The organism is Streptomyces sp. DH10 (genome assembly GCF_029813805.1).
GTDB classification, from domain to species: domain Bacteria; phylum Actinomycetota; class Actinomycetes; order Streptomycetales; family Streptomycetaceae; genus Streptomyces; species Streptomyces coeruleofuscus.
The window spans coordinates 167,574-220,362 of sequence record NZ_JARVKU010000016.1 but is presented as its reverse complement, the minus strand read 5'-3'; the positions used below and the strand labels follow the sequence as shown (position 1 = coordinate 220,362).

Here is a 52,789-nt window from a genome sequence, read left to right as displayed (position 1 = left end):
GCGGCGTTGTCGTCAGTCGCCAACTCCCCCACGCTCGGCTTCGCTCGCGCGGGCGGTGCCCCCATCGCGTTGACTCCCTCCTCCGCCTTGCAGCCGCACGCACCAGGCCCCGCTCACCGGCGCTGACGAGAAGCCGCCGATTCCCCGCGACCTGATCCGAACGACAGGCCCTAACGCTCCCGCGGCCGGTACACCGACACGACGAACGAGGCGGTCGCCCGCACCGGCTCCGCCAACTCCTCGACCCGGCGCCGCAGTTCCGCCTCACCGACGTGACGCGCGGCCGGGCTCATGGTCACCAGGGCGGTGACGTCCTCGGCGGTGAGGCTCATGGCGTACTCCAGCGACTCGGCGCGCTCGTGCCGGAAGCGGTCCGCCAACGTCCGGTGCAGGCGCTCCTCCTTCCTGGGGTCGACCGCCAGCAGCCCCACCGACCGGCGCAGTTCGCGCAGGTGCCGCTCGCTGGGCGTGACGACGAGCAGGGCGCCGTCCGGCCGGAGGACACGGTGGAACTCCGGCCCGTTGCGAGGGGCGAAGACGTTGAGCACCAGGTGGGCGCGGCCGGAGCGGACGGGCCACGGCTGCCAGACGTCCCAGCCGGCGGCCTCGGCGCGGGCGTGCGCGCGGGCCGCGGCGCGCAGGGCGGGCGCCGAGCTGTCCAGCCCGAGCCCCATGGCCCCGGGAAGCGCGTCCAGGACGGCCGCGAGGTAGTGACCGGTGCCCGCCCCGGCGTCCAGCACGACGGCGTCGGGCGGGGCGAGTTGCGTGGCGAGCCTCGCGAGGGCGCGGGCGAGCGGGTCGTAGTGCCCGGCCGCGAGGAACGCGCTGCGGCACCTGACCATGTCGGCGGAGTCGGCGCTCGCGGCGCGCCGGTGGCCGGTCAGCAGACTGACGTATCCGTGGCGGGCGATGTCGAAGGTGTGCCGGCCCGCGCACCGCAGCGCGCCGTCGGCGCGCTCCAGGCCCGACGGGCACAGGGGGCAGGTCAGGACGGTCAGCAGCCGGTCGGACGGGCGGCGTCGGCCGGTTCCCGGATGAGTGGTCGGCATGAATGCTCCTCGACGGCTCGGCGGGCCGAAGGGCCACGGGCCGAGCCGGATGCGTGCGGTGAACGGCGGGTCGTCGGCGTGCCCGCGGACGGCGGGCACACCGAGGACGGCGACGTGACCTGGTCACGTCGCCGTCCTCACCGCGGTGTCAGAGGAAGCAGTGCGGAATGCCGGTGCATGCCATACGGCCAGGCTACCGGCCGCCTCCGAACGTCACGACGAGCCGCCCGTCCGAGGCGAAGGACCAGCGCAGGGCCCCGGCGTAGGAGGAGCAGCGGGAGCCGTTCGAGCCGGACCAGAACTGGTTCGAGCTGTCGGAGTTTCCGATGACCCGGTCGTTCGACCCGCTGTCGCACGAGGTGTTGTTCCGGAACACCGACGTGCTGCCCGAGTCGAAGTTGAAGTTGCGCTGCTCGTTGCCGACGCTCACGTTGTCCGAGACCTGCATCGGGCCGGTGTTCCTGTTGTAGGTGAACCCGTGCTTGCCGTTCTGGTAGGCGATGCTGCGCCGGACGATGTGGTTGACGCCGATGTCCTCGCCGCCGAGCTTGTAGCCGTTGCGGTCGCCGTTGCCGGCCTGGGAGCCGTCGCTGAGCGTGCCGTTGTCGTAGGCGAGGGAGTCCTCGATGGTGACGGCGCCGATGGGGCCGGTGTCCGTCTTGGTGTAGAGGTCGTAGCCGTCGTCGATGTTGTGGTGGGCGACGGTGTAGCGGAAGACGTTGCCGGGGCCGACGGTGAGCTTCGGGGCGAAGCCGTCGGCGTCCTCGCCGTCGGAGTCGACGTTGTCGTGCGATTCCGCGCTGAGGATGAGGTTGTGGGACGGCCACTGGTCCTTGGGCGTGCTGGAGAGCGCCCGTGAGAGCTGGAGCCCCGAGTCGCGGTTGAAGCGGGTCACCGTGCGCTCGATGACGTTGTTGCTGCCGCCGACGAAGATGCCGTTGTCACCGGCCCGTTCGACGACGAGGCCCTTGACGTGCCAGTACGACGCGTTGACGGCGAGGCCGCGGTTGGCCGGGTCCTCGCTCTGGGCGGAGAAGTCCAGCACGGGCGTCTCGCCGGGGTAGGCGAAGAGTTCCGTGCGGTCGCCGGAGGTGCCGTTCCTGCCCGCCGGGATGGTGACGGTCTGGGAGTGGCGGTAGGTCCCGCCGCGCACGTAGATCGTGCCGCCGGCGGAGACGCGGCTGATGGCGGAGGTGAGGGTCGTCGGGTTGGACTCCGTGCCGGCCGCGCTGTCGGTGCCGGCCGGTGACACGTAGAGGACCGGGCCGGTGGGCTGCGGTTCGCTGCCGCCCGTCTCGACGTCGAGGTAGTCGATGTTGGGCAGGCCGCCGGAGGTGGTCGGGGCCAGCCGGACGGTGTTGCCGCCCGACCGCAGCGGCACGGTGAGCGTCTTGGTCGCCCAGGTGTTCCAGGCGCCGGTGCCCTCGAAGGACGCCGTGCCGGACGTCGTGCCGTTGACCACGATGTCCGCGGCGCGCGCGGCGGTCGTGCCGTTGGCGAAGCGGACCTTCAGGGTGGCCGTGCCGGCGGCGGGCGCGGTGACGGTGAACTGGGCGTGGCCGCCGGTTCCGTTGTCGCCGTTGCAGAAGCCGCTGCCGGAGTATCCGGCCCAGTTCGATTCGATGGCGCCGGCGCAGACGGCCGGCGACGTCTCGGCCTCGTACCGGGTGGTCGCCGCCTGTGCCGTGGTCCCGGACAGCGCGACGAGGCTGCCGGCCAGGAGGCCGACGGACGCGATCACTGGTCTCAGGTGCATCTTCGTCTCCAGGGTGAGAGCGGACGCATGGGGCTGGCTGGAGTAAGCGCTTTCTGGGAACGTAAGAGCCTGCCGTGGACGCGTCAATAGACGTGTACATGATTCATATTCATATTCATGAACTTCGAGTCGTCCGCTCTCTTAACCTCGAGTCGTCCGCCCTCTTAACCTCGACGGCTACCGTCCGCCCGTGAGCGAACTGTCGGCCGTGTACCTGCCGGAGCTGACCGCCGGGCGGCTGCTCGGCTCCTGGCGGCCGGACGTGCCCGCGCTGCTGCTCGTCGTCGCCCTGGGCGGGCTCTACGGCTGGGGCGTCGCGCGCGTCCGCAACCGGGGCGGCTCCTGGCCGCTCGCGCGCCTTGCCGCGTTCGCCGGACTCGGGCTGGGCGCGATCGTCGTGGCCACGATGTCCGGTCTGGCCGTCTACGACCGTGAACTGTTCTGGCCCGCCGCCGTGCAGAACGTCACCCTCGACCTGCTCGCGCCACTGGGCCTCGCCCTCGGCGACCCTCTGCGGCTGGTGGTCGAGGCCCTGCCGGACGGCGGTGCGGGCCGGCTGCGGCGGGTCATGAGCGGCCGGCTGATCAGGACACTGACGTTCCCCCTCGTCAGCACGGCGCTGGTGCTGGCCACGGAACTGACCGTCTACTTCACGCCGTACTTCGCCACCGCGCTGCGCGTGGGCTGGCTGCACGAGCTGATGTATCTCCATCTGCTGGCGGCAGGCTGCCTGTTCGTCCTGCCGGTGCTCACCCGCGCACAGGCCCTGCCCGCCTGGTGCACCCACCCCGTCCGGGCGGCCCTGGTCTTCCTGGACGGCGTCCTCGACGCCCTCCCCGGGCTGGTCGTCATGACGCACGGCACCCTGATCGCGGGCGCCTGGTACCTGCACCACGCGCCGCCCTGGTCCCCCGACGTCCACCACGACCAGCAGATCGGCGGCGGCGCCATGCTCGGCATCGCCGAACTGGCCGCCCTGCCCTTCCTGCTGGCGGTCCTCGCCCAGTGGATCCGCGCCGAGCGCGCCCAGACGGCGGCGCTGGACCGCCGGCTCGACGCCGAACTCGTTCCTGCCGCACCCGCACCCGCACCCGCACTCGCACCCGAGCCGGGCCCGGCTCCCGGACTGGTGCGGCCCTGGTGGGAGACCGAGAAGAGCGAGGTGGCGGAAAGGGTGCGACGGCAGGGGCGCGACGCCGGGCAGGCTGACCCGTATGGCGACCTATGACACGCTCGGCGCGACCTACGCCCGGACACGGCGGCCCGACCCGCGGATCGCCGCGCGGATCCACGCCGCGCTCGGCGACGACATCGCGGACGTCCTCGACGTCGGGGCGGGCACCGGCTCCTACGAACCACCGGAGACCGTCCTGGCGGTCGAACCGAGCCGGGTCATGCTGGACCAGCGACCGCGGGGAGCAGCACCCGGTGTGCAGGCCGTCGCGGAACGCCTGCCGCTGCGGGACGACGCCGTCGACGCCGTGATGGCGGTGCTGACCGTCCACCACTGGTCCGACCCAGAGGCCGGGATCAGGGAACTGCGCCGGGTGGCCCGCCGCCGCGTCGTCGTCCTGACCTGGGACCAGGACGTCTTCCGCGAACGGTTCTGGCTGGTACGGGAGTACCTCCCCGAGGCGGCCGCGTTCGACGACACCCGCGCCGTCCCCGCCGACCGGCTGGCCGCCCTGCTCGGCGGAGCACGGCAGGAGACGGTCCCCGTCCCCCACGACTGCACGGACGGATGCGCCGCCGCGTACTGGCGCCGCCCCCACGCCTACCTCGACCCGCGGGTGCGTGCCGGGATCTCCCTCCTCGCCCAGACCGGCGAGGACGTCATCGCCCCCGGCCTGGCCCGGCTCGCGGACGACCTGGCGAGCGGCCGCTGGCACGCCCGGCACGCCGGGCTGCTCGCGCTCGACGCCGCCGACGTGGGCTACCGGCTGCTGGTGGCCGACCTCTGATCCGTGCCCGGAGCGGTCGCCGAGGGGACCGGAGGTGCCGAGGTCGGCGCGGCCGACGGGGGACGGGGCACGGCCGTCGGACCGGTCGCGTCGCCCGGGCCGTCGGCGCGGGGGCGGGTCGTGGCGGGCGCCGGGGCCTCGGACGGAGAGGCCGGTGAAGGCGTCGGTGAAGGGGAGGCCGCCGACGGATGGGGAGTCGATGCCGGGGTCGGAGGCGCCGTGCTCGCCGGGGGCGGGGCCATCGGGACCGTCGGGGAACGGGCGGGCTCCGGGGCCGTCAGGCGCAGGGGGAGGGCGATGAGGGCGGCCGCCGCGCAGCACAGGCCGGCTCCGGCCGCGGCGCGCAGCACGCGGCGGCGGGCCGCCCTGCGGCGGATCACCTCGTACTGGCCGGGCGGGGCGCCCAGGTAGTCGGGGGAGGAGGGCCGCAGGATCACGGCGAGCGGGTCGTCGGCGCCGGACTCCCGGTCGTCCGGATCGTCGTCAAGACGTGTGGTCAAGGCTTCTCCTCAGGTGGACGCGGAGCAGTTCCCGGGCCGCGTGCAGGTCGGCCTTGACGGTTCCTTCCTTGCGCCCGGTCAGCACGGACACCTCCCGGATCGGCATGTCAGCGTAGTAGTGGAGGAGGATCGGGACCCGGAGCCGTTCCGGGAGCGACTGCACGAGCAGGCGCACCGACGGGTCGGCCTGCTCGGGGTGGGGCCGTACGGCCGCCTCCGAGGTGACGCGGTGCATGGCCCTGCGCTCGCGCTCCAGTTTGCGCCAGTGGTCCCGGACGAGGTTGGCCGCGGTGACGTAGAGGAAGCCGCGGGGTTCCGCCACGGACGTCCAGCGGGCCCAGAGCCGGGTGAACGCCTCCGAGGCGATCTCGTGGGCCGTCTCGTCGTCGTCGACGAGCCGGCGGCACCAGCCGGCCAGGCGCGGGTAGAGGGCGGCGAACAACTCGGACGCGGCCTTCTCACGGGACCGTTTCAACGCTCTCCAGGGGTGGGGGACTCGGCGCCGCTCAGCGCCGCGAACACGATCACGTTGTCCGCGTATCCGTCGCCGGTACGCGCTCCGCCGCACGTGATCAGCCGCAGCTCCGGGCGGTCCACGTTCCCGTAGACGTCGTCCACCGGGAAGCGGGTTCTGGGGACGGTCCGTACCGCCGTGACGGCGAACTCCGCCGCCGTGCCGTTCTCCAGGCGCGCCACGATCCGGTCGCCGCGGCGCAGCCGGGTGAGGTGACGGAAGACGCCGTCGCCGTACCTGCCGACCGAGACGTGCCCGAGGATCACCGACGGGCCGGTCTGACCCGGCGTCGGCGAGTGCCGGTACCAGCCCGCCCGGTCGTCCGCCGTGACCGGCGGCACCCGCACCGTGCCGTCCGGGGCCAGGCCCAGCCGGATGACCGGGGTGTCGACACCGATGGCCGGGACCAGCAGCCGGACCGGGACCGAACGGGCCAGGGGGCGCGCCCCCTCGGCCGGGACCGGCCGAGGGGTGGACCGAGGCTGTGGTGCGGTGGTTCCGGACTCCGGCGCCGTGCGATCCGTCCCCTGGCCTGCGCACGCCGTGAGCAGCGACGCCAGCGCCGCCGTCGTGAACGCGCGCCTGGAGAACGGGGTCATGCCCCGGTCGCCCGGCGACGCCGCACGACGAGGACCGTCCCGCCGCCCACGGCGAGCACCGCGGCGGCACCCGCGCCGGCCGCCGCACCGCCGAAGCCGGAGTCGGAGGCCTGGGACGCGGCCGTCACGCCGGTGTCCGGCGCGCCGCTCGGTACGACGGAGACCTGGTCCTCGGCCGGTGCCCGGGTCGGCTCGTCGGCCGGGACCGGGGTGGCGTCGGCCGGCGCGCGGGTCGGCTCGGCGCTCTCCGCGGGCGCGGGGGTGGGCGCGGCGGCCGTCGGGGCCGGGCTCGGGGTCGTCGCCCCGCTCGCGAACGCGGGCCCGGTGCCCAGGAGTACGGCGGTGCCCGCGAGGGCCAGGGCGGTGAGGACGGTTCGGCGCATGGGAACGCTCTCCTTCGTCGGTCCCGCCCGGTGGAGGGCGGGGTGGGTGACGGGTCGTGCGGAGAGACGAGGCGGCCGGGGGGCGGGTTGTAAAGAGATGGCAAAGTCCGGATCGCGTGCGGTCGCGCCGGCTCAACGGCTCAGGGCCGCCGCAACAGCCCCCGTTCCATCGCCACCACCACCGCCCTCGTGCGGTCGTTGACGTCGAGCTTGGCGAACAGCCGGAGCAGGTGCGTCTTCACCGTGGCCTCGGCGATGACGAGGCGGCGGCCGATCTCGGCGTTGGTCAGGCCGTCCGCGACCGCGTTCAGGACGTCCGACTCCCTGGCGGTGAGCGGGATCTGGGCGGGCTGGCGCATGCGGGCGACCAGCCGTTCGGCCACCCGGGGCGCCAGCACCGTCTCACCGCGCGCCGCCGCGTGGATCGCGTCGGCCAGTTGCTCACGGGTGGTGTCCTTCAGGAGGTAGCCGATCGCCCCGGCCTCCACCGCGCGCTCGATCTCCGCGTCGGTGTCGTACGTCGTCAGGATCAGCACCCGGGTGCGGGGGAAGCGCCGCACGATCTCGGTCGTCGTGGCCACTCCGTCCAGCACCGGCATCCGCAGGTCGACCAGGGCGACATCGGGTTCGTGGCGCTCGACGAGGCCGAGGGCCGCGCGGCCGTCGCCCGCCTCGCCGACGATCTCGATGCCGGTCTCGGAGGCGAGGAGGGCCACCACTCCGGCCCGCATGACGGTGTGGTCGTCCACCACGATGACGCGGAGCGCTCCGCCGGTCATTCCGTCACCCCGCTCTCCGCGGCGGCCGGTGGTATCAGCGCCAGCACCCGCGTCCCGTCGCCCAGCGAACTCGTCACCGTCAGCCTCCCGCCCAGCTCCGCCAGCCGTTTGCGCATGCCGTCCAGGCCGAAGCCGGACGACGACTCCACCACGAACCCGGTCCCGTCATCGGTGATTTCGAGCTCCACGCCGTACGGCTGCCGGGCCAGGACCACACCGACCGTCGAGGCGCGCGCGTGCTTGCGCACGTTGGCCAGGGACTCCTGGGTGCAGCGCAGCAGTGCGATCCGGGTCTGCTGGTCGCACTCCAGGTCCGCCAGTTCGGCATCGACGGTGAGGCCGGTGTCCTCCGCGAAACGGTCCAGGGTCCGGCGGAGGGTCTGCGCCACCGAACCGGCGGCCGCCTGGCCGGGGCGCTGGGGCGAGCCGACCAGTTCCCGGGCCTCGGCGAGGTTCTCCCGGGCCGTCGACTCGATCGACCGCAACTGATGGGCGCTGCGCGCCGGGTCGGAGTCGAGGCCGGCCCGGGCCGCCTCGGCGAGCACAATGATCGAGGCGAAGCCCTGGGCGAGGGTGTCGTGGATCTCCCGGGCCATCCGTTCCCGCTCGTCCGCCGCGCCCTGCCGCGTGTGGGCCTCGGACAACTCGGCTTGAGTTTCCTCCAGTTCGGCGATCAGCCGGGCCCGTTCGGCGCTCTGCGCCACCACCGAGTGCGCCCACAGCCCGATCAGCACCCCCACGGCGACGACGATCAGCGTCGATACGAGGATCTCGGTGACGAACTCCACCGTCCACCCGTCCTGCCGCAGCGCGCTCCCGGTCAGCGACGCTCCCGCGGCGAGCCCCAGGAACACCATCGAGGCCCTCGGCGTCCGCCCGAACATCCAGTAGTGCGGCAGCGTCACCATGAACAGCGCCCCGTAGTTCCCTTGCAGATACGCCAGCCCGCCCAGCGCGAACACCAGCACCGACAGGTAGACGTGCGGCCGTACGACGGGGTTGGACGGGAAGTGGTCCAGGACCGCGTAACACAGCACCGTCCCGCCCAGCAGGACGAGCGCCGCGTACTTGCCCGCCCCCGCCCCTTCGATGGTGATCAGCCCGACGGCCTGCCCGACTCCCAGTACGGCGAACAGCAGCCAGCAGACCGCCTTCCAGCGGCGCAGCGACGTGGCCCAGATGGCGTCGGCGGTGGGCTCGGCGAGAGCGGTCATGACGGTCAACGTACGTCGGCCACCGCACGGGAGGCGGGGCTTTTCTCCGGGGCCGCCTGGGCCGCGGGCCGCGAGGGCCACCAACTCGCCTCGCCCAGCAGCAGCATCGCCGCCGGCAGCACCATCACCCGGACCACGAACGCGTCGATCAGCACGGCCGCCGCCAGCACGAAGCCGATCTGCTTCATTTCGATGATGTGGAGAAAGACGAAACTGGCGAACACCGTCGTCATCACGACCGCGGCACTGGTCACCACGCTCGCCGAGGAGCGGATCCCGTCCAGCACGGCCTGCCGCGTGGGCACGCCCGCGAGCACCGCCTCCCGGATCCGGCTCACCACGAACACCTGGTAGTCCATCGACAGTCCGAAGAGGATCACGAACAGGAACAGCGGCACCCGCGACCCGATCGACCCTGTGGAGTCAAAGTCCAGCAGTCCCTCGGCCCACGTCCCCTGGAAGACCAGCACGAGCAGCCCGAGCGCCGCCGCGGCGGACAGCAGGTTCAGGCCGACGCCGAGCAGCCCGAGCACCACCGAACGGAAGGCGTACACGGTCATCGCGAACGTCACCAGCAGCAACGCGTTCATCACCAAGGGCAGTTTGCCGTTCTGGTGGGCGGGATAGTCGGCGTAGCGGGCGACGTCGCCGGACACGCCGTACTCGGCGCCGGTGATCCGGCCGACGGTCGCGGGCAGGAAGTCGTCCCGGAGCCGGTCCAGGGAGTCGTACGCCTCGTCGGAGTTGCCGAGGTACGGCACCTTCAGTTCGAGGGTGCTGGTGCGCCCGTCGGCGGAGGACCGGATGCGCGAGGCGTCGGTGAACAGCGGGTCGGCCGCGGCCCGCCTGGCCACCTCGCGCAGGGCGCCGCCGACCTCCGGCGACCGCGAGGCATCGGCACGCACGACGACCTGGTGGGTCACCCGCTGCTCCGGGAACGCCTCGTTGAGCCGGTCGTACACCTGCATCGCGGGGATGTCGCGGGAGTGCGTGTCCCGGCTCATCTCCGTGATCTTCAGTCCGGCGAGCGGGACGACGAGGGCGAGGAGCGCGACGACCGAGAGGCACAGGGTGGCGAGGGGGTGCCGGGCGGCGGGCCGCAGCAGAGCGTTCCACAGCCGGCCGCCGCCCGAGCCGCCTCGTACCCGCCGCGCCGGCTTTCCGCGCTCCGCCCGCCGCAGCGCCCGGCGTTCCGCCCGCCGCCCCAGCTTGACCAGCAGCGCGGGCAGGGCCGTCAGCGAACTGGCCACCGCGACCAGGACGACCACGATGGTGCCGGTCGCGAGGGAGGAGAAGATCACGTCGGAGGCCAGGTACAGCGTCGCCGTGGAGGCCACCACCGCGAGCCCGGAGACCACGACCGCCCGGCCCGAGGTCGCGGCGGCCAGCTCCACCAGCGCCTCGGAGGAGAGCCGCCCGCCGGAGCGGGCCCGCTCCTCCCGCTCGCGCTTGAGGTAGAAGAGCGTGTAGTCGACGCCGACCGCGAGGCCGATCATGAGGATGACGTTCGTGCCGACCCCGGCGTCGGGCGACACGTGCGAGACGACCATGGACAGCCCGACCGCCGCCGCGATCGACGACAGCGCCAGCAGCAACGGCACCCCGGCCATGGTCACCGACCCGAACACCACCATCAGCGTGACCAGGGTGACGGGAAGGGTGATCGCTTCGGACAGCGCCAGGTCGTCGCTCCGCTGCTTGTCGACCCCCTTGCTGACGGAGGGACTTCCGGTCTCCTCCAGCAGCAGCCCGGGGTGGCTCTTCTGCACCGCCGAGGTCTGCGCCACGAGCGCGTCGACCTTGTCCTTCGCGTCCCGCTCCTCGCCCTTCAGCGCCACCTCGACCATCAGGATCCGGCGGTCCTCGGAGAGCAACGGGTCGGCCACGCCCGCCACCTCGGGCAGTCGTCGCATGCGGTCGGTCAGGTCGTCAGCGGCGGCGCGGGCGGCACCCTCGTCGAGGACGCCGCCCGAACGGGAGGAGATCAGCACCTGCTCGGCGGCCCTGCGCTCCAGATGCGCCTCGGCCGCCAGGGCCTCGGCGCGGCCGGCCTCGCCGACCCGGTAGTCCGCCGTCTTCGCGCTGTTCGTGCCGACGGCACTGCCGGCCCCCAGACACAGCGCCACGAACACCAGCCAGCCGGCGATCGCCCGCCAGGGGTGCCGCGCACTCCAGCGCGCCACGCGCACAGATAATGAATTCATGCCCGAAATGCTTGCCGAGCTGGGCAGTTGGTGGACAGAGGTACTCGGTTGAACCTGCCGTCCACCGGCCGGTGGACCCGGGCCCTGGGGAAAACCCCACCCGCCCCGGGATCAGCCCGGCTTCAGCACGACCGCCTGTCCGCCCGCCGGCGCCATCGCCACGTCGAGCGTGTCGGCGGCGGTGACGGTCCGGGTGCTGACCACGACCGGGGTCCGGAACGGGCTGGTGCCCGGGGTGCCGTCGGCGTAGACCGTCGCCGTGTAGGTGCCGCTGCCGAGGAAGGACAGGGGCAGGGACAGGGTCCGGGAGGACTCGTCGGTCATCGCGCCCAGGTACCAGGTGGAGCCGTTGCGGCGGGCGACCGCGATGTACTCGCCGATCGCTCCGGCCAGGGTGCGGCTCTCGTCCCAGGTCACCGGCACGGCGTTGAACCACGGCAGGCCGGGCCAGTTGGCCGGGTTGTTGTACTTGGACGGCTTGTCGTACCAGAAGAGGAAGTTGAGGGGCTGGTAGTACACCGCGGCCATCGCCATCTGGTGGGCGTTGGTCGTCTTGTCGCGGGACTGGCCGTAGCAGATCGTGTAGTCCATCGGGCCGCCGATGTTGCGCGCGAACGGCAGGGTCACGTTGTGCGTGGCCGTCGGGAACTGCTCGTTGCCGCGTACGCCTTCCAGGCTGATCCAGTTCGGGTACGTGCGCTCGTAGCCGAACGGCCGTACGTCGTCGTGCATGTCGATCAGCAGCTCGTACTTGGCGGCCGTCTTCGCCCAGTCGACGATCTGGTTGGTCATGGCCTGGGTGCCGTCGTTGATGAAGCCGAGCTTGATGCCCTGCACACCCCAGCTCTTGTAGAGGGCGAAGAGGGAGTCCGCGTCGGTCAGTGCGAGCCGGTTGACGTAGAGGAAGAGGCCGATGCCCTTGCTCGTGGCGTACGAGATGACCGACGGCATGTCGATGGCGGCGATGGGCTCGGTCGCGTCCGGGGTGGTGAACTCCGGGCCGTACCAGCCGGCGTCGTACTCGATGTACTCGATGCCCCGGGCCACGGCGAAGTCGACGCCCGCCAGCCCGGCGGCGGTGGACAGTTCGCAGCGGAAGACCTTGCCCGGCTTGATCCAGGAGGTGTCGGGCAGTGCGTTCGGCGGCGCCAGGTTGAGCACCAGCTCGGCGTTGTCGACGAGTTCGGCGTGGGTGGCCCCGATCACCACCGCGCGCCAGGGCGTGGCGAAGGGCGTGGTGACGGTGGAGGCCGTCTCCACCGGGCCGGTGCCGCGGGCGGTGTGCTCCATCAGGAAGGCGGAGAGGGTGTGGGGCTCGCCGGCGACGGAACCGAGCATCAGCCGCGGGTAGTCGATGCGCGAGGACTCGCAGACGCAGGCGATGAGCCCGCCGGCGAGGGTGGCGGTGAGCGGGAGGTCGGTGAGCGGGCCGTTGTCGGTGCCGGCCGTGCCGGTGACCGGTATGGAGCCCGGCGCGACCGGCTCGTAGGCGTTCTCGTCGCGGGCGCTGTAGACGGTGGTGCCGTCGGGGAAGGCGAACGTCGTCAGCTCGTCGGCGACGGTGGCGGTGCCCTCGTCGAGGAGGAGGTAGCGCAGGGCGACGCCGGTCTTGTAGGCGCGGACCTGGACGCCGAAGCGGATGCCCGACGCCCGGTCCTCCAGGTCCCAGCGCTGCTCCTGGTAGTGGTCGGTGACGGTCGCGTTGCGGCCGTAGACCGGGGTCCAGGTGGTGCGGTGGGTGCCGTACCGCTGCCGGGTCACCCTGACGTCACCGCCGAGCACGGTGCCGTCGCCGAGCCGGAGGCCCAGCGCCGAGGTGCCGATCACCGTGCGGGCGTCGCGGCGGGCGGACCAGCGCAGCGTGCCGTCCACCAGGGAGAGGGTGACGGAGGTGCCGCCCATGCGCGCGGTGACGCTCTCGGGGCGGCCCGGCGGGTCGTCCGCGGCGCGGGCCGGGCCGGTCGTGGCGATCCCGGCCGCGGCCAGTCCGGCGGTGACGGCGGCGCCCTTGAGCACGACCCGGCGGGACGCGGCCGTCGGCTGACCGGCCGTTGTGTCCGCGGCGCGCTCTTGCCGTTCTCCCGAAGCTCTCATGGCGAGGGACCTTCCCGAGTGGTGGGCAGTAAGTGGTAGTAACCGTTTTCTGCGGGGGGCGAGTGCAGTTGTACGTGCCTGCGCAAGGTGGGGTCAAGAGGGAGGAACCGCAGGAACCGCTTCGGGCATACGCGAACACCCCGGGTGCCGGGCCTGATGCGGCCCGGCACCCGGGGTGCCGTGGTGCGGTCGGTCAGCGCAGGGAGCCGAGGCGGTCCAGGCGCTCGTTCACACCGTTGCGGAGCTCGCCGAGGGTCGTGCCCGGCGGGGCCACCTTCGGCGTGGCGGACGGCGGCTGCGTCTCGTCCGCGCAGGTCGTGCCACGCGCCGGGACCTTCAGGTCCACCAGGTAGCCGGTGACGGCGTCCGTCGCGCAGGCGCTGCGCCCGAAGGCGGTGTGACCCTCGGCCTTGAAGGTGAGCAGCCGGCCGTTGTCGAGCTGCCGGGACAGGGCCACCGCGTCCTGGTACGGGGTGTCCGGGTCGCCGGTCGTGCCGAGCACGAGGATCGGCGCGGAGCCCTTCGCCCGGAAGGAACCGTCGTAGCGGCTGGGCTTCTCGCCGGTCCACTGGACGCAAGTGGTGGCGTGCTGGTGGTCGTAGGTCGGCGGGCCGTAGGCCATGGCCGGGCCCAGCAGCGGCGCCAGCTCGGCGTTCCTGGTGACCTGCCGCTTCAGCAGGGCCGGGTCACGCGGGTAGTCCTTGTCGACGCACTCGACGGCCACGTTCGGGTTGAGGAAGTCGTAGCTGGCCGGGGACGGCGGCCGCAGCAGGAACGACGTGTTGTCGCGCTGCTGCGCCTTGCGCAGGGCCTGACCGAGAGACGGCCAGATGACCTTGCCCTCGTTGATGTTGAACATCAGGCGGTAGACGAGGGTGTAGCCGTTCGCCTGCCCGCCGTTCGCGGTCGGCACGGGGTTGGCGTCCAGGTCGGCCTTGAGCTTCTCGAACGCGCCCCGGGGGTCGCCGTCACCGAACCCGCACGTGGCCTGGTCCGCCTTGCACCAGTCGAGGAAGCGGCTCATGGCGCCGTCCAGGGCCAGGTACTGGGGCCGGTCGTAGGCGTAGGGCCGGTTCGCGTAGTGCTCGGGGTCGTAGCCGCCGTCGAGCACGAGAGCACGCACCCGGTCGGGGAACATGGCGGCGTAGACGGTGCCGATGTAACTGCCGAACGACCGCCCGTAGTACGTCAGCTGACTCTCACCGAGGGCCTGACGCAGCAGGTCGATGTCCCGGGCGACGTACTCGGTGCCCACGAACGGCGCCAGCTCGCCCGCGTTGTCCAGGCAGGCCTGGCCGAACTCGGCGCCCTGGCGCACGGCGGGCTCGTAGGCGTCGGGGCCGGGGACGCCCTTGGCCGCGGTGATGGCCTGGGTGTACGTCTGGTCGTCCCAGCACGTGACCGCCGAACTGCGCCCGACGCCGCGTACGTCGTACCCGAAGACGTCGAAGGACTCGCGCATCGCGGCGGGCAGACCGGCGTGGTTGTTGCGCACGAAGTCCACGCCGGAGTTGCCGGGCCCGCCGGGCTGGAGGAAGAGGGTGCCCTTCTTCTTGGTCTGGTCCGGGGCCTTCTTGCGGATGACCGCCAGAGTGATGGTCTTGCCCTGCGGGTCGCGGTAGTCCAACGGCACGTCGGCGTTGGCGCACTCGAAGCCGCCCTGGCAGTCGGACCAGGACAGGGACGGCACGGGCGGCTGCCCGTCGCTCCCGTCGGGCTCGGAGGCCATCACCTGGGCGGCGGTTCCGGCGAGAGCGAGGGAGACGGCGGCGGCGATGGCGATTCTCAGACGCGGGAGGCGTCTGCGCGCGCGGGTGCCGGACCGTCTCGGTCCATGAGCTTGCTTGTTCACTGTGGTGTTTCCCCCTCGGGTGCGGCGCATGAGCCGTCGAGCACCCTGTGGCGTGGCTGGGTCGTTGAAGTTTCTAGCTCACTCGGAGATGAGAGGGGAAGGAGGTCGGCCTTGTGGACCTACTTCCACGCGATCTCTCCGATACCCGGCGGTAGTTGCCGTGCCGTTCACTTTCGGAACGGTGGAGAGTGCGCGTCGGCGACGCGGGGTGCCTCGGCCGTTCGGCCGATCCGCGGGGGCCGGGTCGCGGACACGCCCTAGGATCCGCTGCGTAGTCTGAGGCCATATCTGGCCAAGGCCATTGCTCGGTCGGCCAGTTCACCCCAGCGAATCCCTCCCCCCACCGAAGGACAACCGGCGTGTCGTCGAAGAACAGTCGTATCCGAGTCGCCCTCCTTGCCGCCGTCGTCGCCGTCACCGGACTGGCCGCGGCGGGACCCGCCCTCGCGGCCACGCCGGCGGGCACCCCCGCGGTGACCGTGACGTCTTCCCAGGCGCAGGACCCCGCCATACCCACCGACTTCGTGAACCTGCCCACGAGCCCCCTCCGGGCCGATGCCCCCCAGGAGTTCACCGTCACCTACCGCAACACCACGTCGGCACCCACGACCGTCGCCCCCCAACTCCTGGTGACGTCCCTGGACACCGGGCCGTTCCTGGCGCCGTCGGACATCAAGGTCGAACGGCGTACGGGACATGGCTGCTGGGTGGCCGTGCCGCTGGGCAGCCAGACGGGGACGCTGTTCACAGACCTTGTGGGCGCGGAGCGGGCGTTGGGGGCGGGGGAGACGCTCGCGGAGCGGTATCGGGTGACCGTTCTCCGTCCGGAGGCCGGGGGGACGGTGGAGCCGCGGGTGGCGTTGTACGGCTGAGCCCGCGCTGCCGGATCAGTGCAGGGCGTCGATGGCCCGGACGATCATGTCCGGGCCTCCGCCCCGCGTTGGTACCGCCGGCTCGGACATCGCCGGTCAACTCGCTCCTGGTGAGAGTCGTGCTGCGCGGGAGGCGAGGTGGCGCCGTTCCGGTGAGCTGGTGGCGCGTCGGGCGGCATCGCGGTAATCGTCCGCCGCCGCGTCGTGCCGGCCGAGCATCTCCAGGAGGTGGGCCCTGGTGGCGAGCAGGCGGTGGTGGCGTGCCATGCGCTTGTCGGGTTGCAGGGTCGCGAGCAGGTCGAGTCCGGCGGCCGGCCCGTGCACCATGGCGACGGCGACCACACGGTTGAGGGTGACCATCGGGTTGGGAGCGACATGCTCCAGCAGTTCGTACAGCGCGAGGATCTGCGGCCAGTCCGTGGCGTCGACATGCTCCGCCTCGTCGTGGACGGCGGCGATGGCGGCCTGCAACTGGTAAGGGCCGGTCTGGCCTCGTGGCAGGGTCTTGCTGATCAGGTCGATGCCCTCGGCGATGAGCCGGCGGTCCCACCGGCCCCGGTCCTGCTCCGCCAGCGGCACCAGGTCACCGCCGGGGCCGATGCGAGCGGGACGGCGCGCGTCGGTGAGCAGCATCAGCGCCAGCAAGCCTGCCGTTTCGGCGTCGTCGGGCAGCGGACGGCGCAGCAGCCGGGTGAGCCGGATGGCCTCGGCCGACAGCGCGGGCGCGGTCAGGTCGGCGCCGTCCGTCGTGGTGTATCCCTCGTTGAAGATCAGGTACAGCACGTGCAGCACCTCGGCCAGCCGCTCGGCGCGGTCTGCCGCCTCGGGCATGCGCAGCGGCAGGCCTGAGGCCTTGATGGTCTGCTTGGCCCGGCTGATGCGCTGGGCCATGGTCGCCTCCGGGACCAGGAAGGCAGCGGCGATCTGAGCGGTGGTCAGGCCGCCGACCGCGCGAAGCGTCAGAGCGATCCGGCTCGGCGCGGACAACGCCGGGTGGCAGCACAGGAACAGCAGCGCGAGGGAGTCGTCCCGGTCGGTGGCCGGCTCGGCGTCGGCGGCGCGGCTGAGCAGTTCCGCCTGCGGGGTGGCCAGGGCGATACGGTCCTCACGGCGCCGCCGTGCCTGCTCACTGCGCACGTGGTCCACCAGCTTGCGCGAGGCGACGGTGACCAGCCAGCCCCTCGGGTTGTCCGGCGTTCCTTCGGCGGGCCACTGCAACGCCGCGGCGAGCAGGGCTTCCTGTACGGCGTCCTCACACGCGTCGAAGGCGCCGTACCGGCGAAGCAGCACGCCGAGGACCTGCGGCGCCAGCTCGCGCAGCAGGTCCTCGACGCCGTGATCCACGCTCACACGTCCGCCGCGGACTCGTGCAGGACGGGCCACAGTTCGACCGGCTCCACGTCGGCGAAGGGCATGTCCGCCGCGATCTGCTGAGCGCGCTCCTGGCTCTCGCAGTCGAGCAGGTAGAAGCTGGCGATGTACTCCTTGGTCTCCAGGTAGGGCCCGTCGGTGACCGCCGGGGCCCCGTCCTTGCGGCGCACGAGCTGGGCGTTGGCCGCGTCCGCCAGGCCGTAGGCGCCCAGAAGCTCCCCGGTCTCCCGGTACTTCTTGTTGAACGCCTCCTGCTTGGCAATGGCCTCCGGCCATGCCTCGGCCGGGAAGGCGTCCCACTTGGCCTGGTTGCCGTAGATCATCGCGACGTACTTCATCTCGGGTGTCCCCTCATCCCGCGCGCCCCGCCGGCGCGCTGTCACCCCTCAGTCGGAGCCGGGAACGAGCGCTCGACATCCGACGACGACTTTCTTCGATTTTTCTTCCGGCAGGGGCGAATGCCGTCCCCAGGCCCCCTTGGCGACGCAAACGATCAACCTACCTGGCCTCTCCTTGACGGAGGACGTGGTGCCCGTTCAGTCGATGCGTCCGCACAGGTCGTCCGTCGTCCCGTGGAGGAGGCGTACGGACTTGTACCCGGTGGGACTGATCTCCATCGTGTAGACGCCGTCGACGAGGTACAGGCCACGCGGCAGACTGCCCTGGTCCTGGCCGACCCCGACGAGCACCGGCCCGTGCACGGCCCAGAGCTGGGAACCGTCGGGCCGGTGCTCGACGACGGCCGAGCCGCTCGCGTCGGCGTCGTAGGAGGCGCCGGTATCGGTGTTCGTGACGCGTACGACCAGATCGCCCTTGTACGCGACCCGCCGCACCGAGCCGTCGGGGTAAGTGCTCAGCACGCGCCGCACCACCTCGTCGACGACGGGCTCCCCGTGGACGGGGAAGTCGCACCGCACACCGGCGCCGACGTCCCACGGCGCGGAGGGGGCCGGTTCCCAGCCCTTCGCCGGCGTGGCGACCGTCTCCGCAGACGCGGGCTGCGTCCCGGCGAGCGCGGCGGCAAGTGTCAGCGTCGCGAGGGCGGTTCGTCGCATGGTTCTCCCTGGGCAGAGGTGTGAAGGAAGCGGCGTGCGCCAGTGTCTCCCCGGCCTCTGACCAAAGCCTCACCATCCACGTCCCGTTAGGCTGCCGGACAGTCATGGAGTTCCAACTGCTCGGTCCGTTCGCCGCCCGCCACGAGGGACGGCAGGTGCTGGTGGGCAGCCGCCGTCAGGAGCGGTGCCTGCTGGCGGTCCTGCTGCTGCACGCGGGCCGCGCCGTCCCGACGGACCGGCTCATCGACCTGCTGTGGGACGACGAGCCGCCCGCCTCCGCCCGCGCCACCGTCCACACCTACGTCGGCCGCCTGCGTGCCGCGCTCAGGCCGCACGGGGTGTCCGTCGAGACCCTGCACGACGGCTACGCCGTGGAGCAGGGCCCTCATGGGATCGACTCCCATGAGTTCGTCGGGCTCGTCGAGCAGGCGGCGGACTCCGGGGATCCTGCGGAGCGGATCCGCCTGTACGACCAGGCCCTCGGGCTGTGGCGCGGCCCGCTGCTCGCCGACGTCGCCGACGACCGGCTGCGCTCGCGTATCGGCGGCACGCTGGGCGAACTGCGTCTGTCCGCCGTGGAGCGGCGGGCGGAGGCCCAGCTCGCCATGGGCCTGCACGACCGTGTCGTGGCGGACCTGGCACCGCTGCTGGAAGAGCACCCGACCCGTGAACGGCTTGTCGGCGCCCGGATGACCGCCCTGTACCGGGCGGGCCGCCAGGCCGACGCGCTCCAGTTGTACGACCGAACCCGCGACCTGCTGGCGGACGAACTCGGCATCGATCCCGGGCGGGAACTGCGCACGCTCCACGAGCGCATCCTGAGCGCCGACCCCCGGCTGGACCGGCCTCCCGTGCCCGTCTACGCGGTACGGGTCGGCGACCAGTGGCTGCCGTGGAGTACGAGCGGACACCCCGCGCTGGAGTTCTGCAACACCTACGCCGGGTGGGGCGGTGAGCGGCTGCCCGGCTCGGAATGGCTGCGCGGCTACGCCACCCTCGCCGTATGGGCCGGTCACCTCGACCTGATCGAGGACCGGCAGGTCACCCGGCTGCGGGAACAGGCCCTGCGGCAGCCGGCCGAGGCGGCCGCCGTCCTCGCCGAGGCCCGGCGGCTGCGTACGGACCTGTACGCCTGCCTGACCGATCCGCAGGACGGCCGGGCGTTCAAGGCGGTGGCCGCGGCGGTGGAGGACGCCGCGCGGCTGTCGGTCTTCACGCGAGGTGAGGACGGTCTCGGACGCTGGCAGCCGTCGCCCTCCGCCGGTCTGCGCCTGCCCGTCTGCGCGGTGGCCCGCAGCGCGGGCGAACTGCTCGCCGACCCGCGGCGGTTCACCGTCCGCAGCTGCCCCGGCCGGGACTGCGGCTGGCTGTTCCCCGACGAGAGCGGCCGGCGGCGGTGGTGCAGTCTGGCGACGTGCGGTGCCAAGCGGTCTGCCGGGAGCCGGTGACAGGCCACTTGGGCGGGGGCGTTCTTCAGGCCGAGCGGACCGGCCGGAACCGGTCCGTGGCCGCCAGCACCGCCCCCCTCGTGGCACCGCCCGACAGCCCGTGCCCCTCCTCGCCGATCAGCACGAGTTCCGCGTCCGGCCACACCTGGGCCAGTCGCCATGCGACGTCCGGAGGGCCGCTGATGTCCAAGCGACCGTGGATCATCACGCCGGGGATGCCGGCGAGCTGCCCCGCGTCGCGCACCAGCGCCCCGTCCTCCAGGAAGCCGGCGTGCCGCCAGTAGTGCGTGACGAGGCGGGCGAAGCGCAGCCGGAAGTCCGGGTCCTCGTAACGGGGATCGGGCCTGTGCCCGGAGTGCGTGGACACGTGCACGTCCTCCCACCGGCACCATTCCCGCGCGGCCCGCTCCCGTACGGCCGGATCGGGGTCGGCGAGCATCCGGGCGTACGCATCCACCAGGCTGCCGTCACGCTCCCCCTCGGGGACGGCGTCCCGGAAGCGGGCCCATTCCTCGGGGAAGATCCGGCCCATGTCCCGGGTGACCCACTCCACCTCGCGGCGGGTGGTGTTGGTGACGCTGAAGAGGACCAGCTCGGACACGCGTCCCGGGTGCTGCTCGGCGTAGGCCAGCGCGAGGGTCACGCCCCAGGAGCCGCCCATGACGAGCCATTCCCCGATGCCCAGGTGCCGGCGCAGCAGCTCGATGTCGGCGATGAGGTGCGGGGTGGTGTTGGCGTCGAGCGAGGTTCGCGGATCAGCGGCGTCGGGTGTGCTGCGTCCGCACCCGCGCTGGTCGAAGAGCACGATGCGGTACGCCGCCGGATCGAACAGCCGGCGCCAGAACGGCCCCGTACCTGCCCCGGGCCCGCCGTGGAGTACGAGGGCGGGCTTGCCCTCCGGATTCCCGCAACTCTCCCAGTACACGCGGTTGCCGTCGCCGACGTCGAGCATGCCGTGCGCGTACGGCTCGATGGGGGGATAGAGCTCGGCCATCTGAGACGCACTCTCCTCAACCCTCGGCAGAAATAACAGCGCTATTAGATTAACAGCGTGAACAGCGCGAGGAATCACCCGGATCCGGTAGCCGTAGGCACCCTCCTCCGCCATGTCCTGGAGCTGCTCGACGGCGACGTGGCCAAGGTCTACGAGGAGCAGGGCCTGGCCGAGTACCGGCCCCGCTTCTCCCCGGCCGTCAGGGCACTCCTGGCCGAAGGCCCGCTGTCGGTGCGCGACTTGGCCGCGGCAGTGGGCGTCACGCACTCGGCAGCGAGCCAGACGGCGGCGCAGATGGCCCGCGCGGGCCTGGTCACCCATTCCCCCGACCCGCTGGACGCCCGCCGCCGCCTGGTCGGTCTCACGCCGAAGGCCCGTGCGCTGCTGCCGCAGATCGAGGCGGAGTGGGAGGCGACGGTGGCGGCGATGGCGGAGCTGGACGCTGAGCTTTCGATGCCGTTGGGGGAGCTGTTGAGGGAGGTGGCGGAGGCGGTGGCGCGCCGGCCGTTCCGGGAGCGGGTCGCCGCGGCGTACCGCCCTCCTGGGGCGGCCCGAAGCCGTGACCAGGGGGTGGGCGGAGCCCGTATAGAGGTCGTAGGGTGCCTGCCCCGCTCGCGATGGCGCTGCCGGCCTCCTCGTCGCGGCGTACGGTGGCAGCGTGGCAAACGAAGACCTGGGGCGGACTCTGCGTCGCTTGCGCCGTCTGGCCTCCTTGACGCAAGAAGAACTGGCCGAACGCTCTGGTGTGTCCGTCGATGTGATCCGCCAGCTCGAACAGGGGCGGAAACACTCGGCACGCCTGCCCACGCTGCACGCGCTGGCCAACGGCCTGGGCGTGGAGCTGACCACGCTGCTGGGCGATCCTCCCGCCGTCTCCTCCACAGGTGAGAACGACGGGCCACGCTTCGTGGCCGTGCGCCGCGCCATCATGCCCGTGCTCTGGGGGCCCGCTCCGGAGCCGCCAGGACCAAACTTCTCCTTGGAGCGCCTGCGCGAGCAGATCGCGGACGGCTGGACGCAGTACCACGCCGCCGAGTTCGACACGGTGATGAAGGCCCTGCCGGACCTCATCTCGGATGCCCGTACCGCCACCGCCTCGGGCGACGACGACGACCGCAAGGCCGGGTACGGGGCCCTGGGCAAGGCACTTCAGCTCGCCGGACACGTCGCCGTGCGGATGGGCAAGACGGACCTCGCCCTGACGAGCTTGGAGCGAGCCATAGACGCCGCCGGGCAGTCCTCCGATCCGTTGCTCGTGCCGATGATTGTCAACTCCACGGCGTGGACCTACCAGCGGCAAGGGCGGCTGGAAGACGCGCTGAGCATCGCGCTCCGGGCCGCCGCCGACATCACGGACAACGGTCGCACCGACACAGCCGACGGGCTGAAGGTGTGGGGCGCGCTGACCATGAGCGCCGCCACGTCCGCCGCGCGCAGCGGTGACTACGAGCGCGCGGCGGCGATGATGGAGGCAGCGGAGAAGGAAGCAGCCCGGGTCTCGAAGCTGCCCGACGGTGGGGACAACCGCATGGTCAGCGTCTTCAGCCCGTCGTCCGTCCGCATCGAACGCGTCCGTCTCGCCGTTCAGTACGGGCACCCGCAGGACGCCCTGTCACTGGCCAAGGGGATGCGGTTGAGCAAGGACACCCCGCCGTCCTGGCGGACGTGGCTGCTGCTCGATGTGGCCCGGGCCCACACCGACATCGGGGACGCGGCCGGGGCGGTGAAGACCCTGGAGTCCCTCCGCCGGGTGGCGCCGACGTGGATGCAGCACCACACGTTGGCCGTGGCCATCGTGCGCGATCTTTGGGCACTTCCCAACCACCCGCCGGGATTACGTTCGTTGGCGGAGTTTCTGGGGGTCGGCGAATAGCGCGGTGAAAGTGGGACGTTGCGCCCCTGTCAGCGCCCCCGGCATGTCGCTTGCATAACGGACAGCGCCTCGGCGACCGCGCGAACGGTCCCGGGGCTTGGCCGATCCGAGAGAGCAGACCGACATGCCGCAACCTACGACGCGGGCGCGTCCCACCGGTTGTCCCGGGTACAGCGAGACCCTGCCGCGTGAGCCCGAGAGCGCGGGCGCGGCCCGGCGCCTGGTGTGTGTCGCGCTGGCCGCATGGGGCTTGGACGACCTGGCCGACGACGGGGCCCTGATCGTCTCCGAGCTGGTGTCCAACACGGTCCGGCACGCGCGATGTCGTTCCATCCGAGTCACGGTCACCAGACCCGAGCCGGCGCGGGTACGCATCGGGGTCGTGGACAAGTCCAAGCGGTTACCGGAGTTACGGGAACCGTGCACGGGTGACGAGGGCGGGCGCGGCCTCATGCTCGTCGAGGCGCTGGCGAAGGACTGGGGCACCGATCACCTGCCGTGGGGCAAGCGGGTATGGGTGGAACTGCACGGGGAGGAACGCCGATGACCGGCGAGCGGAGGCCCTGGGTGGGCGACTTGATCCATGACGAGGCCACCGACCGGTGCGGCGTCGTCACGGATGTGCGCGGCGGCGCGGTCTGGGTGCTGCGGCCGAAGTCCGGGCCGGGGCAGTGGACCTCGCGGCAGCCTGAGCGGCTGATCGTGGTGACGCCCCGCGAGGAGAGACGGCAGTGGTCGTGACGCCCTGTCCCTGTACGTGGAAGGCCCGGGTGGTGACGGATCCCTCACCGCCCCCTCGCACAAAGCAGTGGACCCACCACCTTACCCGGACCGATCGTGGACGGCATGGACGATCACCGCGTGGCGCCATCCGACCCTGCCGGTTCGCCCGACCACGTGACGGTGGGCGGTGCGGAAGCCGAGGAGATCCGCCGTTTCTGGGGGCGCCTCGGGCTTCCCGGGCTGGTCGACGTGCACACGCACTTCATGCCCGAGCGGGTGCTGCACAAGGTGTGGGAGTACTTCGACGGGCTCGGGCCGATGACCGGCGGGCTGGAGTGGCCGATCACCTACCGGAAGGAGGAGGCGGAACGGGCGGACATCCTCCGGGAGTTCGGCGTGCGGGCCTTCACCGCGATGGTGTACCCGCACAAGCCGGGCATGGCCCGCTGGCTGAACGGCTGGGCGGTCGACTTCGCCCGTCGCACCCCCGACTGTCTCCACACCGCGACCCTTTACCCCGAGCCGGGCGTCGAGGTGTACGTCCGGGAGGCCGTCGAGGCGGAGGCGCGGATCTTCAAGGCGCATGTGCAGGTGGGGGCGTACGACCCCGCCGATGAACTCCTCCAGCCGGCGTGGGGGCTGCTGGCCGAGGCCGGGATCCCCGTGGTGATCCACTGCGGGTCCGGGCCCGCGCCCGGCAAGCACACCGGCCCCGGGCCGATCGCACGGGTACTGGCCCGGCACCCCAGGCTGCGGCTGGTCGTCGCGCACCTGGGGATGCCCGAGTACGAGGAGTTCTTCGGCCTCGCCGAGCGGTACGGGGAGGTGCGGCTGGACACGACGATGGCGTTCACCGACTTCAGCGAGAGCTTCATGCCGTTCCCCCGCCGGGCCCTGCCCCGGCTGGCCGGACTCGGCGACCGCGTCCTGCTCGGTTCCGACTTCCCCAACATCCCCTATCCGTACGTGGACCAGCTCCACGCCCTGGAACGGCTCGACCTCGGAGACGACTGGCTGCGGGCGGTGTGCCACGACAACGCGGCAGGGCTGTTCGGGCTTTGAGGGCTTGCGCTTGTGCCGCCGTGATCAGTCGGCAGAGATCCCCAGGGGCGGGCATGCCCGGCGACGGGCCGCACGGCATGACGCTGCCGCACGGCTTCGCCGCACCATTGAGCTAACAGCTGACTCAGGGGGCCAGGCAGCCCGTGGCGGGGACCTCGGCGGGCACTCCCAGGCCGGCAGGGTCGACAAGCCCGGTGACTTCCTGCACGGCGCAGTCCACGGTGGCTACGGGGTCGGGAACAGCGCTGGCGGGAGACGCGAGAACTCCGAGGAGTGCGGCTCCGAGAGAGACAGCGGAAACTACGCGCTTGATGTTGTTCATGGCCTGCCAAACGATCTTGGCCCATTCGGGTCACGCCGGCAGTCGGGATGTCTTCCCACCCACCGCAGGGCCTGCCCCGCCCAGCCTCACGCCCGCGCCCCCGGCGCCCCCGTACTCTCCCGCCGCACCAACCGCGTAGGCACCAGTGTCGTCCCGTGCTCCTCCCCGTCCTGCCGCATCTTGCTCAGCACTCCCTCCACACACAGGCGTCCCACCTCGGCGAAGTCCTGGTGGATGGTGGTGAGGGGCGGGAGGAAGGACGCGGACTCGGGAATGTCGTCGAAGCCGACGACGCTGATGTCGCCGGGGACGCGCAGGCCGCGTTCGTGCAGGGCCCTCAGCAGGCCCAGGGCCATCTGGTCGTTGGCCGCGAACACCGCCGTGCAGTCCGGCTCGTCGGCCAGCCGCAGCCCGGCCCGGTAGCCGGACTCGGCCGACCAGTCGCCCCGGACCAGGGGCGGCGTGACGCGGCCGGCCGCGGTGAGCGTGTCGCGCCAGGCGTTGGCGCGGCGCTGGGCGGCGAAGGAGCCTTCCGGGCCCGCCAGGTGCCACACGGTCTCGTGACCGAGGTCCAGCAGATGCCGTACGGCGTCCCGGGCGCCGCCCGCCTGGTCGGTGTCGACCACGGTGTAGCGGTCGCCGGCGTCCGAGTCGGCCACGACGACCTGCACACCGGGCGGCAGCGACACCGTCGCCGCGTCCAGCAGATGGATCTCCATGATGACGATCACGGCGTCCACGGCGAGTTCGCCCAGGCGGGAGAAGGCGCCGTTCACCTCGTCCTGGGTGGGGACGGCGACGGGCAGCAGCGTGACGGCGTAGCCGTGCTGGGCCGCGGAGGTGGCGATGGCCTCCAGCGTGCGGATGTTGCCCATGGTGGAGAGGGAGAAGGTGATCACGCCGAGGGTGCGGAACTCGCCGCGCTTGAGCGCCCGCGCCGCGCTGTTGGGGCGGTAGCCCAGCTCCCGCATGGCGGCGAGGACCTGTCGGCGGGTGTCCTCGGTGACGCCCGGGAAGCCGTTGGAGACGCGGGAGACCGTCTGAGAGGAGACACCGGCGAGCCGGGCGACGTCCGCCATGGAAGCGCCCTGGCGGGGGCGGGCCGGACGCCTTCTCGTACGGCTCGTGCCCATGGCTTCTCTCTCACCGTCCACCGTGCCCATCTGCCCCTCGCTTCCCTCGCCGCGCAACCGGCGCAAATTTCGGTCCGGAACGACTCCTTGACCCCTGAGATTCGGACAGTGTAGACATCCCGCCAGTGGATGTTTACGTAAACATTGCCTAGTCGAAACCGTACGAGAAAGCCGCGAAACAGTACAACTCGCCCCACGCGGGCCCCGATCTCTGCTCCCGCCGGGACACGCGGACGCAGAAGAGCTGGAGTACTCGAGATGGCACACCGCACCCGTAAGAGAAGGCTCCTCGGGGCCATCGGCGTCACCGCCGTGGCGACCGGAACCATCCTGGCCACCGCCACCCTGCCCGCCGCGCACGCCGAGCCCACCGCTCAGGCGGCCGGGGTCACCGTCCGCCCCGACCCCTCCTACAAGCAGGAGAAGTTCGAGGGCTGGGGCACGAGCCTGGTGTGGTTCGCCAACGCCACCGGCGACTACCCGCCCGCCGTCCGCGAGAAGCTCTACAAGCTCCTCTTCGGCGACGAGGGCCTCGCGCTGAACATCGCCCGCTACAACATCGGCGGCGGCAACGCCCCGGACGTCAAGGACTACCTGCGGGCCGGCGGCGCGGTCGAGGGCTGGTGGAAGGCCCCGGCGGGCACCACCCGCGAGGACGTCGACTGGTGGGACGCCGAGGACCCGGCCGACTGGAACAGACACGCCGACAAGACGCAGCGCTGGTGGGTCGACCGCATCAAGAAGGACATCACCCACTGGGAGACCTTCAGCAACTCGCCGCCCTGGTTCATGACCGAGAGCGGCTACGTCTCCGGCAACTTCGACGCGGGCAAGGACCAGCTGAAGCCCGAGTCCGTGGAGGACTTCGCCAAGTACCTGGTGGGCGCGACCGAGCAGCTGGAGAAGGCGCACGGCATCAAGGTCGACACGCTCGACCCCTTCAACGAGCCGAACACCAACTACTGGGGCACCAAGCTCGGCCCGGACGGCGAGCCGACCGGAGGCCGCCAGGAGGGCGCCCACATGGGCCCCGAGCTTCAGCAGAAGGTGCTCCGCGCGCTCGCCCCGGTCCTGGAGAAGTCCAGGAGCGGCGCGGAGATATCCGCGATGGACGAGACCAACCCCGGCACCTTCGCCACCAACTGGAACTCCTACCCCCAGGAGGTCCGTGACCTGGTCGCCCAGATGAACGTCCACACCTACGGCACCGGCCAGCGCACCACCGTCCGCGACCTGGCCAAGGCCGCCGACAAGCCGCTGTGGATGAGCGAGGTCGAGGGCGACTGGGGCGACGGCCAGAGCTTCACGGACATGCGGCCCGGCCTGGGCCTGGCTCAGCGCATCGTCGACGACCTGCGTGAACTGGAGCCCCGTGCCTGGGTGTTCTGGCAGCCCGTCGAGGACTACGACAACATGAAGCCGGGCGGCGAGTCCGCCAAGGGCGGCAACTGGGGCGAGATCCAGCTGCCGTTCAGCTGCACCTCCAAGGACACGCTCAAGACCTGCCCGGTCTACACCAACACCAAGTTCGACACGGCTCGCAACTTCACGCACTTCATCAAGCCCGGCGACCGGCTGATCAAGACGGACGACACCTCCAGCACCTCGGCGGTCTCCCGCAAGGGCGACGCGGCGACGGTCGTCCACGTCAACAGCACCACCGAGTCCCGCGAGGTCACCCTCGACCTGTCGAAGTTCGGCCGGGTCTCCTCCCGCGCCACCGTCACCCCCGTGGTGACCAGCGCCGACGGCAAGCTGGAGAAGCAGAAGGCGGTCCGGGTCTCCGGCAAGGAGGCCACGGTCACCGTGCCCGGCCAGTCGGTGACGTCCTTCCTCGTCAAGGGTGTCTCGGGCGTCGCCAAGGACGCGGCCGAGCTGAAGAAGGGCCACACCTACCGGCTGACCGGCGTCCAGAGCGGCAAGGACCTCACCCTCGCCGACAACGGCACGGGTCTGGTCATCAAGAGCGCCAACGCCGCCGACCCGGGCGGTCAGCAGTGGCGGGTGGAGCAGATCCGCGGCACGGACAACCGCAAGCGGTACGTCCTCACCGAGACCGCGTCGGACAAGCGCCTGGCCGTCCGCGACGGCGCCCTGGTCGCCGAGCCCGACGAGGGCCGCCGCGACAAGGCCACCGAGTGGATCATGTCCACGACCGGCGACGGCACCTGGACCCTGGTCAACGCCGCCACCGGCCAGCTCCCGGACGTCGGGGGCCAGTCCACGAACGAAGGCGCCTCGGTCGGCCTCTGGCAGCCGAACTCCGGCTCCAACCAGCGCTGGAAGGTGACGGACGTGACGGCTGACTAGCCCTTCGTCCCGAACACGCCCTCCATAAGACGCCCTCGGCCCGCCGCACCGCATGGTGACGGCCGGGTCGGGGGCGCGGCTGTGCAGCGAAGGGTGCGGAGTCTGGCCGGATGATCCGTTGTCCGTGCCTGTGCCGTGCAGCACGATGCGCGGATGCGCTTCTCGGTCAACATCCCGAACTTCGGTGACTTCGCCGATCCCAGGACCGTGGCGAAGGCGGCCGTGGCGGCGGAAGAGGCGGGGTGGGACGGGCTGTTCGTCTGGGACCACGTGGTGCACCGCAAGCACGAGGGCAGGCCGTTCGGGGACCCCTGGATGCTGCTCACCGCCGCCGCGCTGGCGACGTCCCGGATCAGGCTCGGCACGCTGGTCACCCCGGTCGCCCGGCGGCGTCCGCAGCAGCTCGCCCGTCAGGTGGCGACGCTGGACGCCGTGAGCGGGGGCCGGGTCACGTTCGGCGCGGGGCTGGGCGGGCCCATCGAGGACGAGTACGCCAGTTTTGGCGACACCACGGACGCCAAGGTGCTGGCCGAGCGGCTGGACGAAGGCCTGGAGCTGCTCCGGCGTTACTGGTCGGGCGAGCCGGTGCGGCACGACGGGCGGCACTACCGGGTCCGGGACGTGACGCTGCTGCCCGCCACGGTGCAACGTCCCCGGCCGCCGGTCTGGATCGCCGGCTTCTGGCCGAACCGCCCGCCCATGCGCCGGGCCGCGCGCTGGGACGGTGTCGTTCCCCTGTTCACCGATGCCAGGCACGGTCACGTGCCGCCCCTCGACCAGGTCCGCGACCTCGTCGCCTACCTCCGCGAGCAGCGCGAGGGCGGCCCGTCCGACGCCCCCTTCGAGATCGTCCTCGGCGGTGCCACCCCGGGTGGCGACGCGGCCCGGACCCGTGCCGTGATCGGGCCGTTGGCCGAGGCGGGAGCCACCTGGTGGGACGAGCGGCAGCTCCAGACGAGCGACTCGATCGACCGGCTCGGACCGGTGCTGCGCCGGATCGAGCAGGGCCCGCCGGTCTTGTAGCCGGTGACCTCAGCCGCTCTCCCCGTGTCCGTCCGGAGACGACTTGGCGGTGCGGGGTGCCTGCGCCGAGTCCTCAGCCCCGCTCGGCGACGTCGGTCATCCGCAGCGCCCGCGTGATGGTCTGCGCGAGGGACGGCCCCGTCACCCCGTCGGACCGCAGGGCCCAGTCCTCCACCGCGACGCGCATGGCGGTGTTCAGCACGCCCGCTTCCACCCGGACCGCGAAATCGCCGGCCGGCCGGCCCGTACGGTCGGCGATCATCGCGGCGAACGCGGCTTCCGCGTCGTAGTGCGCCTCCAGCCACACCGCCCGCAGCCCGGGCTCGTCACGGCACAGCCGCAGCAGGTCGCGCAGGGCCCGCAGGCGCGGTGCGGTGTCGTCGTCGTAGCGGATGCTCAGGATCGCCTCGGCGAGTGAGTCGTGAGTGTCCCCGCTGTCGCGCAGATGGTCCGTCAGCAGTTCGAGGCCCGTGGTGAGCAGGGGGCGTACGCACTCCTCCTTGGAGCGGAAGTACCGCCACAGCGTGCGCGTCGACACCCCTGCCGCGGAGGCGATGTCCTCCGCAGTGACCGCCGCCACGCCCTTGGCGGCGAAGAGCCGGACCGCCTCCTCGGCGATCTCCATACGCGTCTCGGCGCGTCGCCGCTCCGTCAGCGGTGGCCGGCCCGTGGCCCCACCCGATCGTCCGGCCATGCGCCCTCCTCGACTTGCCGCGCGCCCACTCTATTTTACGTCGCTCTATGTCTTCATGGCGTGAAACGACCTATTGGCACTCCGCGTCTTTATGTCGCACTGAGACAAAAAACAGTACTGTGCCTGACGCCGGGTCACACGACGAGCAGAGGAGCGCCATGGGTGCCACGGGTCTGTCGGGCAAGAGCGTCATCGTCACCGGAGCCGCCTCCGGCATCGGCCGCGCCACCGCCCTGCGGTTCGCCGGGGAGGGAGCGCGGGTCGTGGTGGCCGACCTGAACGCCGAGGGGGCCAAGAGCGTCGTCGGTGCCATCGAATCCGCCGGAGGAACGGCCCTTGCCGTCACGGGCGACCTGAGCGACGGCGCCGTCGTCGACGCGGTCGTGGCCGCCGCCGTCGACACCTTCGGCGGCATCGACGTGCTGGTCAACAACGCCGGAGTCATGGACAGCATGTCCGCCGCGGCGGACGTCACCGACGCCGAGTGGGAGCGGGTCCTGCGGATCAACCTCACCGCGCCGTTCCTGCTGACCAGGGCCGCCCTGCCCCACATGATCGCGGCGGGCGGCGGCGCCATCGTCAACATCGCGTCCGAGGCGGCACTGCGCGGCAGCGCGGCCGGCACCGCGTACACCGCCTCCAAGCACGGCGTCCTCGGCCTCACCCGCTCCCTCGCGGTGATGTACCGGGACCAGGGCATCCGCGCCAACGCCATAGCCCCGGGCGGCACGGCCACCGACATCACCGCCGATGTCCACATCGACCGGGAGGCCCACGGACCGGCCGTCGTCGGCAGGCACTTCGTCAACATGGGCCGCATCTGCGAACCGGAGGAGCAGGCCGCCGCCATCGTCTATCTCGCCTCCGACGCGGCGAGCGGTGTCAACGGCGTCGTCCTGCCGGTGGACAACGCCTGGGCCGCGGTCTGACCCCACCCGACCTCCCCGTACGCGAGAGGAAGAGGACACGCATGTCCACCCCCCACACCCCCGTGCCGGCCCTGGACTTCGACCCGGACGCCCTGCGCGAGCGGTACCGGACCGAGCGCGACCGGCGGATCCGCCCCGACGGCAACCGCCAGTACCGGCGTACCACCGGCGAGTTCGGCCACTTCGACGAGGACCCGTACGCCGAGCCCGGGTCCACCCGGGAGCCGCTGCGCGACCACATGGACGTGGTGGTCGTCGGCGGCGGCTTCGGCGGCCTGCTGACCGGTGCCCGGCTGCGCCAGGCCGGCGTGGAGAACGTGCGGATCATCGAGAAGGGCGCCGACTTCGGCGGCACCTGGTACTGGAACCGGTACCCCGGGATCCACTGCGACATCGAGTCGTACGTCTACCTGCCGCTGCTGGAGGAGCTCGGCTACGTCCCGAAGTGGAAGTACGCGCCGGGCGAGGAGATCCGGCAGCACGCGCAGGCGATCGCACGGCACTTCGGCCTCTACCGCGACGCCTGCTTCCGCACGCAGGTGAGCGAACTGCGCTGGGACGAGGGCGAGTCCGCGTGGGTCGTCACCACCGACCGCGGCGACCGCATGACCGCACGCCACGTCGTCGTGGCCACCGGGCTGCTCAGCCAGCCCAAACTGCCCGGCATCGAAGGCATCGAGACCTTCAAGGGCCACATGTTCCACACCAGCCGCTGGGACTACGCCTACACCGGCGGCGACGCGAACGGCGGACTGCACAAGCTCGCCGACAAGCGCGTCGCCCTCATCGGCACCGGCGCCACCGCCATCCAGGTCGTCCCGCACCTGGGCCGGGAGGCCCGGCACCTGTACGTGTTCCAGCGCACCCCGTCCTCCGTGGACGTGCGCGGCCAGCGCCCCACCGACCCCGAGTGGGCCGGCTCGCTGGAGCCCGGCTGGGCGCGGCGGCGCCGGGACAACTTCCTCGCGGTCGTCACGGGCGGCCCGGCCGACGAGGACCTGGTGGCCGACGGCTGGACCAGCACCGCCCGCCTCCAGCAGAAGCTCATCCCCACCGACGGCTTCACCGGTCTCACGCCCGAGGAGCGCGAACACCTGGAGGAGATCGCCGACTTCCAGAAGATGAACGAGCTGCGGGCCCGGGTCGACGCGATCGTCGAGGACCCGGCGACGGCCGAGAAGCTCAAGCCCTGGTACCGCTACATGTGCAAGCGGCCCACCTTCAGCGACTCGTATCTGGAGACCTTCAACCGGCCGAACGTCACGCTCGTGGACACGGCCGACCACGGGGGCGTGGAGCGCGTCACCGAGCACGCCGTCGTCGTCGGCGGGGTCGAGTACGGGGTCGACTGCGTCATCTTCGGCACCGGTTTCGAGGTCGGCGTCTCGGGCCTGCTGTCCGGGCGGCTCCCCGCGTACGGCAGGGACGGCGTCGCCCTGCTGGAGTCCTGGCGGCAGACCGGTCCGAGGACCCTGCACGGCTTCTACAGCCGCGGTTTCCCCAACCTGTTCATGCTCGGCTCGGTGCAGTCCGCCAGCTCCGTGAACTACGTGCACGTCCTGGACGAGCAGGCCACGCATGTCGCCGAGGTGATCGGCGAGGCGCGCAGGCGCGGGGTCCGGTGCGTGGAGCCGACGGCCGGGGCGGAGGCCGCCTGGGGGGCCGTGATCCGCGAGAAGTCGGTGGACCTGTACACGTTCCAGTCCGAGTGCACCCCCGGCTACTACAACGCCGAGGGCATGCCGAGACCCCGCAGCGAGTCGTACGGCGACGGCCCGATCGCGTTCTACGAGCTGATCCGGCGCTGGCGGGCGGAGGGCGGCATGGACGAGGTGCTGGGCCCGTGACGGGGCGTTCGGGCAGGTACGAGGCGAGTGGCGTGCGCAGCACCCGCTGGCAGGCCCGCCGCCTCAACTCGCCGAACCCGCTGTGGGGTTCCAACGGCGTCGCGTTCGGCCCCGACGGGCGGCTGTACGTCGCGCAGTTCCTGGCCGGGCAGATCAGCGCCGTCGACCCGGCCACCGGGGACGTCGAGGGCGTGGTCCCTCCGGACGGCCCGGTCCAGTCGCCCGACGACCTGGCCTTCGGGGCGGACGGGTCGATGTACATAGCCGACCTCGTCCCCGGCCGGGTGTGGCGCCGCAGTCCCGACGGCGCGTACGGCCTCGTCTCCGACGAGGTGAAGGTGCCCAACGGCATCACGTGCGTCGGCGACCGGCTCTTCGTCAACGAGATGAGGATGAACGGCCGGCTGCTGGAGCTGTTCCCCGAGGGCGGCGACCCGGTCGTCCTGACCGACGGGCTGGCCTTGGGCAACGCCATGCAACTGGGGCCGGACGGCTGTCTCTACTACCCGCACATGGTCAGCCGGCAGGTCTGGCGCATACCGCCCGACGGCGGTGTGCCCGAGGTCGTCGCCGAGGACGTGCACGACCCGGTCGCGGTCCGCTTCGACCAGGGCGGCGTCCTGCACGTCCTGTCGCGCGGCCCCGAGGGCATCGTCACCCGCGTCGACCTGCACGGCACGGGCTCCCGTTCGCTGGTCACCAGCGGTGTCACGGGCCTGGACAACGCCGCGTTCGACGCGGAGAACCGCATGTTCGTCTCCAGCTTCGCGAGCGGCGGCATCACGGAAATGCACCCCGACGGCCGCACCCGCCCCGTCGTGCCGCGCGGCCTGGACGGCCCCTACGGCGTGACGATCGACCTCGGCGGCACGGTGTACGCGGCCGACCACTACCGGGTGGCCCGCCCCGAGGAGCCCGACGCGGGCGCGTCGGGCGACGTCACCACGGAGATCCTCCAGCCCTTCGTCCACGGCATCACCGCCGACGGCGAAGTCCTGCACACCACCTCGCAGTTCGGCACGGTCCAGACCTACGACCCCACCATCGGCGCCAACCGCACCAGGGCGACGGGCCTGAATCAGCCCCTCGGCATCACGGCACGGCCCGACGGCACCCTCGTCGTCGCCGAGACCGGCGCCGGCCGCGTCATCGCCATCGACGGGACGGACACGGTCACGGTCCTGGCCGAAGGCCTCGACCACCCCGTGGACGTCACGCTCGACGCCGACGGGCGGTGCTACGTCAGCGACGACCGGCGCGGGGCGGTACTGCGTATCGACGACGGCGAGGCGGTGCCGGTCGCGGACGGCCTCGGCGCCCCCCAGGGCCTGGCCGTCCACGGCGACGAACTCTTCACCGTGGACACCGCGAACCGCCGGCTCTGGTCGGTCTCCCTGACCACGGGCGGCACCCGCGTCGAGGCCGAGGACCTGGCGGTCGGCATCCCCCGTGGCAGCGCGCCGCCGCGTCAGGCCCCCGCCCTCTTCGCCCACGGACTGCCCGGCGTGGCTCCCCGGTTCGCGGGTCTCACCACCGCCCCGGACGGCTCCCTGCTCCTGTCGTCGAACGGGGAGGGGACGGTGGTGCGGCTGTCTCCGGCGCGGACCGGCACGTGACGCGGCCGCGCGGCCTCCGCTCCTGAGAGCGGGTCAGCGGCGGCGGCCCCGGGCGGGCCTGCCGCGCCGTGCGCGCGGGGCGGAACCCGTGCGCGCGGGGCCGCTCTCGGAGGGCGGCGGCGTGAGGACGACGGGCACGCCCGACGGCGCCTGGGCGCCGGTGATGCGGCTCAGTTCGGCCTCGCCCGAGCGGACCCGGGTGACGCGCGGGGAGATGCCGGCGTCGGCCATCAGGCGGGCGGTCTCGCGGCGCTGGTGGGGCAGGACCAGCGTGACGACGGTGCCCGACTCGCCGGCCCGGGCGGTACGGCCGCCCCGGTGCAGGTAGTCCTTGTGGTCGGCGGGCGGGTCCACGTTGACGACCAGGTCGAGGTTGTCGACGTGGATGCCGCGGGCGGCGACGTTGGTCGCCACCAGGACCGTGACCTCGCCGTCCTTGAACCGGGCCAGGGTCCGGGTGCGCTGGGACTGGGACTTGCCGCCGTGCAGGGCCGAGGCGCGCACTCCGACGGCCAGGAGCTTCTTGGCCAGTCGGTCGGCGGCGTGCTTGGTGTCCAGGAACATGATCACGCGGCCGTCGCGGGCGGCGATCTCCGTCGTGGTGGCGTGCTTGTCGGCGTCCTCCACGTGCAGCAGGTGATGCTCCATGGTGGTGACCGCGCCGGCCGACGGATCGACGGAGTGGACCACGGGGTCGTGGAGGTAGGTGCGGACCAGGCGGTCGACGTTGCGGTCCAGCGTGGCCGAGAACAGCAGCCGCTGGCCCCCGGGCTGCACCTGGTCCAGCAGGGCGGTCACCTGCGGCATGAAGCCCATGTCCGTCATCTGGTCGGCCTCGTCCAGGACGGTGACGGTGACCCGGTCCAGCCGGCAGTCGCCGCGGTCTATGAGGTCCTTGAGCCGGCCGGGCGTCGCGACGACGACCTCGGCGCCGCCGCGCAGCGCGCTGGCCTGGCGGCCGATCGACATGCCGCCGACCACCGTGGTGAGCCGCAGGCGCAGCGCCTGCGCGTAGGGGGTGAGCGCGTCGGTGACCTGCTGGGCCAGTTCCCGGGTGGGGACGAGGACGAGGGCCACCGGCTGCCGGGGCTCGGCCCGCTGCCCGTCGATGCGGGCCAGTACGGCGAGGCCGAAGGCGAGGGTCTTGCCCGAGCCCGTGCGCCCGCGGCCCAGCACGTCGCGGCCGGCCAGGGAGTTGGGCAGTGTCGCCGCCTGGATCGGGAACGGCACGGTCATGCCCTCGGTGCGCAGCGCGGCCAGCAGCCGCTCGGGCAGGCCCAGAGCGGCGAAGTCCTCGACGGCGGGCAGCGCCGGGGTGATGGTGGCCGGCGGGGCGAACTCCCCGCCGGGTGCGGGGCGGCGTCCGTGGCCGCCGCCGCGGCCGGCGCCGGTGCCACGGGCCGATGTGCCTCGGCCCCCGGCCTTACGGGAGTGGGGCGAGCCGTTGTTCTTGCGAGCGGTGCGATCCAAGGGGATCCTTCCTCGATGCGGCACGTATCGGGGAATTCCCGGCGGCTGGGAACGGGCCGCACCAGGATTCGCAGACTGAGCCGGGTGTTGGATGCAAACAAAGCTGAGGCCCGCACCTCACGGTGCGGGCCCCGGTCACGTCGGACGCGTCAGCGTCAGGCGGGCACGATGTTCTCGGCCTGCGGGCCCTTCTGGCCCTGCGTGACGTCGAAGGTAACCTTCTGGCCTTCCTGAAGCTCGCGGAAGCCGGAGGTGGCGATGTTCGAGTAGTGGGCGAACACGTCGGGACCGCCGCCCTCCTGCTCGATGAAGCCGAAGCCCTTTTCCGCGTTGAACCACTTCACAGTGCCAGATGCCATGCTGAATCTCCCTTAGGGGGACAAACCCGAGACCCGCACTTTACGGACTCGGAGTTGCTGAAATGATCACCCTCGGAGAGATCCGAAAATCCTCGAAAACTAAAAAGAGTGCTCGTCGACAAAAGGTCGATAGAGCACTCGAAGTCTCTGGGAACCAAAACTGCAACAACAACGACGGTAGCACAGGACTCGCCGGATGGCTCGGGAATCTCGTACCCGAGGTGGACGGCGGCCTCGCTCGTACTGCGTTTCGAGTACCCCGGATTGTCGGCAGCCGCACGACGACGGGACGGCCCGCCCGCGGAGAGCCTTGGCAGACGATCGACACCAGATGTGGAGACCTGCTGCCGTGGCAACTTTCCTGTATCGAGTGGGCCGACTGGCCTTCCGGCGACGCTGGTACGTCGCCCTGGTCTGGGCGGCCGTCCTGGCCGCCGTCGGGCTCGGCGCCCTCAAGGCGCCGGGGGCCGCCGACGAGGAGTTCTCGATGCCCGGCATCGAGTCCCAGAAGGCGTTCGACCTGATGGAAGAGCGCTTCCCCGGGGCCACGGCCGACGGGGCGACCGCCCGGGTCGTGTTCATCGCGCCCGGCGGCGAGAAGGTCACCGCCGCCGGGAACAAACAGGCCATCGAGAAGGCCGTGACCGGCCTCGGCGACGGCACGCAGGTGGCGAGCGCCGTCGACCCGTTCCGGGCGAAGACGATCAGCCAGGACGGCTCGACCGCCTTCGCGACCGTCACCTACAAGGTCGGGGCGAGCGACCTCACCGACGCCAGCCGGACCCACCTGGAGCGCGCCATCGACCAGGCCTGGGACTCCGGGCTGACCGTCGAGGCGGGCGGCACCGCGCTGGAGTCCAACGCCGGGCCGGGCGGCACGGCCGAGGTGATCGGCGTCGCGATCGCCGCCGTTGTCCTCCTCGTCACCTTCGGCTCCCTGGCCGCCGCCGGGCTCCCCCTGCGTCGGCATCGACTACGCCCTGTTCGTGGTGTCCCGCTACCGGGAGGAGCGCGCCAAGGGCCGAGCGCCGCAGGAGGCGGCCGGACTCGCCGCCGGCACGGCCGGGTCCGCTGTCGTGTTCGCCGGGCTCACCGTCGTCATCGCGCTGGCCGGGCTCGCCGTGGTCGGCATCCCGATGCTCACCAAGATGGGCCTGGCCGCCGCAGGCGCGGTCGTCGTCGCCGTACTGATCGCGCTGACGCTCGTCCCGGCCCTGCTCGGCTTCTGGCCGAACGCCGTGCTCACCCGGCGGGCCCGCAAGAGCGGCCGGATCGAGGAGAGCGGCGGCGACAACGGCGGCACCCGCTGGGCCCGGTTCGTGCTGCGCCGCCCGATACCCGTCCTGCTCCTCGGCGTCGTCGGCCTCGGTGCCCTCGCCCTGCCCGCGGCCGGCCTCCAGCTGGGCATGCCCGGGGACGAGGCCAAGCCGACCTCCACGACCGAGCGCCGGGCCTACGACGCGCTCGCCGAGGGCTTCGGGCCGGGCTTCAACGGGCCGCTGACCGTCGTCGTGGACGGCAAGGGCGCCGCCGACCCCAAGAGTGCCGCGGACGAGATCGCCCAGGAGATCGGCGCCACCAAGGGCGTGGTGTCCGTCTCCCCGGCCCGCTTCAACGGCGCCGGTGACACCGCCGTCTTCTCCGTCGTGCCGTCCACCGCGCCGACCGACGAGAAGACCAAGAACCTGGTGACGACGATCCGCGACGAGCGGCCCGGCATCGAGTCCGGCACGGGCGCGAGCTACGAGGTCACCGGCACCACCGCGATGAACATCGACATCGCGCAGAAGGTTCAGGCCGCGCTGGTCCCCTATCTGACGGTGGTCGTCGGCCTGGCGATCGTGCTGCTGCTGGTGGTCTTCCGATCCCTGCTCGTCCCGCTCAAGGCGGCCCTCGGGTTCCTGCTGTCGGTGCTGGCCTCCCTCGGCGTGGTCGTCGTGGTGTTCCAGCAGGGCCACGGCGCCGGACTCCTCGGCGTGGAGCAGACCGGCCCGATCATGAGCCTGATGCCGATCTTCCTGGTGGGCATCGTCTTCGGGCTCGCTATGGACTACGAGGTGTTCCTGGTGTCCCGGATGCGGGAGGCGTACGTCCACGGCGAGTCGCCCGCGCGGGCGGTCACGTCCGGCTTCCGGCACAGCGCCCGGGTGGTCGTGGCGGCGGCCCTGATCATGATCGCGGTGTTCGCCGGGTTCATCGGCGAGAGCGACTCCATGATCAAGATGATCGGGTTCGGGCTCGCCTCCGCCGTCCTGTTCGACGCGTTCGTCGTCCGGATGGCCATCGTGCCCGCCGTCCTCGCCCTGCTCGGCCACAGGGCGTGGTGGCTGCCGAAGTGGCTGGACCGGGTGCTGCCCCGCGTCGACGTGGAGGGCGAGGCGCTCACCCGCAGGCCGGAGGCGCGGGAACCGGCGGCGGACACCGCACCGGAGCCGGAACCGGCGCGGACCTGACACCCCCCCCCGCACCAGGGCCGCCCGTGGCGAAGGACACGGGCGGCCTCCGGGGCGTTCCCGCCCCATGTCGACCACTATGGTCCCAGCCCACCCCCCGGAGAGCCCGATGAGTATCAGCCTGGAGCGGCGCTACGCGGATCGCCTGGAGGAGTTCTCGGCGCGCCACCCGTTCCTCGTCGATCTGGCGATGGTCCTGGCACTGATGGGCTGCTCGGCCCTCGGCGGCTCCCTCACCCTGCCCGGCGCCGAACCGCCGGACCAGGACAAGACCGCCACCGTCCTCACCGGCGTCGCCTGTCTCGTCCTGCTCAAGCACCGCACCCACCCGCGCACCGCCGTCGTCGTCGCCGGGGGCTGCACGGTCGCAGCGGTCGCGCTCGGCTATCTGGTCACGCCGCTGCTGCTGGCCCCGGTCATGGCGGCGCTGTACTGGCTCGCCACCCTCACCGACCGCAGGACCACCCGCATCTACGGCATCATCACCACGCTGGCGGTGATCGTCGCGGCCGTGTTCACCGACTCCATGGACCACCTCTCGCTGCTGCTGAGGACGATCGGCCCGCTCTTCTGGCTGATGCTGCCCCTCGCCGCCGGCAACATGACGCGGCTGCGGCGCGCCTACCTCCATGCCGTGCAGGCCCGGGCCGAACACGCCGAGCGCACCAGGGAGGAGGAGGCCCGGCTGCGCGTCACCGAGGAACGGATGCGCATCGCCCGGGAGCTCCACGACGTCGTCGCCCACCACATGGCCCTGGCCAACGCCCAGGCCGGCACGGCCGCGCACCTCGCCCTCACCCACCCCGAGCAGAGCCAGAGGATCCTCACCGACCTGACCGGCACCACGTCCTCCGCGCTCCGGGAGCTGAAGGCCGCCCTGGGCCTGCTGCGCCAGAACGACCACCAGGACGACACCGGCCCCGGCTCCACGGAGCTGGAACCGGCCCCCGGCCTCGCCCGCCTGCCCGAGCTGGTCGCGGCGTGCGAGTCGGCCGGCCTGGAGGTCACCGTCACCACGGAGGGGGAACCGCAGCCGCTGTCACCCGGCGTCGACCTGACCGCGTTCCGGATCGTGCAGGAGGCGCTCACCAACGTCACCAAGCACGCCACCGCCGAGGCCGCCCGCGTACGCCTCGCATACACCGGCTCGCGCCTGCTGATCACGGTCACCGACGACGGCACCGGCAAGCCGGCGGCCGAAGCCCCTCAGGGCAGCCGCGGCTTCGGCGTCATCGGCATGCGCGAACGCGCCCACTCCATCGGCGGCCACCTGTGCGCGGGCCCCCGCCCCCAGGGCGGCTTCGAGGTCGCCACCGCGCTCCCGCTGCAACCGTCCCCTCTCCCCGCCGAAGGAACCACGCCATGACCATCAGGGTGCTGCTCGCCGACGACCAGGCCCTGCTGCGGGCCACCTTCCGGATCCTCATCGACTCGTGCGCGGACCTGGAGGTGGTCGCCGAGGCCTCCGACGGCGCGGAGGCGGTGGAGCTGACCCGCGCCCACCACCCCGACATCGTCCTCATGGACATCCGCATGCCCGGCACCGACGGCCTCACCGCCACCGCCGCGCTCTGCGCCGACCCGGACCTGTCCGCCACCCGCGTCCTCATCCTGACCACGTTCGAGACCGAGGACTACGTCGCCCAGGCGCTGCGGGCCGGTGCCAGCGGCTTCCTCGGCAAGGACGTCACCGCCGACACCCTGCTGGCCGGCCTGCGCACGGTGGCCTCCGGCGAGGCCCTCCTCTCACCCGCCGCCACCCGCTCCCTCATCGCCCGCTTCCTCCTGGCACCCGCCCCCGACACCCACCTGGCTCCACCGGAGCGCCTCGCCGACCTCACGGTCCGCGAACGCGAGGTGATGGCCCTGGCCGCGGAGGGCAGGTCCAACACCGAGATCGCCGAGGACCTGGTGCTCAGCCCGCTGACCGTACGCACCCACATCCACCGCGCCATGACCAAGCTGAACGCCCGCGACCGTGCGCAACTGGTCGTCATCGCCTACCAGACGGGCCTCGTACGGGCGGTTCCACCGGCGGTGTGAAAGCGGCTGCTACGGCCGCCCGTACACCGCCACCATGATGTTCTCCGCCACCTTGTTCATGTCCTGGCCCTTGGCGTCCGTGGAGTTGACGCTGTAGACGAGGGTGCGCGCGCCGTCGCGGGTGGAGGCGATGGCCGTGTTGTAGCCCCAGCGTCCGCCCGTCTTGCCCCACACCTCGCGGCCGCCCAGCTCCTTCATCGAGAGGCCGATGGAGTACGCGGCGGGCTTGCCGGTCCTGAAGTCGGTCACCTCCGGCAGCGTGAACATCTCCTCCAGGAGCGGTCCGCGCACGACGCGGCCCTGGAACAGGGCGTCGGTGAACCGTTCGAGGTCCGCCGTGGTCGAGACGAGGTCCCCGGCCGCCCAGCCGTCCGTGGATCCCCACACGGACACGTCGCGCAGGCCGGTCGTGCCGTCGTCCAGCCGCATGGTCTGGTAGCCGTGGTTGTGCCGGCCGACGATGCGCGGGTTCTTTCCGGGGAGGTACGTGTCGCCCAGCCCGAGCGGGCGCAGGATCCGCCGGGTGACCTGACGCTCGTACGAGTCACCGGTGACGCGCTCGATCAGCAGACCGGCGATCGTGTAGCCGATGTTGAGGTAGTGCTGACGCTCGCCCGGCGCGAACTCGCGCTTCTTCGACGTCGCCGAGCGGACCATGTCCCGGGGGTCGTGGACCCGGAAGCGGTCGGCGTACCACTCCTCGACCGTGGTGCCGGGGAAGTCGGGGGCCGGGATGCCGTGCGTGTGGTCGAGGAGCTGCCGGACCGTGACGCCCTCGTACGACGCGGGGATCAGGTCCGGCAGGTAGGAGCGGGCGCTGCGGTCCAGGTCCAGTCGGCCCTCGGCGCCCAGTTGCAGGGCGACCGCCGCGGTGAAGACCTTGGTCACGGAACCGGCGCGGAAGCGGGCACCGGGATCGGCCGGCCGGCCGGTGCGCAGGTCGTGCACGCCCGAACTGCCCCGCCAGACACCCTCGTCGCCTCCGACGCGCACGAGGGCGGCGGTCGCGTTGGCGCTGGGCAGGCCGGCGATGGCGGCGGCGAGGGCGGGGTTCGGGTGCTGGGGGGCTGTTCGGGCGGGGGCCCGGTCGGCAGGTGTGGCTGCGGCGGCGGGGAGGGCGGAGGGTCCCGCCACGACGCCCAGGAGGAGCGCGGCGGCCAGCAGGGAAGCGGTACGGGTCATGGTCAACTCCGGTGGGACGAGCCGTTGTTGTGCGGTACGGCTCCATCCTCCGGACCTGGGGCGTCGCGCGGATCGCCCCCGCAGGGGGTCTCGGCCGGTCAGTTCCTCGCTGACGCGGGGGAGGGACCGGGCCCGTCCGCTCCCCCGGGCGGGGGACCCCCGGCCGCGACGAGCCCGGTCTCGTACGCGCAGATCACGGCCTGGATCCGGTCCCGCAGTCCGAGCTTGGCCAGCACGTTGCCGACGTGCGTCTTGACCGTGTGGTCGCTGACCACCAGCTCCGCCGCGATCTCGGCGTTCGACAGGCCCCGGGCGAGCAGCAGCAGCGTCTCGCGTTCCCGCGCGGTCAGCACGTCCAGCCGGGCGGCGGGCCGCGGGTGCCTCGTGGATCGCGTGTACTGCTCGACGAGGCGCCGGGCCACGGTCGGCGCGAGCAGCGAGTCGCCCCGGGCGACGACCCGTACCGCGTGTACGAGGTCGTCCCGGCGGACGTCCTTGAGCAGGAAGCCGCTCGCGCCCGCGTGCAGCGCGTCGTACACGTACTCGTCGGAGTCGAAGGTCGTGAGCATCACCGTCCGGCAGTCGCTCGCGGCAGTGATGGCACGGCAGGCCTCGATCCCGTCCATGCGCGGCATGCGCACATCGAGCAGCGCCACATCGGGGGCGTGCCGCCGCACCGCCTCGACGGCCTCGGCCCCGTCGCCCGCCTCCGCCACGACCTCGATGTCCGGCTGGACGTCCAGGATCATCGCGAAGCCGCTGCGCACCAGCTCCTGGTCGTCGGCGACCACCACCCGGATCGTCACCGCCCGGCCTCCACCGCTTCCGGTACGGGAAGCCGCACCCGCACCTCGAACCCCCGCCCGTCCGCCGCCCGCCCGGTCACCGCGCTCCCCCCGAGCGCTGCCGCCCGCTCCCGGATGCCGACGAGCCCGTGCCCGCCCCGGCGACCGGCGCCCCCGGCCTGCGGCCCACGTCCGTCATCGGTCACTCGCACGCACAATTCGCTGTCCCCATAGGTCAGTTGTACGGTCACGGTACGGGCGCCGGCGTGCCTGACGGTGTTGGTGAGAGCCTCCTGGACCACCCGGAAGACGGTCGCGGCGACCGTCCCCGGCAAGGGCCGGGCGCGCCCCACCGTCCTGTACGCGACATCCAGCCCGCTGCCGTCCCGTACCCGGTCGAGCAGCCCGGGCAGCTCGGCGAGCCCGGGCTGCGGCTCGCGCAGGGGGACACCGTCGCTCTCCCGCAGCACGCCCAGCATCCGGCGCAACTGCACCATGGCGTCGCGCCCGGTCGCGGAGATGGCGTCGAAGGCGGCCTCGGCCCGCTCGGGCGCGGCACGCACGGCCACCGGCCCGGCCTCCGCCTGCACGATCATCAGGCTCACGGCGTGGGAGAGGATGTCGTGCATCTCCCGTGCGATCCGGGCGCGTTCGCGGGCGGCGGCCTGCTCGGCCTCGACGCGGTGGGCCCGCCGGCGGGCGTCGGTGAGCCGCCCGAAGACATAGGCAGCCGCGAACACGAAGACGGAGAAGGTCAGTTCACGAGCCGACCGGGTGTTGAGCCACACCCCCGTCGGCACGGCGACCAGCATCACGGCCCCGGCGACGAGCCGCCTCCGCGCGGGCGACAGCGCGGCGATCGTGTACACGACCACAAGCCCGGTGTACGGCAACGGCTGCCCGGGCCCGTCCACGGTCAGCCGGTACAGCGCGTTCGCGGCCAGCACCGCGAACAGCACGGTGAGGGGCGCGCGCCGCCGCCAGACCAGGGGCAGCACGGAGAGCGTGCTGAGCCCGTACGCGGCCCAGGTCGCCGGCGGCGCCCCGGCCGCCCGCGGCACCACGAACGGCATGGTCATCGCGGCCTGGACCAGGAGCGCGACGCCGATGTCGACGAGCAGCGGGTTGGCCTCCGCCGACGCCCGGCCGCGCTCCCACCACCCCCGCACCTCCCCGCGCATCACTAGCCGACCCGCTGCATCGCCTTCTGGCGCCGTTCCGCCATCGCGGCCCCGGACTCGCGGCGGGCCATCCGGCGCAGGACGGACGGCGCGAGGAGCAGCCCGGCGACCGCCCAGGCACCCAGCGCGCCCGCTGTCTCCAGGTGCTGCCAGGAGGCGCCGATCTCCGCGACGACCGCTTCGGACGGCAGCAGCGCGGCCCGGAGACCGAGGCCGAGCCAGTACACGGGGAAGATCTGCGCGACGGTCTGGAGCCACTCGGGCAGCTCCGACAGGGGGGAGTAGATCCCGGAGATCACGACGAGTCCCATCACCGGGAACATCAGCAAAGCGACGGTGCGCGGACTGCTGACGAGTGAGCCGATGACGGCGCCGATCGGCAGGGTCGCCAGGAGACCCAGCGGGATCACCCACAGCAGCGTCAGCAGCGCTGCGCCGCCCTGCTGGGCAACCCCGTCCACCAGGAACACGCCGACGGCGAAGGGGAGGGCCATGGAGACGAGAGCCGTCCCCGACACCATGACGATCTTGCCGACCAGGTGGCCGACCATGCCGTGCGGCACGGCCTTGGCCCGCAGCAGGGTGCCGTCCTCGCGTTCGGTCGCCAGGAGCTGCGCCGTGGTCGTCATCCCGGTGAACGCGAGCGTCATGCCCAGCACGCTCGGCAGAATGAACGCGCCGGCCGAGATGCCGGCGCCCTTCAGCGGGTCGTCCCCGGCCAGGAACAGCGGCACCATGACCAGGACCGTCCAGAGCACGTAACCGAATACGTCCTGGCCGGTGGTGAAGGTCTGCCGGAGCTCCGTCCAGCCGCGCCGTACTCCTACTCCCGCCGCGTACCACACCGGACTCATCGCGCTTCCTCCCCGAAGGCCTGTGCGGCCGCCCGCTCCTCGGGGACGCTCCCCGCCTCCAGCTCCCGCACCATCGTCAGGTAGGTGTCCTCCAGGCTCGCCCGGCGCACCTCCAGCCCCCCGATCGCGTCGCCGTGTTCCTCGAACAGCCGGCGGACGAACCGGGTGGGCTCGGGCGTCGACTCCTCGAAGGGCCGCCCGTCCCGCGTCCAGCGCACGGTGGCCTCGGCCGATGCCTGCCGGGACAGCTCCTCGGCCGGGCCGTCGGCCACGATCCGGCCACCGGCCAGGATGAGGATCCGGTCGGCGAGCTTCTCGGCCTCGGCGAGGTCGTGCGTGGTCAGCAGAACGGTGGTGTTCTCGTCCGCGAGCCCGCGGACCAGGCCGTGGAACTCGTTCCTGGCCTCCGGGTCCAGACCCGCCGTCGGCTCGTCCAGGAACAGCAGCTCGGGCCTGCCCACGATGCCGACGGCGACGTCGAAACGCCTGCGCTGTCCGCCGGACAGGGTTCCGACCCGTTTGTCCGCCTGCTCGCTCAGCCCCACGGCGGCGATGAGCTCGTCGACGTCCCACGGCCGCCGTACGAGGTCGGTGGAGTACGGGGCGTAGTACGAGCCGAGATGGGCCAGCAGCTCCCGCACCCGCCACTTGCCGTGGTCGCGCCAGGACTGCAACACGATGCCCAGGCGCGCACGCCACCGCTCGTCCCCGCGAGCCGGATCGGTGCCGAGGACGCTCACGTCACCGGCCGAGCGCATCCGGAAGCCTTCCAGGACTTCGATCGTGGTCGTCTTGCCCGCGCCGTTCGGGCCGAGCAGCACGACGACCTCACCTCGCCGGGCCGTGAAGCCGACGCCCTTCAGGACGTCCTGGCTGCGGTAGCGCATCCGCAGGTCCCGTACGTCGATAACCCTGTCGGTCTCCCGCGGTGGGCTGCTCCCGGCCTCGGATAAGGCGTGAGCGCTTGTCATCGGTGTTCCCCCCGGTCCGTCTGACGCCAGCAGCCGTTCGGGCCGCCTCGGGCGAACACATTACCGAAGGGTTCAGCACCGGCCGGGGCTCCGCGCCCCGGCTAGCCCTTCCCGCCCCCCGGCACCCCCTCCGCCCCGTACAGCCTGGCCGACGCGTCGACATGGGCCAGGCGGCGCAGTGCGCTGAACACGGCCTCGCCCAGGACGGTGCCGATGACCACGCCCTCCACCATGTCCTCGAGGGCGACCCGCCGGTCCACGTACGCGAGGTCGGCCTGGGCGACCTGTTCGGCGGCCTCGGCGTACGTGTCGAGGAGTTCGGCGAAGGAGCCGTGGCCCAGCCGGGTCAGGGCGGCCAGGGCTCTGGCGAGGTCGTCGGCGGCGGGGTTCGACTCGTGGGCGTGCCAGCCGCGCCGGGAGATGAGGCCGGCCACGGTGGTGCGGGCGGCCGCGGTTTCGGTGTCGTCGTGGCCGGCGGGCGTGCCGCCCACGCGGTCGGCCGCCGCGCCGAGCACCTTGTGCAGCGGACGCTCCGGATCGTCGACGGCCGCCAGTACCTCCCCGATCTCCGCCACCTTCATGCCGCCGACGTCGAGCAGGGCACGGATCAGCCGGAGCCGGCGTTCGTGTGTCTCGTCGTAACTCGCCTGGTTACGGCTGGTCAGCTCGCCCGCGGGGAGCAGCCCTTCGCGGACGTAGTACTTGATCGTCGGCACCGGCACCCCGGTCTTCCGGCTCAACTCTCCGATGCGCAACGCCGGTTCACTCCTCGAGATTCGCCCTGCCCGTGGTGGCGCCGGCCCTTGCCGACCCGGCACCAATCATAGATAGTGGGGCTATCGGATAGTGGATAGTGCCGATATCCATTCGGTCCTGTCCGCTGGTGTCTAACTCAGGGGTGGGCATGGTGTTGTTACGTACGTCCTGGCATCGGCCGCTGGTGGTGTTCTCGGCCGCGATGGCTCTCACGGCGGTCGTGTCCGCGGTGGGGCTCGTCGTCGACGACCGCGTCCTCGTGGGGGCGCCGATCTGGGCCAAGCCGTTCAAGTTCGCGGTGTCGTTCGTGGCGTACAGCCTGTCGCTCGCCTGGATGCTGTCGCTGCTCCCCGACCGGCGGCGCGTGGGCTGGTGGGCGGGGACCGTCGTCGCGCTGGCGAGCCTCATCGAGATGGTGATCATCACCGGGCAGGTCGTACGCGGCAAGCGCAGCCACTTCAACCACGAAACACCGTTCGACGAGGCGCTGTTCAACGCGATGGCCGTCACGGTCGTCGTCCTGTGGGCCGGCACGCTCGTCGTCGCCGTGGTTCTGCTCCGCGCCCGGATCGCCGACCGGGCGTCCGCCTGGGCGATGCGCTCCGGGATCCTGCTGGCACTGGCCGGGGCCGCCGTCGGCTTCCTGATGACCCAGCCCGCGCCGGGGCAGGAGCGCGGTGTCTCCAAGGTGGTCGGCGCGCACAGCGTGGGCGTGCCGGACGGGGGTCCCTCGATGCCGCTGACCGGCTGGTCCACGACCGGCGGTGATCTGCGCATCCCGCACTTCTTCGGCATGCACGCGCTGCAACTCCTGCCGCTGCTGCTCATGGTGCTGACCGTCCTCGCACCGCGCTTCGCCCGTCTCGCCGACGAACGGGTCCGGCTGCGTCTCGTGCTGGTCGCCTCGGGTGCGTACGCCGCCGTCTTCGCGCTGGTCCTCTGGCAGGCGTTGCGCGGCCAGCCGCTGATGCGTCCGGACGGGGCGACCCTGGGGGCGGCCGGGCTGATCCTGCTCGCCGTCGCGCTCGGGGCGTACGGGGCCCTGCGGACGGGCCGGGACTCTTCTCCGCACGGGGCGACGGACGCGACCGGTGCTCCCGCCTCGAAGGACCTCGTGTCATGACCGGTTTCCTCTTCGAGCTCTCCTTCCTCCTGGCCGCGCCCGTCTGGCTGCTCATGATCTTCGCGCCGGCGTGGGGGCCGACCGCTCGCATCGCCGGGTCACCGCTGACCGTGCTGCCGGTGCTCTTCGTGTATGTCGCGCTCGCGGTACCGGTGTTCCCCGAGCTGTGGACCGCGGTCAGCAGTCCGGATCTCGGCAGCTTCCGCGAGCTGACGGCCCTCCCGGACGGTGCCGGTGCCGTCTGGGCGCAGGTCATCGCCTGGGACCTGCTGATCGGGCAGTGGATGTACCGGGAGGGCCGGCGGCTGGAGGTCTCCGCCCTGCTGATGGGACCGCTGCTGGTTCTCACGGTCCTGCTGTCGCCGTTCGGGCTGCTGGCGTTCCTGGGGGTGCGTGCGGTGAAGGCGCGGCGGGCGGGGGCGAGGCCCTCGACCGGCGCGCCGGTGCCCGGTCAGGCGCGCAGGTAGGCCAGGACCGCCAGTACGCGGCGGTGGTCGTCGGGGGCCGACGGGGGCAGGTCCAGTTTCTGGAGGATGCTCGCGATGTGCTTGGCGACGGCCGCGTCCGTGACGACCAGGCGGCGGGCGATCGCCGCGTTGGAGCGGCCCTCCGCCATGAGACCGAGGACCTCGCGTTCGCGGGGCGTGAGCCGGTCCAGGGGGTCGCGGCGGCGGGCGAGGAGCTGGCGTACGACCTCCGGGTCGACGACCGTCGCACCGGCGGCGACACGGGCGACGGCGTCGGCGAACTCCTCGACGTCGCCGATGCGTTCCTTCAGCAGGTAGCCCGTCCCGACGCTGCCGCCGCGGTCGTCCAGGAGTTCGTCGGCGAAGGTCTGCTCGACGTACTGGCTGAGCACGAGGACCGCCAGCCCGGGCTGCTCGGCCTGGAGCCGGCGGGCCGTGCGCAGGCCCTCGTCCGTCTGGCCCGGTGGCATGCGGACGTCGGTGATCACCAGGTCGGGGCGGTGCTCCCGGGCGGCGGCGAGCAGGGCCGGGCCGTCGCCCACGGCGGCGAGCACCCGGTGTCCGAAGCGCTCCAGCAGATGGACGAGACCTTCCCGCAGGAGGACGGCGTCCTCCGCGATCACCAGGCGGAGAGACTGGCGCATCAGGTCTCCGCTCTCAGGAGGACGGTCCGGCGCACGGGATCTCCGCTCTCAGCAGGGTGGGTCCACCGGGTGGGCTGGACAGGAGCATTCTGCCGCCGGCGGCGGCGATCCGGTCGGCGAGGCCGACGAGACCCGTGCCGCGAGCGGGGTCGGCGTCGCCGGAGCCGTTGTCCTCGATGTCGAGGCGGAGCACGCCGTCGCGGCAGCGGGCGCTGACGCGGCAGCGGTCGGCACCGCTGTGCCGGGCGATGTTGGTGAGGGCCTCGGCGGTCACGTAGTACGCCGTCTGCTCGACGGCGGCCGGCAGCCGGCCCGGGAGGTCGAGTTCGAGGTCGGCGGGGACCGGGCAGCGCCCGGCGATGTCCCGTGCGGCGGCGGGCAGTCCGCGCTCCGTCAGGATCTGCGGGTGGATGCCCCGGATCAGTTCCCGCAGCTCGGTGAGCGCCTCCTTGGCGAGGACGTGCGCCTCGCCGACCTGCCGCGCCGCCGCGCTGCCGGGCGGCAGATCGAGGGTGGCCAGGCCCAGCTTCATCGTGAGGGCGACGAGCCGCTGCTGGGCACCGTCGTGCAGGTCGCGTTCGATGCGGCGGCGTTCCGTCTCGAAGGCGTCGACGAGGCGGGCCCGGGACCGTACGACCTCGCGCAGTTCGCGGTCCTTCGGGAAGAGCACGGCACGGCCCACCGCCGCACGGACGGCGGCCCACGCCCCGATGGGATACGCGGCCACGGGCAGCAGCAGGGCGCCCGCGACCGGGCCCGCCACGGTCTGCCAGGGCAGGGCGGTGGGCTGGAAGGGCGTCAGGAGGAGGAAGCCCGGGATGCCGAGCGAGACCAGGGCCACGGCGAGGTCCATCCAGCCGACCGCCAGGACGGACACGGCTCCGTAACCGGCGGTGCGCGTACTGTGCCGCGGCCGCTGCCTGTCGCCACTGCCACCGCCGTCACCGCCGTCACCACCGTCTCCCCGGTCGACGAGAGCGAGGCGGCGGTGTTCCAGAGGACCGGCGAGGGCGACGGCGAAGACCACCAGCGCCCCCGCGCAGAGCACCCGGGCGAACGTGCCGACGGGCGCGGTGAGCAGCCCGGCCACACCGAGGTAGACAGCGGTCGCGAACACGCCGCCGGACAGGAGGTACCCCAGTGCGCGCCACGGCCACGCGGTACGGAGGAACCCCAACGGGCTGCGGGTGAGGGCCTCCAGGACCGTTCGAGGAGTGGTCACGCGGTCGACCGTAGCGGCGCCGGAGGGCGGAGGCAGTAGTGCCAGGTGGAGTATCGGCACTCGCCCAGGCGGCAATGTGCCGGGCGGTGTCCGCGTCGTTGCCTTGAGGGCATGACCACGACTCATACGACCAAGGCGCGCGGCACTTCGGCCGACCTGCCCGTCCGGCTCCGGTCGCTCACCAAGCGATACGGCACCGGCGACCGCGCCGTCACCGCACTCGACGACGTCACCCTGGACTTCGCGGCCGGGACGATGACGGCCGTCATGGGCCCGTCCGGCTCCGGAAAGTCCACCCTGCTGCACTGCGCGGCGGGCATCGACCGGCCGAGCGCCGGCGAGGTGCTGATCGGCGGTACGGAACTGGGCGGGCTGGACGAGAACGCCCTCACGGTGCTGCGCCGGGACCGGATCGGATTCGTCTTCCAGGCGTTCAACCTGGTCTCGGCCCTGACCGCCGCGCAGAACGTCGAACTGCCCCTGAGACTGGCCGGATCACGCCCCTCGGCGGACCAGGTGCACGCGGCACTCGCCGCGGTCGGGCTCGCGGACCGGCACGGACACCGGCCGAGCGAACTGTCCGGCGGCCAGCAGCAGCGTGTCGCGATCGCCCGGGCCATGATCGCCCGGCCCGCCGTCCTCTTCGCCGACGAGCCGACCGGCGCACTGGACAGCACCGCCTCCCGGGTCGTGCTGCGGCTGCTGCGGGACCTGGTGGACGGCCGTGGACAGACGGTCGTGATGGTGACGCACGACCCGGCTGCCGCGGCGTACGCGGACCGGGTGCTGCTGCTGGCCGACGGCCGGCTCGCGGACGAACTGCCGGGCGTCGAGGGCGCCGAGGCGATCGCGGCGCGGACGGCAGCCCTGGAGGTGCGGCCGTGATCAGCCTGGCGACAGCGAGAGAGCGGTGGACGTCCTTCCTGGGGTCCTTCGTGGCCGTGGCGGTGGGCGTCGCGGTCGTCACCATGAGCGCGCTGGTGCTGCTGTCGGACGGTACGGGAGTGCCGCAGCGGCTCGCGGGGGCGCCGGTGCTGGTGCGGAGCCCGGCGGGGGCGCCGGCCGCCGGGGTGTTCACGGAGAACCCGCCGTGGGCGCCGGAGCGCGCCGGGGAACTGCGGCGGGAGCTCGGCCGGCTGCCGGGGGTGGCCGCCGCGGTGGCCGACCGGTCCTTCTACGCGCAGGCGCCCGGCAGCGATCAGCGCGCGGGGGAGCGGCAGGGCCACCCCTGGTCGGCCGCGGCGCTCGCCGCGTACGGGCTGAGCGGGGGCAGACCGCCGGCGGCGGACGGCGAGATCGTCGTGGACGACTCCCTCGGGCACCGGCCGGGCGAGTCCCTCACGGTGCTGACGGCGCGCGGACCGCAGCGCTTCGTGGTGTCCGGCACGATCGACGGACCCGGCTACTACGTCACCGACCGGCGGGCCGCCGAACTGGCGGGCGGGGTACGGACCATCGGGCTGGTCCTCGAACCCGGCGCCGACCCCGCCCGCGTCGCGGCCGCCGCCCGGAACTCCGTCGGCGCCGACGGCACCGTCCTGACGGGCGCCTCCCGTGACGCTCTCGCGCCGAAGCAGGACGAGATGACCCGCTGGATCGGCGGCCAGGTGCTCACCGCCATGGCGCTGCTCTCCACGTTCGTCACCGTCTTCAACGTGTCGTCGACGTTCGCGTTCGCCGTCGCCCAGCGGCGCCGTGAGTTCGGCCTGTTGCGCACGATCGGCGCGACACCGCGGCAGGTGCGGCGGCTGGTGTACGGGGAGGCCCTGGCGGTGGGTGTCGCCGGCGCCGGGGCGGGGGCGGTCGCGGGAGTCGTCATGGCGCCCGCGATGACCGGGGTGCTGATCGACGCGGGCTTCCAGCCGGCCGGCTTCGAGGTCAGCCTCCGGTGGTGGGTACCGGCCGCCGCCTGGGCCCTGGGCGTGGCCGTGGCACTCGCCGGAGCGGGCGCGGCGGCGCGCCGGGCCTCCCGCGTGAAGCCGCTGGAGGCGATGCGGGAGGCCGCGGTGGACAGCCGGCCGATGACCCGCCGCCGGTGGGTGACGGGGCTGGTGGCGACGGGCCTGGGCGCGGCCTGCTCGGCGGGTACGGCCTTCGCGGGGGCCGACGCCATGGTGCTGCTGGTCCTGGGCACGGCCATGAGCCTGACGGCCGGACTCACCTTCCTGCTGCCGGTATTGACCCGGCCTGTGATCGGGGCGCTGACCCGGCCGCTCGCGCGGCGCCCCGGCGCCACCGCCGTGCTCGTGCGCGAGAACATGCTCACCTCGGTGCGCCGCACCTCCGCCACGATCGCCCCGGTGCTGGCGACCGTCGCCTTCGCCGTGCTGATCACCAGCGCCGTGCAGACCACCCAGAGCGCCGACACCACCCGGCAGGCCGCGGCCGTACGGGCCGAGGCGGCCGTCGTGCCCCGGGGCACACCGGGCCTGTCGGACGCCGTGGTCGACCGGGCCGGGGGCACGGCGCTGCTGTCGACGACGGTCTACGGCGGCGAGGGCAGGGCGCCCCTGTCGGCGGCCGGGGTGACGCCCGGGTTCGAGCGGACGTACCGGGTGCGGGCACCCCGCACGGGCACCGTCGTCGTCACCGCCGCCGTGGCCGCGGCGCACGGCTGGCGGGAGGGCCGTACCGCCACCCTCACCTTCGAGGACGGCCGCACCCGGCACCTGCGCGTGAGAGCCGTGCTGGACGACTCCATGCCGTACCAGGTGTTCCTGCCGCGTGAGCTGATACGCGCTCACGACCCGTCGGCCCTCGCGGACGTCGTCTACCGCACCACCGCCACACCGGCGCCGTCCCTCGCGGGACTCGGCGCCGAGGAGGTCCCGGTGGCGGTCCACGCGGCCTCGGACGACGCCGAGGACGACCGGCTGGTGTGGCTGTTCACCCTGATCCTCGTCGCCATCACGGCGGGCTACACCATGATCGCCGTCGCCTCCACCGTGCTGACGGCGACCGCCGGCCGGGTACGGGATCTCCGCGTGCTGCGCCTGTCCGGTGCGACACCGCGCCAGGTGCTGCTGACGCTCGCGGCCGAGACGTGCTGCGTCGTCGCCCTGGGTGCCGCCCTGGGCCTGGCGGTGGCCGCTCCCGCCCTGT

46 protein-coding genes and 2 pseudogenes (1 of these 48 running past the window's edge) are annotated in these 52,789 nt (G+C 72.4%); 21 read left to right on the top strand and 27 right to left on the bottom strand.

The genetic code is table 11. The features are described 5' to 3' along the window. Positions 1-170 precede the first annotated feature (170 nt). Both QC385_RS29720 and QC385_RS29715 read right to left on the bottom strand, forming a co-directional pair. The gene (locus QC385_RS29720) at positions 171-1,049 is read right to left on the bottom strand and encodes a putative RNA methyltransferase (RefSeq protein WP_279544476.1); all 879 of its coding nucleotides are present in this window, start codon (positions 1,047-1,049) and stop codon (positions 171-173) included. Between the two features lie 193 nt (positions 1,050-1,242). After that, positions 1,243-2,805, bottom strand: a complete 1,563-nt coding sequence (locus QC385_RS29715; protein ID WP_279544475.1) for a carbohydrate-binding protein — start codon at positions 2,803-2,805, stop codon at positions 1,243-1,245. Positions 2,806-2,995: 190 nt separating this feature from the next. Between QC385_RS29715 and QC385_RS29710 the strand changes: the two genes are divergently transcribed. Together QC385_RS29710 and QC385_RS29705 are read left to right on the top strand one after the other, a co-directional pair. Next, positions 2,996-4,033, top strand: coding sequence for a cytochrome c oxidase assembly protein (locus tag QC385_RS29710; protein ID WP_279544474.1), 1,038 nt, complete (start codon positions 2,996-2,998; stop codon positions 4,031-4,033). Beyond that, positions 4,020-4,766, top strand: a complete 747-nt coding sequence (locus tag QC385_RS29705) for a class I SAM-dependent methyltransferase (RefSeq protein ID WP_279544473.1) — start codon at positions 4,020-4,022, stop codon at positions 4,764-4,766. The genes QC385_RS29710 and QC385_RS29705 overlap by 14 nt, the downstream gene beginning before the upstream one ends. Here the strand turns inward: QC385_RS29705 and QC385_RS29700 are convergent. The 9 genes from QC385_RS29700 to QC385_RS29660 all read right to left on the bottom strand — a co-directional run bounded on the left by QC385_RS29700 (position 4,739) and on the right by QC385_RS29660 (position 14,782). Continuing rightward, complete coding sequence (locus QC385_RS29700; protein ID WP_279544472.1) at positions 4,739-5,266, bottom strand: hypothetical protein; 528 nt, start codon at positions 5,264-5,266, stop codon at positions 4,739-4,741. The genes QC385_RS29705 and QC385_RS29700 overlap by 28 nt on opposite strands. Continuing rightward, positions 5,250-5,741, bottom strand: coding sequence for an RNA polymerase sigma factor (locus QC385_RS29695; RefSeq protein WP_059420328.1), 492 nt, complete (start codon positions 5,739-5,741; stop codon positions 5,250-5,252). Before QC385_RS29695 ends, QC385_RS29700 begins: the two co-directional genes overlap by 17 nt. Further along, positions 5,738-6,379, bottom strand: a complete 642-nt coding sequence (locus QC385_RS29690) for a class F sortase (protein ID WP_279544471.1) — start codon at positions 6,377-6,379, stop codon at positions 5,738-5,740. Before QC385_RS29690 ends, QC385_RS29695 begins: the two co-directional genes overlap by 4 nt. Further along, on the bottom strand, positions 6,376-6,762 hold the full coding sequence (locus QC385_RS29685; RefSeq protein ID WP_279544470.1) for a sortase-dependent protein: 387 nt from the start codon (positions 6,760-6,762) through the stop codon (positions 6,376-6,378). Before QC385_RS29685 ends, QC385_RS29690 begins: the two co-directional genes overlap by 4 nt. Positions 6,763-6,902: 140 nt before the next feature. Next, on the bottom strand, positions 6,903-7,541 hold the full coding sequence (locus tag QC385_RS29680) for a response regulator (RefSeq protein ID WP_150482037.1): 639 nt from the start codon (positions 7,539-7,541) through the stop codon (positions 6,903-6,905). Continuing rightward, positions 7,538-8,755, bottom strand: a complete 1,218-nt coding sequence (locus tag QC385_RS29675) for a sensor histidine kinase (protein ID WP_279544469.1) — start codon at positions 8,753-8,755, stop codon at positions 7,538-7,540. Before QC385_RS29675 ends, QC385_RS29680 begins: the two co-directional genes overlap by 4 nt. Before the next feature lie 5 nt (positions 8,756-8,760). Continuing rightward, positions 8,761-10,959, bottom strand: coding sequence for an MMPL family transporter (locus QC385_RS29670; protein WP_279544468.1), 2,199 nt, complete (start codon positions 10,957-10,959; stop codon positions 8,761-8,763). A 111-nt stretch (positions 10,960-11,070) separates the two neighbouring features. Next, positions 11,071-13,053: a glycoside hydrolase family 97 protein gene (locus QC385_RS29665; protein WP_279544467.1), complete on the bottom strand. Its 1,983-nt coding sequence runs from the start codon at positions 13,051-13,053 to the stop codon at positions 11,071-11,073. A 193-nt stretch (positions 13,054-13,246) separates the two neighbouring features. Next, positions 13,247-14,782: an alpha/beta hydrolase gene (locus tag QC385_RS29660; RefSeq protein WP_443033029.1), complete on the bottom strand. Its 1,536-nt coding sequence runs from the start codon at positions 14,780-14,782 to the stop codon at positions 13,247-13,249. A 482-nt stretch (positions 14,783-15,264) separates the two neighbouring features. Between QC385_RS29660 and QC385_RS29655 the strand changes: the two genes are divergently transcribed. Then, positions 15,265-15,777 carry a signal peptide protein gene (locus QC385_RS29655; RefSeq protein ID WP_279544465.1) on the top strand — a complete coding sequence of 171 codons (513 nt, stop codon included), beginning with the start codon at positions 15,265-15,267 and terminating at the stop codon, positions 15,775-15,777. Positions 15,778-15,873: 96 nt separating this feature from the next. On the opposite strand, the gene QC385_RS29650 is transcribed toward QC385_RS29655, so the two are convergent. The 3 genes from QC385_RS29650 to QC385_RS29640 form a co-directional block, all read right to left on the bottom strand. Further along, positions 15,874-17,127 (bottom strand): RNA polymerase sigma factor, encoded by a 1,254-nt coding sequence (locus tag QC385_RS29650; RefSeq protein ID WP_279544464.1) that lies wholly within the window; start codon positions 17,125-17,127, stop codon positions 15,874-15,876. After that, positions 17,124-17,486, bottom strand: a complete 363-nt coding sequence (locus QC385_RS29645) for a YciI family protein (protein WP_279544463.1) — start codon at positions 17,484-17,486, stop codon at positions 17,124-17,126. The genes QC385_RS29650 and QC385_RS29645 overlap by 4 nt, the downstream gene beginning before the upstream one ends. Positions 17,487-17,684: 198 nt before the next feature. Further along, complete coding sequence (locus QC385_RS29640; RefSeq protein WP_279544462.1) at positions 17,685-18,203, bottom strand: hypothetical protein; 519 nt, start codon at positions 18,201-18,203, stop codon at positions 17,685-17,687. Positions 18,204-18,307: 104 nt separating this feature from the next. On the opposite strand from QC385_RS29640, the gene QC385_RS29635 reads away from it, so the two are divergent. Then, positions 18,308-19,651 (top strand): BTAD domain-containing putative transcriptional regulator, encoded by a 1,344-nt coding sequence (locus tag QC385_RS29635; protein ID WP_279544461.1) that lies wholly within the window; start codon positions 18,308-18,310, stop codon positions 19,649-19,651. Positions 19,652-19,676: 25 nt separating this feature from the next. Here QC385_RS29635 and pip read toward each other — a convergent pair whose 3' ends face one another. Continuing rightward, positions 19,677-20,645, bottom strand: a complete 969-nt coding sequence (pip, locus tag QC385_RS29630) for a prolyl aminopeptidase (protein ID WP_279544460.1) — start codon at positions 20,643-20,645, stop codon at positions 19,677-19,679. 57 nt (positions 20,646-20,702) lie between these two features. On the opposite strand from pip, the pseudogene QC385_RS29625 reads away from it, so the two are divergent. The 5 genes and pseudogenes from QC385_RS29625 to QC385_RS29605 all read left to right on the top strand — a co-directional run. Beyond that, positions 20,703-20,981 (top strand): annotated as a pseudogene (locus QC385_RS29625) (MarR family transcriptional regulator); the annotation flags it as partial. 322 nt (positions 20,982-21,303) lie between these two features. Continuing rightward, positions 21,304-22,518 (top strand): helix-turn-helix transcriptional regulator, encoded by a 1,215-nt coding sequence (locus QC385_RS29620; RefSeq protein WP_279544459.1) that lies wholly within the window; start codon positions 21,304-21,306, stop codon positions 22,516-22,518. Positions 22,519-22,642: 124 nt separating this feature from the next. Then, complete coding sequence (locus tag QC385_RS29615) at positions 22,643-23,065, top strand: ATP-binding protein (protein WP_279544482.1); 423 nt, start codon at positions 22,643-22,645, stop codon at positions 23,063-23,065. Further along, on the top strand, positions 23,062-23,259 hold the full coding sequence (locus tag QC385_RS29610) for a hypothetical protein (protein WP_279544458.1): 198 nt from the start codon (positions 23,062-23,064) through the stop codon (positions 23,257-23,259). The genes QC385_RS29615 and QC385_RS29610 overlap by 4 nt, the downstream gene beginning before the upstream one ends. 105 nt (positions 23,260-23,364) lie before the next feature. Then, on the top strand, positions 23,365-24,303 hold the full coding sequence (locus tag QC385_RS29605; RefSeq protein ID WP_279544457.1) for an amidohydrolase family protein: 939 nt from the start codon (positions 23,365-23,367) through the stop codon (positions 24,301-24,303). A gap of 408 nt (positions 24,304-24,711) precedes the next feature. On the opposite strand, the gene QC385_RS29600 is transcribed toward QC385_RS29605, so the two are convergent. Next, positions 24,712-25,704, bottom strand: coding sequence for a LacI family DNA-binding transcriptional regulator (locus tag QC385_RS29600; protein ID WP_150485456.1), 993 nt, complete (start codon positions 25,702-25,704; stop codon positions 24,712-24,714). A gap of 312 nt (positions 25,705-26,016) precedes the next feature. On the opposite strand from QC385_RS29600, the gene QC385_RS29595 reads away from it, so the two are divergent. Together QC385_RS29595 and QC385_RS29590 are read left to right on the top strand one after the other, a co-directional pair. Beyond that, positions 26,017-28,068 carry an RICIN domain-containing protein gene (locus QC385_RS29595; protein WP_279544456.1) on the top strand — a complete coding sequence of 684 codons (2,052 nt, stop codon included), beginning with the start codon at positions 26,017-26,019 and terminating at the stop codon, positions 28,066-28,068. Positions 28,069-28,221: 153 nt separating this feature from the next. Continuing rightward, positions 28,222-29,091 carry an LLM class flavin-dependent oxidoreductase gene (locus QC385_RS29590; RefSeq protein ID WP_279544455.1) on the top strand — a complete coding sequence of 290 codons (870 nt, stop codon included), beginning with the start codon at positions 28,222-28,224 and terminating at the stop codon, positions 29,089-29,091. 73 nt (positions 29,092-29,164) lie between these two features. On the opposite strand, the gene QC385_RS29585 is transcribed toward QC385_RS29590, so the two are convergent. After that, positions 29,165-29,785, bottom strand: a complete 621-nt coding sequence (locus tag QC385_RS29585; RefSeq protein ID WP_279544454.1) for a helix-turn-helix domain-containing protein — start codon at positions 29,783-29,785, stop codon at positions 29,165-29,167. A 158-nt stretch (positions 29,786-29,943) separates the two neighbouring features. Here QC385_RS29585 and QC385_RS29580 point away from each other — a divergent pair, with 158 nt between their 5' ends. Genes QC385_RS29580 through QC385_RS29570 form a run of 3 tightly spaced genes read left to right on the top strand, consistent with a single transcriptional unit; the run spans position 29,944 to position 34,177 of the window. Further along, the gene (locus QC385_RS29580) at positions 29,944-30,714 is read left to right on the top strand and encodes an SDR family NAD(P)-dependent oxidoreductase (RefSeq protein ID WP_279544453.1); all 771 of its coding nucleotides are present in this window, start codon (positions 29,944-29,946) and stop codon (positions 30,712-30,714) included. Between the two features lie 41 nt (positions 30,715-30,755). Further along, complete coding sequence (locus tag QC385_RS29575; protein ID WP_279544452.1) at positions 30,756-32,561, top strand: flavin-containing monooxygenase; 1,806 nt, start codon at positions 30,756-30,758, stop codon at positions 32,559-32,561. Continuing rightward, positions 32,558-34,177 carry an SMP-30/gluconolactonase/LRE family protein gene (locus QC385_RS29570; RefSeq protein WP_443033025.1) on the top strand — a complete coding sequence of 540 codons (1,620 nt, stop codon included), beginning with the start codon at positions 32,558-32,560 and terminating at the stop codon, positions 34,175-34,177. Before QC385_RS29575 ends, QC385_RS29570 begins: the two co-directional genes overlap by 4 nt. 33 nt (positions 34,178-34,210) lie before the next feature. Here the strand turns inward: QC385_RS29570 and QC385_RS29565 are convergent, their stop codons facing one another. After that, positions 34,211-35,647 (bottom strand): DEAD/DEAH box helicase, encoded by a 1,437-nt coding sequence (locus QC385_RS29565; protein WP_279544450.1) that lies wholly within the window; start codon positions 35,645-35,647, stop codon positions 34,211-34,213. A 155-nt stretch (positions 35,648-35,802) separates the two neighbouring features. Continuing rightward, complete coding sequence (locus tag QC385_RS29560; protein ID WP_010032345.1) at positions 35,803-36,006, bottom strand: cold-shock protein; 204 nt, start codon at positions 36,004-36,006, stop codon at positions 35,803-35,805. A gap of 349 nt (positions 36,007-36,355) precedes the next feature. On the opposite strand from QC385_RS29560, the pseudogene QC385_RS29555 reads away from it, so the two are divergent. From QC385_RS29555 to QC385_RS29545, 3 genes and pseudogenes are all read left to right on the top strand, one after another. Next, a pseudogene (locus QC385_RS29555) lies at positions 36,356-38,459 on the top strand (MMPL family transporter). Positions 38,460-38,568: 109 nt separating this feature from the next. Next, positions 38,569-39,825: a sensor histidine kinase gene (locus tag QC385_RS29550; RefSeq protein ID WP_279544449.1), complete on the top strand. Its 1,257-nt coding sequence runs from the start codon at positions 38,569-38,571 to the stop codon at positions 39,823-39,825. Beyond that, positions 39,822-40,502 carry a response regulator transcription factor gene (locus QC385_RS29545; RefSeq protein ID WP_279544448.1) on the top strand — a complete coding sequence of 227 codons (681 nt, stop codon included), beginning with the start codon at positions 39,822-39,824 and terminating at the stop codon, positions 40,500-40,502. The genes QC385_RS29550 and QC385_RS29545 overlap by 4 nt, the downstream gene beginning before the upstream one ends. A gap of 9 nt (positions 40,503-40,511) precedes the next feature. Here the strand turns inward: QC385_RS29545 and QC385_RS29540 are convergent, their stop codons facing one another. From QC385_RS29540 to QC385_RS29515, 6 genes are all read right to left on the bottom strand, one after another. Continuing rightward, positions 40,512-41,684 (bottom strand): serine hydrolase domain-containing protein, encoded by a 1,173-nt coding sequence (locus QC385_RS29540; RefSeq protein WP_279544447.1) that lies wholly within the window; start codon positions 41,682-41,684, stop codon positions 40,512-40,514. Positions 41,685-41,782: 98 nt separating this feature from the next. Next, entirely contained in the window at positions 41,783-42,490 is a 708-nt protein-coding gene (locus QC385_RS29535) for a response regulator transcription factor (RefSeq protein WP_279544446.1), read from the bottom strand. Continuing rightward, positions 42,487-43,650 (bottom strand): sensor histidine kinase, encoded by a 1,164-nt coding sequence (locus QC385_RS29530; protein WP_279544445.1) that lies wholly within the window; start codon positions 43,648-43,650, stop codon positions 42,487-42,489. Before QC385_RS29530 ends, QC385_RS29535 begins: the two co-directional genes overlap by 4 nt. Before the next feature lie 2 nt (positions 43,651-43,652). Beyond that, a complete protein-coding gene (locus tag QC385_RS29525) occupies positions 43,653-44,504 on the bottom strand; it encodes an ABC transporter permease (RefSeq protein WP_279544444.1) in 852 nt (283 codons plus the stop codon). Beyond that, positions 44,501-45,475, bottom strand: a complete 975-nt coding sequence (locus QC385_RS29520) for an ABC transporter ATP-binding protein (RefSeq protein ID WP_279544443.1) — start codon at positions 45,473-45,475, stop codon at positions 44,501-44,503. Before QC385_RS29520 ends, QC385_RS29525 begins: the two co-directional genes overlap by 4 nt. A gap of 101 nt (positions 45,476-45,576) precedes the next feature. After that, entirely contained in the window at positions 45,577-46,230 is a 654-nt protein-coding gene (locus QC385_RS29515; protein WP_279544442.1) for a MerR family transcriptional regulator, read from the bottom strand. Between the two features lie 203 nt (positions 46,231-46,433). Here QC385_RS29515 and QC385_RS29510 point away from each other — a divergent pair, with 203 nt between their 5' ends. Beyond that, positions 46,434-47,354, top strand: a complete 921-nt coding sequence (locus tag QC385_RS29510) for a hypothetical protein (protein WP_279544481.1) — start codon at positions 46,434-46,436, stop codon at positions 47,352-47,354. Continuing rightward, positions 47,351-47,821 (top strand): ABA4-like family protein, encoded by a 471-nt coding sequence (locus QC385_RS29505; protein WP_279544441.1) that lies wholly within the window; start codon positions 47,351-47,353, stop codon positions 47,819-47,821. The genes QC385_RS29510 and QC385_RS29505 overlap by 4 nt, the downstream gene beginning before the upstream one ends. On the opposite strand, the gene QC385_RS29500 is transcribed toward QC385_RS29505, so the two are convergent. Together QC385_RS29500 and QC385_RS29495 are read right to left on the bottom strand one after the other, a co-directional pair. Then, a complete protein-coding gene (locus QC385_RS29500) occupies positions 47,806-48,465 on the bottom strand; it encodes a response regulator transcription factor (RefSeq protein ID WP_279544440.1) in 660 nt (219 codons plus the stop codon). The two genes, QC385_RS29505 and QC385_RS29500, sit on opposite strands and share 16 nt — an antisense overlap. 13 nt (positions 48,466-48,478) lie before the next feature. Beyond that, the gene (locus QC385_RS29495; RefSeq protein ID WP_279544439.1) at positions 48,479-49,687 is read right to left on the bottom strand and encodes a sensor histidine kinase; all 1,209 of its coding nucleotides are present in this window, start codon (positions 49,685-49,687) and stop codon (positions 48,479-48,481) included. Positions 49,688-49,798: 111 nt separating this feature from the next. On the opposite strand from QC385_RS29495, the gene QC385_RS29490 reads away from it, so the two are divergent. Both QC385_RS29490 and QC385_RS29485 read left to right on the top strand, forming a co-directional pair. Continuing rightward, a complete protein-coding gene (locus tag QC385_RS29490; protein ID WP_279544438.1) occupies positions 49,799-50,572 on the top strand; it encodes an ABC transporter ATP-binding protein in 774 nt (257 codons plus the stop codon). After that, on the top strand, positions 50,569-52,789 hold the 5' portion of the coding sequence (locus QC385_RS29485) for an ABC transporter permease (RefSeq protein ID WP_279544437.1). Its footprint extends 161 nt past the window's final position; only the first 2,221 of its 2,382 coding nucleotides appear in the window; the start codon lies at positions 50,569-50,571; the stop codon falls past the right edge of the window. The genes QC385_RS29490 and QC385_RS29485 overlap by 4 nt, the downstream gene beginning before the upstream one ends.

Coding starts and splice junctions, on each gene's coding strand:
- QC385_RS29715 (WP_279544475.1), bottom strand. CDS start 2,805: ATGCACCTGAGACCAGTGATCGCGTCCGTCGGCCTCCTGGCCGGCAGC.
- QC385_RS29690 (WP_279544471.1), bottom strand. CDS start 6,379: ATGACCCCGTTCTCCAGGCGCGCGTTCACGACGGCGGCGCTGGCGTCG.
- QC385_RS29525 (WP_279544444.1), bottom strand. CDS start 44,504: ATGAGTCCGGTGTGGTACGCGGCGGGAGTAGGAGTACGGCGCGGCTGG.
- QC385_RS29540 (WP_279544447.1), bottom strand. CDS start 41,684: ATGACCCGTACCGCTTCCCTGCTGGCCGCCGCGCTCCTCCTGGGCGTC.
- QC385_RS29670 (WP_279544468.1), bottom strand. CDS start 10,959: ATGAATTCATTATCTGTGCGCGTGGCGCGCTGGAGTGCGCGGCACCCC.
- QC385_RS29675 (WP_279544469.1), bottom strand. CDS start 8,755: ATGACCGCTCTCGCCGAGCCCACCGCCGACGCCATCTGGGCCACGTCG.
- QC385_RS29600 (WP_150485456.1), bottom strand. CDS start 25,704: ATGGCGGACGTCGCCCGGCTCGCCGGTGTCTCCTCTCAGACGGTCTCC.
- QC385_RS29585 (WP_279544454.1), bottom strand. CDS start 29,785: ATGGCCGGACGATCGGGTGGGGCCACGGGCCGGCCACCGCTGACGGAG.
- QC385_RS29635 (WP_279544461.1), top strand. CDS start 18,308: ATGGAGTTCCAACTGCTCGGTCCGTTCGCCGCCCGCCACGAGGGACGG.
- QC385_RS29685 (WP_279544470.1), bottom strand. CDS start 6,762: ATGCGCCGAACCGTCCTCACCGCCCTGGCCCTCGCGGGCACCGCCGTA.
- QC385_RS29595 (WP_279544456.1), top strand. CDS start 26,017: ATGGCACACCGCACCCGTAAGAGAAGGCTCCTCGGGGCCATCGGCGTC.
- QC385_RS29500 (WP_279544440.1), bottom strand. CDS start 48,465: ATGCGCCAGTCTCTCCGCCTGGTGATCGCGGAGGACGCCGTCCTCCTG.
- QC385_RS29680 (WP_150482037.1), bottom strand. CDS start 7,541: ATGACCGGCGGAGCGCTCCGCGTCATCGTGGTGGACGACCACACCGTC.
- QC385_RS29510 (WP_279544481.1), top strand. CDS start 46,434: ATGGCTCTCACGGCGGTCGTGTCCGCGGTGGGGCTCGTCGTCGACGAC.
- QC385_RS29530 (WP_279544445.1), bottom strand. CDS start 43,650: ATGCGCGGGGAGGTGCGGGGGTGGTGGGAGCGCGGCCGGGCGTCGGCG.
- QC385_RS29575 (WP_279544452.1), top strand. CDS start 30,756: ATGTCCACCCCCCACACCCCCGTGCCGGCCCTGGACTTCGACCCGGAC.
- QC385_RS29640 (WP_279544462.1), bottom strand. CDS start 18,203: ATGCGACGAACCGCCCTCGCGACGCTGACACTTGCCGCCGCGCTCGCC.
- QC385_RS29545 (WP_279544448.1), top strand. CDS start 39,822: ATGACCATCAGGGTGCTGCTCGCCGACGACCAGGCCCTGCTGCGGGCC.
- QC385_RS29505 (WP_279544441.1), top strand. CDS start 47,351: ATGACCGGTTTCCTCTTCGAGCTCTCCTTCCTCCTGGCCGCGCCCGTC.
- QC385_RS29610 (WP_279544458.1), top strand. CDS start 23,062: ATGACCGGCGAGCGGAGGCCCTGGGTGGGCGACTTGATCCATGACGAG.
- QC385_RS29660 (WP_443033029.1), bottom strand. CDS start 14,782: ATGGCCTCCGAGCCCGACGGGAGCGACGGGCAGCCGCCCGTGCCGTCC.
- QC385_RS29605 (WP_279544457.1), top strand. CDS start 23,365: ATGGACGATCACCGCGTGGCGCCATCCGACCCTGCCGGTTCGCCCGAC.
- QC385_RS29665 (WP_279544467.1), bottom strand. CDS start 13,053: ATGAGAGCTTCGGGAGAACGGCAAGAGCGCGCCGCGGACACAACGGCC.
- QC385_RS29520 (WP_279544443.1), bottom strand. CDS start 45,475: ATGACAAGCGCTCACGCCTTATCCGAGGCCGGGAGCAGCCCACCGCGG.
- QC385_RS29490 (WP_279544438.1), top strand. CDS start 49,799: ATGACCACGACTCATACGACCAAGGCGCGCGGCACTTCGGCCGACCTG.
- QC385_RS29720 (WP_279544476.1), bottom strand. CDS start 1,049: ATGCCGACCACTCATCCGGGAACCGGCCGACGCCGCCCGTCCGACCGG.
- QC385_RS29705 (WP_279544473.1), top strand. CDS start 4,020: ATGGCGACCTATGACACGCTCGGCGCGACCTACGCCCGGACACGGCGG.
- QC385_RS29580 (WP_279544453.1), top strand. CDS start 29,944: ATGGGTGCCACGGGTCTGTCGGGCAAGAGCGTCATCGTCACCGGAGCC.
- QC385_RS29615 (WP_279544482.1), top strand. CDS start 22,643: ATGCCGCAACCTACGACGCGGGCGCGTCCCACCGGTTGTCCCGGGTAC.
- pip (WP_279544460.1), bottom strand. CDS start 20,645: ATGGCCGAGCTCTATCCCCCCATCGAGCCGTACGCGCACGGCATGCTC.
- QC385_RS29560 (WP_010032345.1), bottom strand. CDS start 36,006: ATGGCATCTGGCACTGTGAAGTGGTTCAACGCGGAAAAGGGCTTCGGC.
- QC385_RS29550 (WP_279544449.1), top strand. CDS start 38,569: ATGAGTATCAGCCTGGAGCGGCGCTACGCGGATCGCCTGGAGGAGTTC.
- QC385_RS29590 (WP_279544455.1), top strand. CDS start 28,222: ATGCGCTTCTCGGTCAACATCCCGAACTTCGGTGACTTCGCCGATCCC.
- QC385_RS29645 (WP_279544463.1), bottom strand. CDS start 17,486: ATGAAGTACGTCGCGATGATCTACGGCAACCAGGCCAAGTGGGACGCC.